The sequence below is a fragment of the Allochromatium warmingii genome (assembly GCF_900107145.1).
In the GTDB taxonomy this organism is placed as follows: Bacteria; Pseudomonadota; Gammaproteobacteria; order Chromatiales; family Chromatiaceae; genus Thermochromatium; species Thermochromatium warmingii.
Genome location: NZ_FNOW01000004.1, coordinates 1 through 57,501 on the forward strand (window position 1 = coordinate 1; position 57,501 = coordinate 57,501).

Consider the following 57,501-nt stretch of genomic DNA (forward strand, 5'->3'; position numbering starts at 1 on the left):
TTCTGGTTCTTTAATAACGTCGTTGAGAACCACGAGTTCACTGCCGAGTTCGTTGACAATCCATTCAATACGTTCAAATCCGCAACGGGCAAGTCTGTCTCGATTGGCAACCACAATTTTGCGCTGTTCTCCGCGCACGATTCGTCCCAATACGGACTTAAGCCTTTGACACTGATCATCGCGTTGCGCAGTCGTTCAGCAGCGTCTTGTATCGAAACGTGTTGGTTCATCGAACATTCCATAGCGCATGTTTAGTCCAGTCTCAAAGATTGATTGGCAGGGTGTTTGGTCGCTTTAGCCTTGCCATATTTGTTAACTTTTGGTCAATTCCATGTGCAAATCAGGCACTATACGAAAGCTCAATCAGCGTCGCTAACTCCGCACGCTCGGGGCCGACCATTCGCGTCCGGCAGCGAGCCATTGACGAGTTTCGCCCATGAACGCGCTACCGGCTTCGGGCTTGACGTTGCGCTGTCGGTAGTCTTCGAACTGAACCTGCAATCGCCGCAATATTTGCTGCTCCGGGGAGAGCGCACTCAGCGCCTCCTGTTCCGCCTTCTTGCGCAGCTTGTGCTGGAGATCTGCGGTACCTGCTGGATCCTCCCGCATCTGCCCATACCCCACTGCCGTCTTAGCCCCAGCGCCCAGACAGTCGAGCGCCTGTTTCAGTGCCTTGAACACCTCGGGCAGCTCGGCAGCATGATCCACATAACGCGGTGCAATCCCGAATAGCAATCGGGGTTTATCTGCAACGAGAAACGGCACGGGCACCGGAGCATGCCAATCAGCGGGAACGCAGTCTGGCGCGTGGTGCCACTCGGCGATTTCACCACCCTGCTCGTACCACTTGCCCAGATGTGGGGTCATCACATCGGCGCGTAGGTTGACCGGCGCAATCGGCAAGGCATCGAAGAAGAGAAAAGCGCCGGCCTGCTCAAGGGTGCCGAACCAGGTGTCAAGCCGGTGTTGCCGTGCTGTTTCATCAAGCGATTCGTCCCAGACCTCGACCCATGCCCGCACCAGCCCCTTGACAGTGCTTCCGGCCAGATAGGGGACGCCGAGTGTGTGATGCCAAATCAGACCGTTCTCGACCGGATGCGGCAGACCCAAGCCCGTAGCGAAGTGCCAATCGGCTTGAAACACTGCGCCGCGTCCACCGAGCTGAGTAACCAGTTCAAGCTGACGTTGGGCGGCGTTTTCCAGTGACGCGCTATCTCCAGTGCGTTTCGCGTTGTCTTGAACCCATTTTGCCTTGCCCTCGGCGGGAACCTGCCAGTGATCGTCATAGGCATTGAAAAAACGCTCGTACCAAAGTCCGCGATGCCCGCTATCGGGCAGGGCGTTCGGGGCTTGATGAGCGCGATAAAGTGGCAAGGTCATGATGCAACGCCCTCGGCCGCATCGACCTGATCCTCGCGTGCTAGAAAGGCGCTCGCCAACTTCTTCACCCAGTCGAGAAACAGCAGGGCTTCGATTTGCGCGGCTAGATAAGCGTCCTGATCGGATTGAGTAATCGCTTCGAGCAAATCGGCTGTACCCGCGAACGGTTGCTCTGACTTAGCCAGCCAATCACCGAGTAGCTGATAGAGCTTCTGGTAAGCAGGCTTATCGGCCTTACTGCGATAGAAGGCGGCTGTTTGCCCCAAGCCATTGGCGCGGATCATAAACGGCATGGCGCTGGCGTGACTGTTAAATTCCTTTTGTTCCTTGATCTGATCTGCCCAAGCATTGCGCAGGGTTTGGATGCGTTCTAAAGCAAAGCGGGCGCGTGCTTGTTCCGGTGTGGCGCGGAGTGGCTGGCAGGGCATGGGGGGTGTCCTGTTGTGTCGCGGTGGCGGCGTGGTGACAGCGTTCGCCGAGCCGATTATGGGTACGACGGGCGCTTGCGCCGCTTGGTGTTCGCGTTCCTTCTCCCGCGCTTTCTCCAAGCGGCGCTGTTCTTTGGCGTAATTCTTGGCCATCAGTCACCTCCACGCTGGATACTGACCTTGCACCAGCCCATACCAACGGTCTCATTGCCGCCGAGTTGCAGATACGGACGCTGACCGAACAGCTCATCAGTAACATGGGCGAGGATGTCTTGAGCGCACGTTTCCCCATCCTGTTGCCGTGATCTGAGCGCGTGTAAGGTCACATAGAGCAGCGTGTCGGGTGGCAGACTTTCCTCATACCAGAGTGCGCCCGGCTTAACGGTTTTGGTGCGATTGTCGATGCAAATATGCGCATTGACCGGTGTGGCGAACTGCGCCAAATGATTAAAGCGGTCGTCATCGACAAGCGCCAGTTGTTTGCGTAGCGCATTCTCGGCATCACTGCGTCCCATCAGACGCGCCAACATTGAAATAAGCGCGGCACAATCTGCTGACTGAGTACGTAGCCGAAATTCCTCCAGATAGAGCGCATCACCGGATGGCTCAGGCAGCAGAACGGTCTGATGGTCGGGCACCTCGGGGATCGTGGCGGCATCCAGACCATCGAGACCCAAACGCCGCGTATCAGCGGCAAAGCGACGGAGCAGCGCCGGACAAGTCACCCATTTGAAATGCCCAGTCAGTGAGCGCACCGGCAGCAACAGCAAGCGTGCATCGCCGACTAAAAGCGCCCCGGCATGATCGGAAGCGTTCGCGGTCTCAGGGCCGAAAACGACCTTGAGCTAGGGAGCTTGGCGTTCTTCAGCCATAGCGCGTAACGCGCCCTTGACTGCTGAGCCATAGATCACGGGCCAAGCGGTATGCGCTTCGCGCTGAATGGGCAGGTCAATAACGCCGCCACTCTGTCCGGCACCGGCGTGGATGGACGTTTCGGCCAGCAGGCCGATCAAGGCTGTCGTACTCATACTTTATTCGTCCCCTTCGCTCTACCAAATGCCAACGGCCAGCTCGCCGCGTCCGAGCGCGGTGTCGTGGCCGATGTGTTGTCCATGCAATGCCGTAATCGCAGTGTTTATATCGATTGGATCGTTGAGCGTACAAAAATACACGCTTCCAGCCGGCACCAGACTGCGCACCGGTCGCGGACATGCGTGCGCCAAATTCCAGCCGCCCTCGCGCACCGCTTTGCCGATCACGGCGCATTCCAGCGTTAGGGAAATGCCGCACAGGTCGCCCTGCCAGACGTGCGTACCGTCATGCTCAAGCGCCGCAAAACCGGGTAGTTGCCAATTGGCCGCACTTGGGCCGAAATCGGCATGTGTCAGCAGCATGAGCAACAGGCGCGGCCCTAGAATCTGCGGCGCTTGCAGTCGGTTAGGTGATGCCGTTGAGATCTGTACCAGACTTGGGCGTCCCTCACCGCCAAACCGCATGACGCTGGATTGGGGAGCGTCTGATTTGGGATAGAAATCAGCATTTCGGCACCGATGGCCAATTCGGGGAGCGGGCGCAGATGGCGGGTTTGATAGAGCAACCCATCGCGTCCGGTGCGCCGTGCGTTGTCGCGGGCAATGCCAAGACGCGGTTCTTCACGATACAGATGCTGAGTTTCGATGATCTCGGTTGGTGGCTGACCGGCGAGCACCTGTTGCAAATTGGTAGCGGTCAACCATGCCGTTTCAAAGGGTTTGGCACCGAGCAGCGGATTCTGTCCGGCATTCTGGATGCGCGGTAAACGCACTGTTCCCAGATCGCAGCGCACCGGGTCGCCGGGTTCCAGAAAACGATAGCTTCTGTCCTTGCCAAGCACATGCAGCGGAACCGGATACAGCCGTTCGTTGTGCCAAATTGGATAGGGGCCGGTTAATTTGAGTTGGCCCAGGCTGTCGCCATCGCCGATCAAAGCACGCAGGTCTGCATAGGCTGCGTTTTCCAAGAAATCAGACCAGTCAACACCGCGCTGCTCGCCAATCAGGGTGCGCATGGCTCCTGCTACGGTGCGTGCTGGCGGTGGAAACAGGCTACTCAGCTCGTTGTGGCCGCTGGTCTCGAAACCCCGCGCCTCACGAAAAAACCAGGTGTCGAGCGGATCGAACCGCCACTGCCGTGTTTCAGTCATCGCGTCTCGACTCCTTTTTGAGCTAGAAAACGCACCAGCAATGCGCCGTCTGGATCGAACCGTTGACTTTTGGTGAACATCGGTTGATCGTCATGCAGCTCGCGTTTTACCGGACGGCACTGGTCTAGCAGGGGTGTAATCAACCGTTCAGCCTCAGCTAATGTCAGCGTGTTGCGTCGGCCATCGTTGACACCCGAAGCCAGATAATCGACCGCCAGCAGCGATACCGCCTGCGCCTGATCGAAAACAGGTTCGACATCGGGCTGATCTTTGGGCGGATTGATGAACTGAAACCGTTCGCGAATGCGATAGAAAAATTTGCCGCTGAACGTCCGTTCGCCCGCCGCCCGCTCCTGTACCGCAAAATCCTGCGCAAGACGCTCGATTACGAGTTGACCGGACTGCGCTGGATTGATCGCGCATTCCCAGGGCCGCGCCCATTGCAGCGCCTCGCCGCTGGGTTTGAGGACGCGCACTGCCAGCGCATCGCGCCCCGTAGCTTCTTTGGCCAGGTTGTCGAGCAGATGATGGCTGTCGCGCAAGACCCGTGTCAGTGGGATCTTGACGTGCGCAAAGGTGACGGCAGCGGAGATGGTCGAGCAGCCGTCCTTGCCGAACGCCTGTTTGAAGGCCGCGAGATACGCCACGCGAATCGCCGCCGCGCATCCGAGTGCATCGTCCAGCGGTAGCAGCGCCAGCACATCGTCGCCGCCAGCGTAGATCAAAAAGCCGTGGTGCTGATCGACCAACTCGGGCACGCACGCAGTAAAAGCATTGAGTGCCTGCGAAATCTTCGGCGGGGCGTTCAGGTCACTTTGCAGCAGCTTGCCGAGGCTGTCGCCGTCCATCAGCAGGATGGCGTAAAAGGGCGACGGCTCGCCGTGTTGCTGTTCCTTGATGAGTTGTTTGACGGCCTTGACCGCAGTCCGATCTGGGCATATACCCTGATTTTCTAGGACATGCGCAAACAGCGCACTGGAATGCAACTGCGCAAGCTGCTGATTGGTGTGTTCGCGCACACAGCGCAATAGACCCAAGCCTCGGTCAGAGCGCCCGAGTTGCGGTGAGGTGGCCACCAGCGCATCAATCGCTGTCTGGAGTGGTTCGGCGTTTGACAGCCGTTCTACCCAGTGCGCGGCGGCCAGATCCAGCGTCGAGGGCATCTGGCCTTTGAGCGGCCAACCGTGCAACGTCCAACGCGCATCCGACATCGGCGCACGTAAGGTTGCAAAGGCCGCAACGAACCGCCGCTTGATGAAAGCGATAGCACACAACTGTTCTTGGTCAGCGAAGTCGCTTGGGTAGCGGTTCCGAATCGGCGTCCAAAACTGCTCAAGCTGCCTATCGCCCGGATGTGCCGCACCAGAAAGTTCTTGCCAACCGGCCATCATTGAGCACTTGACGCCGCTTTCTATGGGCGGCAGATGTGAACGCCGGTTCTTGCGCTGATCGAGCAAACTGTTGCCCGACCCCAGCGCCCAACTGATTTCCCAAAAACCCTTGATCTGCCGCTCCCAGATTGCGCGTGTTTCGGTATGCGGATGATGCGGCTGTAAATCGCGTTGCCAGACCGCTTCGGCCAGCGCCGCCCATGCCGCTCGCACCGTTTGCTCGACGTACTCGGGTTGGAAGTTATCGGGAACCTTGCATTGAACGGCCTTGAAGCGATTGGGAATGCAGCCTTGTCGCGGGCCATCCGCGCCGGACTTCGCACCGGTCAGCCAGTCGAGATAGGTTTTATCGGGCGTAGGAAAATCGATCTTGCCGCCCTGCTGCGTGACGGCCTGCATCGCGGCCCCTGCTAACCAAGACAGCAGAAACGAACCGGCCCAGAAATCGCGTGTGCGGCGTGCCTGTGCGACGAATCCTTGCACCGGGCCAAGCGTAAAGTGAAAGGTTTGGTCGGTCATCAGCGTGACTCCAAGACGGTTTGACGATTCGTAAACCGATCCATCCAGCCATGCACAACCGACCAGTCAGGGGCAACCGGCACTCGCCGCACCGATCCCTTGCTACCTTTGATGCCGATGCGCCATGCCTCGGGCAGAAAGTGCGCTGGGAGCAGCGTCAGCACACCGACAACCGTACCGTCTAAAAAGCGATGCGGATGTACAAATAACGGCGAAGCGCGACGATTGGCACCGATGTCGCTCCAACTGCCATCGGATGTTGGAGCAACGGCGTTGATGTCCGCCTTATCTTTCGTGGAGCTGAAAAAATAATTGTGCGGCAGACCGAACACCACTCGGCGCGGATGTCGATCAACTGAGTTTCCGCTTGCTGCACACTGGGCAAGATCATGATCGTCGGTGAAATTGCGCTCTGCTGGTTGGCCGGCAACCTGTCCAACTTGCCCAAAGCTTCGATAACGTTGCATGTCCCCGCCAAGCTCGCCGAGCAAGCGCCAAGCATCACGATGCGTAGCAGGTACCAGATCGATCCGACTGCGTTGTGAAAAAGCGGTATAAGGCGGCAGTGTATCCAGTCGGTCGGCGGTCAGATCGGCCAACGTGTGGCGCAATGTGTCAGCCGTGTTCGGAACGGTTAAATCCGTGCCGTTGAGCGTCTCAATAGCCAATGCCCTTGCGTGCGCGACTCCCCAAACCACCCAGCAAGCCCAGTGTTAGCAGCGCCCGTGCGACTGAATCACGTTCATCATGCGTCGTTTCAGGGCGAAAACGTACCTGAATCCGCAGCGTAGCATCGGGCGCGAGTGCTTCGCGTAAATAAGCGTCTCTAAAATGATACAGCCCTTGACCAAGCAGATATTGATGACCAGCGGTGGCCGATGGCAGGTGTGCTTTAGTGAGGGTGCGTGTATCGCCACTGATTCGCAACAAACAGCGGCCCTGCCCGGTTTCTTCGCCATTGGCGGCCTGTCCGAAGAGTAGTGCCTCTCGACGATGCAAGAGCCGCAATCCAGCGGTGTCATCCTGCGCTTCCCGCAAACAGTCACTCCAATGCAACGCCCGCCACCAGAACCGCAACGCGCCTTTAAACGAAGGCGGGCGCAGGCCATCGATTGGCGTCCGATCTGCGCCGCCCAGAAACATCGGCGTAATGATGCGATAGGTAGCTTCCAAGATTTCAGCCATGCTCGACACTCCCTTTCTTCAGATACCGAGATAGACGTTTTGCCAAGCTTAATTCAGCACACGATCCATTGCCCGTTGCAGTTCCAATGGCAATCGTTCTGGATTGACGATGATCTGGCGCACATGCTCCAGCGCCGCCGGATTGCCATGTGCCAGCGCATTACGCAAGTTTTTAAGCATCCAATAGCCATCGACGACCGAACGCGGGTGCTCGCCGACGCGCATTTCAGCCTCGAATGCTTCTTCAGCGGGTTTGCGATCTCTTTGATGATCCTGATGGCCAAATTTGCGGCGATCACACTCGCGGGTAATCACGGCCTCGAATCCAAGAATGGCGGCGCGTACATAATCGCCTTGACGCAGATAAAACATGGCAAGACGCTTCTGATACGCCATAAGCCGAGCGCCTCGCACCCAATTCAATCGCTTGGTCAGTGAAGATTGAAACAGGGAAGAAACGCCCGTGAGTGGTGTATCCAGCACGGGGAGAAATGTCAGGATACGACGGCGGGCATCACTGAGATTGAGGGTGCGCTCGAAGAACGCTGCATCGACCAGACATTGCACTTTGTCAGCGGCTACACCGTCGGCACGCAGCAAAGGCGCAAATAAACCATAATCACCATTTTGATCGAAGCGGCTCAAGGCATCGAGCCAGCGTTCAATGTTCAACAATCCATCGAGCCGCACGATCGGCGTCTCGCCGTTTTCCGTCATATCGAGTGCGCCATAATAAAGCCCCTCGATTGTTAAACCGCGAACCCGCTCCAAGAAGAAGGCTGAGAGCGCACCGATGGCTGTCAGATGTCGAAATCCATGCGTTAGATCGATGGACACGCGCCCGTCCTCAACGGCTTCGGCAATGCTGTCAAGAATGTGCGCCTGTCCTTCGGCATCGCGGCCATAGTCGATGAGTCGCAGCTTGCAGGAAACGCCGAGCGCCCGTTCAACCACAGGCGTCACCGCATCGAGCAAGGCGGCATCAACTGCGTTTTCGGTGGCCGCTTCGATCAATCGCAATCGCAACTCCTCGTCTTCGCCTTCGGTAGCAAACTGCTCAATCAGCACGTCCCACATGCTGCCAGCCGTTCCCAGCAACACCAACTGGTTCGGGTTGAGCACTTCACGCAACGCCAGACCGAAAAAGGGTGTTGTATGAATTGCGCCATTAGCAAAGCGATAGTGAGCTGTCCGATAACCAGTTTTGGGATCCTGTCGGGCACGCCCGAGAAAACTTACCAGCGTCGAGGTCATTCCGGTTATCCCTCTGCAATGCAATAACGGTATTTTGACAGACTAGATACTAAGGTAACTATCCCTACAAGCTTGTGGCTCAAGCCGTGCGGCGTTTAGTACAACTTAAACTTTTCAGACGCAAGTTGAGGATCATATATTTCAGTATAACAATTTGGCTATGGGGATAGATCGGGCGGTCAATCAGGGGTTGTCTGGTGGCGTGGATGTTGAGTATGATCGGCAGCGGTCGGTTTCTAGCTTGTCTCCCGTAAGCTTGCGCTGTGACGACTGCTGAGACAAAAATATTGGCGTCTCACCGGACGATGCCAGCCGCAACATCGGCACGGAGTCCGGTCGCGACCCACAATCCACTACAACAAGGATTGAAACTACTGTCTGTTGAAACGTAAGCGCCAGCCTGCATTCTTGTCGCGACCCACAATCCAATAAAAAACCGGCTCTTAGGCCGGTTTTTTTATTCAGCAAAAAACTGAAGGCAATAAAAAACCCGCCTAAAAGCAGCGGGTTTTTTAAGATGGCGTCCCCACGGGGGTTCGAACCCCGGTTACCGCCGTGAAAGGGCGGTGTCCTAGGCCACTAGACGATGGGGACAGTGACTGGTTTTTAGATTCGACGATTTGGACAGGATCGCCGAACGTTTGCAATACATTCTAAACTTTGGTGGAGCCAGGCGGGATCGAACCGCCGACCTCAACACTGCCAGTGTTGCGCTCTCCCAGCTGAGCTATGGCCCCAGTTCCCTGAGACCGCAAATGTTACAGACCTCTGTTCGATTTGTCTAGCATTTTTTTGCAAATGATCGGCACGGCGCTCACAGCCACTTCGGGAGCAAAATCAGCGCCCAGATGACCAAGCAAAACGCGATGCTCGAGAACACCGCCGCCGAGGCGATGTCTTTGGCGCGGCCTGAGAGTTCGTGACGTTCAAGACCGACGCGATCAACATTGGCTTCAATCGCTGAGTTGAGTAGCTCGACAATCGGCACAATCAGCAGACTGCCGACTAGCATCGCCCGCTCAATCGGTGTTGCGCCGAGCCAGATGCCGAGCGGCACCAGCGGAATCAGCAAAAAAATCTCCTGCCTAAACGCCTCTTCTAGTTCGAAACAGGCTTTAAATCCCTTCATCGAATAGCCGAACGCTCGCACCACGCGCCGCCAGCCGCGTACATTGTGATTAGCCATGTGTTGCGTTTATCTCCGTCTCCGTGTTCGCGTTCGGTGTCCAAGCGAGATCAAGCTGCCGCGCTGCCCGTACATCATCAAGACGGCGCACCGGCAAGCTGTGTGGGGCGCTGCGGACACGTTCGGGATGGGTCTGGGCTTCGCTGCGAATGGCCGTTAACGCGGCAATGAAACCATCTAAATCGTCTTTGCTTTCGGTCTCGGTCGGCTCGATCAACAGACATTCGGGTACCAGCAGCGGAAAATACGTCGTCGGGGCGTGATAACCATAATCGAGCAGCCGCTTGGCAATATCCATCGTGTTAACACCGAACTCACGCGCCTCGCGCTTCAGGGTGATGATAAATTCATGGCTTGCCCGCCGCGTTGGATAGGCGGCCTCAAATCCAGCGGCTTGCAGTCGCGCCAGCAGATAATTGGCGTTGAGCGTGGCGAACTCGGCAACGCGACCCATGCCTTCCCGTCCGATCAGTCGCGCATACACATAGGCGCGGAGCAGAATGCCGATATTCCCACCAAAGGCGGTCAGCCGTCCGATGCTTGCGGGGCGATCAGATTCGGTCAGCCAGCGGTAGTGATTGTTTTCGCACGCGACCAGCGGCACGGGGAGATAGGGTTCGAGCCGTTGCGAAACGCCCACCGGCCCCGCTCCGGGGCCACCGCCGCCATGTGGCGTTGAGAAGGTTTTATGTAAATTCATGTGGATGACATCGAAGCCCATGTCACCCGGACGCACCTGACCGAGAATGGCGTTGAGGTTCGCGCCGTCATAATAGAGTAGGCCGCCGACCTCGTGTACAGCATGGGCGATGGCTTGAATATTCCGGTCGAATACGCCGACGGTGCTCGGATTGGTGAGCATGATGCCAGCGGTGTGCGGGCCGACGGCGGCGCGGAGGGCGGCGAGATCGACATCGCCATCTGGCCCGGTCGGAATTTCGCGCACCGTAAAACCGCACATCACCGCCGAGGCTGGATTGGTGCCGTGTGCGGCATCGGGCACCAGCATCTCGGTGCGAGCATAGTCGCCGCGTGCCTGATGATAGGCGCGGATCATGGCAACTCCGGCAAATTCACCCTGCGCTCCCGCCGCTGGCGTCAGCGAGACGGCCTGCATTCCGGTCACAGTTTTAAGGATCTCTTGCAGCTCAAATAGACAGGCGAGCACGCCTTGCCCGTGCGTCTCCGGTGCCAGTGGATGCCGCCCCCCAAAACCCGATAACATCGCCAAGCTGTTACAGGCGCGGGGGTTGTACTTCATCGTACAAGAGCCGAGCGGGTAGACATGCGTGTCGATGGAGAAATTCTGTTGCGACAAGCGCGTGTAATGACGCACCGCCTGCATCTCGGAGACCTCCGGCAGCGGCGGGCGCGTGCGGCGGCGCAGTGCGGCGGGGATGTCAGCGACGGCGGGCGCGTGTAGCGGTGCTTGCGCGGTAGCGCGACGACCGGTTCGGGAGTGCTCTTGGATCAGCATAGCGAGGGTGTCTACGAATCGAAAAATAGTTCAAACGCAGCGATCACACTGCGATTAGCGGATGTTGAGTCTGACACAAGCAAGCGACGAATCCGTGACGCATCGGGCGCGGGTGTGCGATGCGCCAGTCACTGTGAATCAAAGATCGGCGCTGGAAGCCGACGGCTGGAAGCTGACCACCTCACGCCGCCACCCGAGCGCCGAATAACTCAACAGCTCGCCGACGCCCTCGCGCCAATCCGCCAACACCAGCCGTTCGGCGCTACCGTCGGTCAGCGTGTGCGTATGGTTAGCGGGGCGATGGGTATGGCCGTGAATCAGCCGCGTGGCACGCTGGCGCTGGAGCGTCTCGCGCACGGCTTGCGGGTTGACATCCATGATAATCGGCGGTTTTTCGGCATTGGCTAACGCACTGCGGCGGCGATATTCAGCGGCAATCGCCCGCCGACTCGCCAGCGATTTCCACAAAAACAGCTGCTGCACCAGCCGATTGCGCACGCGCCGCCGAAAGCGTTGATAGGCTAGATCATCGGTGCAGAGTTGATCGCCGTGTAACAACAGGGTCAGCTCGCCGTCGAGCAAGATCCGGTACGGATCAGGCAGCAGCCGACAGCCGGTTGCGCGGGCGAAGGCACGTCCGATAAGAAAATCACGATTCCCATGCAGCAGCGCACATTCCGTACCCGATGCGGTCAGATCGTGCAACGCCTGTCGCACCGCCTGATGCAGTGGCGCGTCGTCATCATCGCCGATCCAGACATCAAACAGATCGCCCAGAATATACAGCCGCCGCGCTGCGCGTGCCCGTCCAGCCAGAAACTGCTGAAAACACGCCAGCGTTGTCGGCTGCGCGGGCGTCAGATGCAGGTCAGATATAAATAGCGCCTCACCAGCGGCAGCGCTCCAGCAATCGGTCAAATCAGTCCGGCTCCGGCAGTTCCAGCCAAGTTTGCAGCGCATCGATCAGCGCCTGTGCTTGGGCGCGGCTGGAAATATTGAATTTGGACTGTTGACGATATTCGCCGTTGCGTTTTTGATAGCGACGGATGGTGTAGCGGTCGGCGCTATAGCTTTGCTTGGCGCGATCCCATTCGCGGTAACGAAATAGAATGGTCGTCCAACTGCCTTTCGATAAAATGACTTTGTCGCATTCCTGCGTGGTTTCGATGCCGTCGTCATCAACATAGGTGACGGTTAATTCTTCAATCGTTTCGGCCATGCTCGGGTACTCGTGTCGCTCAATGGCCGCGATCTTAAACGGCCTTTGGTATGAACACCACTGGTACAGGCGAGAGTTCAGCATGATCGGCAAATTTCTCATCACGTTGGTGGTTGTCTTGATTGCCTATGCAGTGCTCCGCGCCCGCTGGCGCGATGCGGATGCGCCGCTGGACGATGCGCAATCGCAGTGCCTTCCGGGGACGCCATTCACAGTACGCCCGATGATGCGTCTGGCCGCTGCGCTGCTGGTTGCGATCATGACGGTGGGCAGTGCGCTGTATTTACTACTTGATTGGCTGGATGCGCGTGCCGTCGTACAGGTGCAGGTGATTAACGCCAATACCGGCCAGATCACGCCTTACGAATCGCGACGCGGCGCTATCGACGGTCGGCGTTTTACGACGCTTGACGGGCGCGAAATTCGGCTCGCGGATGTCGAGCGGATGATGGTACTGCCCGCTGCTGCTGACCGCCCCTAATCGGCTCGCGCCGCGCTGCATCTTGTATCCAAGCATTTTAGTTCCATGTTAAAGCGCAGCCATATAACGCTAGGTTCAACGGTTGTAATCGCTGTGGAGACGATACAAATGCGCAATCCGATGCTCTCGATGCTGCTCACTGGTGCGCTGGCGCTGAGTGCCGCGCCCGTAGTGGCTGATTGGACGCTCGACGCTGAACGCTCGGCGGTGACCTATGTCACGATTAAAGCGAAAGATATTGCCGAAAATAATCGGTTTCAGGAATTACACGGACACATCGACGACAGTGGACAGGTGGTGGTGTCGCTGATGCTCGATAGCGTCGAGACGCTGATTCCGATTCGGAATGAACGGATGCGCGACATTCTGTTTGAGACAACCAATTACAAAGAAGCGCAATTACAGGCACAGCTTGATCCGAAGCTGTTGGCATCCTTGCCGGTCGGTCAAATTCAGCGCGTTGCTGCTGAAGGTCAGCTCACGCTGCACGGTCAAAGCCAACAGCTCACGCTGTCGATGCTGGTCGGGCGGCTCGATGTGAATACGGTGATGGTTGCCAGCACCGAACCGCTATTGATTGAAGCATCGAAATTTGGCTTGAGTGATCGGGTTGAAAAACTGCGCGAGATTGCTGGATTGCAGAGTATTAGCGAGGCGGTGCCGGTGGTGTTTGTGGTGACTTTTACGCAAAAAACAGCGGCGGTGAGCGAATAACGCCGCCAGCCGCCAGCGCCGGTCTGGTCACAAATCTCTCACTTCCTGACCCAACCCCCCCAACACCCGCTGCAAGTCCTGCGGCAGCGGCGCATCGAGGCGCAGCGGACGCGCCATCGCTTCCAGCTTAAAACTCAGGGTCGCGGCATGAAGAAATAACCGCGTCAGCCCGTAGTGTTTGAGCCAGCGATTGGCCGCCGCGTCGCCGTATTTCTCATCGCCCGCCAGCGGCGTGCCCAGATGCGCTGCGTGAACGCGAATCTGGTGCGTGCGGCCGGTGAGCAACTCGGCTTCCACCAGCGTCAACACCTGTTCACCAACCACGAACCGCTCCACACGCCGAAACCGCGTGCGCGAGGGCTTGCCATCCTGCGGATCGACGCGCACCACGCGCTCACCGCTGCTGAGGACATTTTTTTTCAGCGGCGCATCGACTAACAGCTCGGCACGCGGTAGCTCACCGACCAGTAATGCCAGATAGCGTTTATCTAGCCCGCCATCACGGATCAGCGCATGGAGTTCGCGCAACGCACTGCGGCGCTTGCAGAGCACTAAACAGCCCGAAGTCTCGCGGTCAAGTCGATGCACCAGCTCCAGTTCGCGCCCGGGACGCAGTTGGCGCAGGGATTCAATCACGCCATAACTCAGCCCACTGCCGCCATGCACCGCCAGCCCCGAAGGTTTGTCGAGCACCAACAGCCGCTCATCTTCATAAATCACCGCTTGATCGAGCCGCGCTAACTGCGCTTCCGGCACGCGCGCAGGCGGTGCCGCTGCGCCGAGGCGGATCGGCGGCAGGCGCACCACATCGCCACAGCGCAACCGATAATCGGCCTTAATCCGGCCCTTGTTGACGCGCACCTCACCGCGCCGCAACAGCCGATAGAGATGACTGCGCGGCACGCCCTTGAGCACGCGGAGCAAAAAATTATCGATCCGTTGCCCGTCGCTCTGCGCGTCGATCTGGACGGATTGCACCGCCGTGCTGCCAGCCCCGTCTCGGGACATGGCGCGGCGCGGCGCGGGAGTTTTGGGCGGTTGAGACGAGTCTGAAACGTTCAAGTTACGTATCCGAATCTGAGCCGGTGGCTCAATTGCTGCTAACAGGGGATCGCTGATACTATTGACGCCTTGTGCTGGCCAAGTAAAAGCGGAATTTTTCCGGAGCGGCCCGTGCATCGCGGGTGCGTCATCACGACCCGTACAAACCGGCATCCGACACCTGACTCAGCCACCTTACGGGGGCCGCGCCGTGCGTCCAGCCCGCTTGCCTTGTCGAGGTCGAGCGCGGCCGAATTCTACACCCAGCGCCGTCCCCGAGTAGCCCGTCGAGGCCGCCAGCGCCGCCGATGCCACTTCTGCCGCTCCGAGGCGGGTCAGTCCCATCCTTAAAAAATTGCGGACAACCCAAACACACGCGGACACCGTTAGCGGTGCCGCATAACGCTGGTTCATCTGCGCGTGCCCGTTTCAGTCCGACCCAGCGTTGTTGACTGAACGGACTGTGCCGACGCCGTGCTCGCACCCCTTGCGCGTCGAGCGGCGCGGGGCCGTTCCGCCTGCCGAGTCTCCACCTGGGATCTCGGGGGCGCGATGCCCCAACCACGGGTCACGCGCCGTGGTGTGTAGGACAGGAATAACATGAAACGTATGCTCATCAACGCAACTCAGCCGGAAGAGTTGCGCGTAGCCACTGTCGATGGACAGTTGCTCTATAACCTCGATATCGAATCATCCGGACGCGAACAAAAAAAAGCCAATATCTACAAAGGAATTATCACCCGCGTTGAGCCGAGTTTGGAAGCGGCATTTGTCGATTACGGGGCCGAACGGCATGGTTTTTTACCGCTGAAAGAAATCGCCCGCGCTTATTTTGAAGCCGATACGGTTAAATCTGGATCGCGGGTCAGCATCAAAGACTCGGTGCGTGAAGGCCGTGAAGTCGTGGTGCAAATTGATAAAGAAGAGCGCGGCAATAAGGGCGCGGCGCTCACGACCTTTATCTCATTGGCCGGACGTTATTTGGTGCTGATGCCGAATAATCCGCGTGCCGGTGGCGTATCGCGGCGGATTGAAGGTCAGGATCGCACCGAACTGCGCGACGCAATGAGCCAGTTGCAGATTCCTGAAGATATGGGGCTGATTGTCCGCACAGCGGGTGTTGGTAAAAATGTCGAGGAATTACAATGGGATCTCGATTATCTGCTTCAGCTCTGGCAGGCGATTGTGCATTCGGGCGCGAGTCGTAAAGCGCCGTTTCTGATTTATCAAGAAAGCGATGTCATTATTCGCTCAATCCGCGATTATTTGCGTGTGGATATTGGCGAAATTGTCATCGACGACCGCACCGTCTATGAACGCGCCGAGAATTTTATTCGGCAAGTGATGCCGCAGAATTTGAAAAAACTGCGCTTGTATCAAGACGAAGTGCCGCTGTTTACCCGCTATCAAATCGAAACGCAGATTGAATCAGCCTTTCAGCGTGAAGTGCGCTTACCATCGGGCGGTTCGATTGTCATTGACCATACCGAAGCCCTGACTTCGATTGATATTAACTCAGCGCGTGCAACCAAAGGCGCGGATATCGAAGAAACCGCGCTCAATACCAATCTGGAAGCTGCCGACGAAATCGCCCGTCAATTACGGCTGCGCGATTTAGGCGGTTTATTCGTGATTGATTTTATTGATATGGGGCCGCCGAAAAATCAGCGGGCGGTCGAAGATCGCCTGCGCGAGGCGCTCAAGCAGGATCGGGCGCGGGTGCAGGTGGCGCGGATTTCGCGCTTTGGACTGTTGGAGATGTCGCGCCAGCGGCTCCGTCCGTCGCTCGGCGAGTCGAGTCAGCAAATCTGCCCGCGCTGCAAAGGTCAGGGTACGATTCGTGGCGTCGAATCGCTCGCGCTCTCGATTCTGCGTATCCTCGAAGAAGAGGCGATGAAGGACAGCACGCAGCGGCTGCAAGCGCAGTTGCCGGTGAGTGTGGCGACCTTTTTGCTCAACGAAAAGCGCCGCGCCATTCTCGATATTGAGCAGCGTCAAGAGGTCGAAATTCTGCTCATCCCGAATGAGCATTTGCACACGCCGGACTACAAAATCGAACGCATCCGCGCTCAGGAAGCGACGAAGGGCGCGGCTGAGGAACTGCCCAGTTATACGATGAAAACGGTCCCGGAGCCGAGCACGACTGTGCCGCATTATGCCAAGCTCGGGCAGCCGGCACGCAGCGAAGAGCCGGCGGTAAAACTCAGTGCGCCAACTGTGCCCGCGCCGCGTCAGACCGAGCGCCCGCGCCCGACGCCGCCGACGACGGTGAGCCGCAAAGAGAGTGAGCGTACCGAGTCAGAAAGTTTGCTGAAGCGGATTTGGAGCGGGCTGTTTCTCTCGCGCTCCAACGAGCCGGGCAACGCCGCGCCGCTGGCGTCCGATCAGCGCCCCCAGCGCACTGAAACGGATGAACGCGCTGGACGCCAGCACGCACGCGGCGAGTCGGCGACTGCGCCCAAAGCCAGCCCGCAACCGGAAGATACCCAGCGGCAACGTGCGGGACGCGATGAACGGCGGCGTCAGCCTGCGCCGACGCAGCCGGAACGTCGGCCACGCGATGAAGCGAGCGATGAGCTAAACGGCGGTGACGAAAACGGACGCGATGACCGCCGCCGCGCCAATACTGCGAACCCACGCAGTCGTAACGGACGGCGCAACACGCCCAACACCCCTAACACCACTCAGCCGCCGCGTTCAGAGCGCCCAGCCGAGCCGTCAGCCGTTGAGCCGAGCCGCGATCCGGCGACACCGCCGAAGCGTCGGGATGCCGGAGCCGATGAGCCGCGCCTAGCACGGCCCGTGCCCGAGGTACGCCGCGAGCGTGAGCTGACGCCACCGCGTGAAGTGCGTGAGGTCGCGGAACCTGAAGTCACGCACGATCAATTCGATCAACTCGATGATGATGCGACTGAAACCGCGTTGCACCCAGTTGCCGCTGTTGAGCGTCCGCGTTCGTCGCGGCGGCGGCGCGGTGGACGTAATCGTCGCCGTCCGGCTAGTGCGCCGCTGACGGATGCCGAGATGAGCGCGAGTGACGACGGTGAGCGCGAGTCTGCGCCTGAGTCTGAGCAGACAATGCGCACCAGCAGCGAGGCTGCGCCGGTTGCGGTTGCAGTCACGGTAGAAGCGCCCGCTGCCGAACCGCGGCTGCTGTTGTCCCATACCCCGCTTCCTGAAGTGATTCAAGCGGTTATAGCGGAAATTGTGTCTGCGCCGTTAGAATTAGCAGAATCAGCGCCTGCGCCAGATTCGACGCCGACGCCCGCACCAGAACCGGAATCAGCGCCAGAACACACCGCGATGCCGGATCCTGCGCTGGACGTTGTGCCGCAATCTGAGCCAGAAACTGTCCAGCCATCGGAAGCGCCCGAAGTTGCGCCAGAACCAGCAACGCCGCCGCGTGTGACGCCTGAACCGGAAATGTTTGAAGTGGTAGAAGTGATGCAGCGCGTCGAAACCGAGGCCGCGCCGCTTATGGTTGCAACTCCAGAACCCGCGTTACCGCAATCAGAACGCGAACCGCTGGAAACTGCGCCGTCGATTCAGGTGGCCGCTACCGCACCGGAGACCGAGACCGACGCGCCGCGCAGCGTGTCAAGCGAGCCGTCGGCGCTCCGTGATACCGCCGCTGCGCCGGAGATGATTTTCGAGCGCCGCCTAGACACGGATCGTAGCGCCTCGGACGCTTAAATCGGAAAGACGCAACGGCCTGCGCAGTGCCAAACTGGGCAGGCCGTTGCTTCAAAAATGCCGCTGTTTAATATCCACTAATAAACCGCGTGCAGCGGATTCGACTAAATCAAATACCTGCTCAAAACCGCGCTGACCGCCATAATAAGGATCGGGCACTTCACGAATACCTAATTCCGGCGCAAAGTCGAGAAATAATTTCAGCCGATCTTCAAAACCATGTGGGCAGAGTGTTGCCAGACAGGAATAATTGTCACGATCCATCGCCAGCACATATTGAAACTGCTTGAAATCCTCAGCCGCTACCAAGCGAGCACGTAAATCACTGATATCCAGCCCGCGCACCTGCGCCATATCGCGGGCGCGGCGATCCGGTGGCTCACCGATGTGATAGGCGTGAGTGCCCGCTGAATCAATCACAATGCGATGCGTCAGCCCTTCATCTTGAACCAAACGCCGAAACACACCATGCGCGGTCGGTGAGCGACAGATATTCCCCATGCAAACAAAAAGAACGTGTATTTTAGCGGGTGTATTCAAGTTCATTTTGCGGCCTGAAATCTAAGCTTGCAACATGCAATAAACAAAACAGACAGGATTAAGCAAGAGTGACTAGACAGGTTTAATAGTTTGAAAAATCCTGTTCATCTTGAACAATCCTGTTAATCCTGTCTAATATTTTAATGCCTCATATCTCACGCTATCTATTTAGCGCATCTGCTCATGAATTAACCCAAGAATCCGTTGCCCATTTGTACTCGCATCGGGTTTACCATCGGCTTTAAGCACCATGACCCGTGATTCATGCTCATTGCCGCTGACTTTAATCTGATACGGCTTAATACCATCAGCGTCATCGGTATCACGCCAAAAAGCTAACCGTGATAAGAGTCCAGTCTTTTCGCCCTCAGCGGCATCATCATCGGCTTCACCGCGCCGACTTGCATAACGCACATAATAAACGCCCTGCGTTTGATCGCGATCTTCAACAGTAAAATCAGCGCGATCTAAAGCCGTGCCAGTTAACCGCCACGCGGCGCGTAATTCTTGCGGAATGACAATCACCGGCACACCTTGTTCAGCAATTAAACGCGATCTTGACTGAACAGGCTGCTCAGTTGTTGCGTCAGTCGCAGTATCAGGTGTTGCGGGACGTGCCGCTTTTTTGGGATCGGCCCCTAAATACACCATCAGCCGCCGCAACATTTCGGCTTCTTTTTCGCTATCCGAAGCACTCGGCTCCCAAATAGTGCGCTGGGTGCCACTGAGCGTATCTGTGACCACGCGCTCGGCCATACTCCGATGCGTCAAACGAATATCTGTGGTGCCGCTTTTTAGCCCTTCTTCAATCCGGACATTATATTGATCGCGGTTAGAAGTCGAATACATCCCCTCGGCGATTTTACTGACCATCCGAGTCACAAAATCTTTGCGAATTTCCGCGCGATTATCGAGCCAGTCGGTGCGCATCACACCTAAAGTCGGATTTTGTTCCGTGAGCAAAATGCCTTGTTCACGCCAAAATGCAATCAAGCGCGGCCAAACAAGTTGCGGTGTCGCTTGGACTTCAAGCCAGCGTTCAGCACCACGTCGTTTGAGTTCAACATTTTGCACCGTCGGTAAGACGGTAGCTTGACCGGAGGCTGCAACCTGCTGACGATTTTCACGATTGCCAGCATATTCCGAAAAGGTTGTCGGCTGCGCGACGCCGCCCGGAATATCGAGTGCATCATCAAAATTGCCTGCGGTTAAATCCGGTGGAATTTCCAGATTTTCCGTTGCTTCGCGCTGTTTTTTATAAACTAAACGCTGATCGGGTAATGACTCTTGGAGGTCGCTGGAACTACAGCCCGCTAATATCAGGAGCGGCACGCAATAAATACACGCTAGAATGCGCTTGACATGAAGTCTCACGATCAAAAGCCTCTCAAGCTGAAATACGGACAAAAAAACTCACAGCAATCCGGCTTGAATCATTGCTTGCCGAACGGGAGCGGTGCAATCTTCGGTGAGCCAAGTCAGCGGCAAACGAATTCCGCGTGAACACAAGCCCATTTCGGCCAGCGCCCATTTAACCGGAATTGGGTTGGATTGAATAAACAGATCGCGATGCAGCGCGGCAAGTTGCGCATCAAGTGCGGTGGCGCGATCACGGTCACCAGCTAGGGCGGCGTCGCATAAAGCTTGCATCAGACGCGGCGCGACATTGGCGGTGACCGAGATCACGCCATCGCCGCCGCGCAGCAGAAATTCACACGCTGTTGCGTCATCGCCGCTGTAGAGCGCGAACGCCGGGCCGCAATCGGCGCGTAAACGAGCGACTCGCGTGAGATCGCCGGTTGCTTCTTTAATGCCGATGATCGGGTCAAGTTCGGCGAGACGCGCCACGGTGTCGGGGTGCATGTCGCAGGCGGTACGGCCCGGAACGTTGTAAAGAATTTGAGGAATATCAACAGCTTCTGCAATCGCACGATGATGCAGATACAGCCCCTGTTGCGTGGGCTTGTTGTAATAGGGGGTTACCAATAGCGCGGCATCGGCGCCGGCTTCGCGGGCACAGTGCGTGAGTCGAATCGCCTCGCGGGTGCAGTTTGCGCCCGTGCCGGCGATGACTGGCACGCGCCCAGCGGCCAGCTCAACAGTGCGCCGGATCAGGGCGCAATGTTCGTGTTCATCTAGGGTCGCGGATTCGCCGGTGGTGCCGACGGCGACGAGAGCTGATGTGCCCTGCGCGACATGGAAATCGACGAGTCGTTGCAGGCTCGCGTCATCAATCTCCCCATCGCTGTGCATGGGCGTGACGAGTGCAACGATGCTGCCGCGAAACATGCTCCAACCCCACTCAAGCCAGTGCTTAAAACGAAAGCGACCTAAAACGACATAGTAGCTTGCGCGGCTTGTCGGTTACAACCGTGGGGCGGAGCCGTGTCGGACGCTTTGAGAGTAACTCGTTAATGCGAGCACGCTGTATCACATCTAAACTGTTATTTAGAGCATAAAACACACGCCACCCCCTGCTGTACACGAGGCCAGCCTTATGAGCGCCGCTCATTTCAGCCGCATCGAACGGCTCAAACAGCTTGAAGCCTGCTTGCCGGTCGAAGGTCGCCCCGAACGCTGCCCAGATGTCGGGCGCTTACTCGACCGTCTCGGCGACCTCTATGGCAGCGCGAGCGAAGCGGCGACACGACGTGCCTTACAGCGCGATTTACAGGAGTTAGTCCAAACTGGACGCATCACTATCGTCAATCCCAACGGCAAACCGCTACGCTATCGCCGTCTGATCGACGATCCCGATGACGATCCGGCGGTCTGGAATTGGATGTGGCAACAGGTGCTTGATCAAGCTGGCGCAACCCTGCCGCGCCGCCAACTCGACCGCGTCTGGCAGCATCTGCTCACCTCAGCCGACGGGCCGCGCCTCGATGAATCGCGTTTGCGCATTCTGCCCGATACGCTGCGTCTGCAACCGGTGGAACTGTATGCCGGTGTGTTACGGGCGGTGATTCAAGCATTGATTCAGCGCCGTGCGCTGCGGGTGCGCTATCGCAAGCCGTCAGGTGAGCGCTGCACTTCTGATCTGCATCCGCAAGCACTCATACAACGCGGCCCGATTCCGTATCTCTTTGCACTGAAAAATGCTGAGACCGCGCCGGTGCGTCTTTACGCGCTGCATCGCATGACACATGCGGAACTCTTGCCCGAAACGCCAGCACGTCCGGCTGAGGGATTTGATCTGGATACGGCAATTGCGGATGGTCGGGCGGATTTTGGTAGCGGTGAAACGATCAACTTAGAACTCCGGGTGCGCGGCTATCTGGCCGATGTGTTGCGCGTTTGTCCGTTGGCAGCGGAGCAACGGCTAGAAGACGAACCGCACGATTCTGCATTTCAATTACACATTTGGGCGCAGGTGCCATCAACAGGGCAATTGCTGCGCTGGCTATTGGGCGCGGGCGCGAATCTGGAAGTGCTCGCTCCGCCTGATTTGCGGCGGACTATCGCCGCTCAGACCTACAAAACAGCAGCACTCTACGCCGGCACCTCCGCCTGTGCGATTTGATGGTGATTCCGTGACATCAACGCAATATTCAATCACTGCTCCCACCCCACTCGCCGAGCGCCTGACGCAGGGCTGTGCCGCACTCGGTCTGACCCCGACTGCCGCGCAACAGGCACAACTGCTTGCCTTCCTCGATCTACTCGTGCGCTGGAATCACGCCTATAACCTCACAGCGGTGCGCGATCCGCTGGAGATGATCGCCAAGCATCTGCTCGACAGTCTCGCGATTGCGCCCTATCTGTTCGGCGACACCGTGCTCGATTTGGGCACCGGCGCGGGATTGCCCGGGCTACCGTTAGCGATCCTCGCCCCTGAGCGACGCTTCTGGTTACTCGACAGTAATAATAAAAAGGTACGCTTTGTGCGTCAGGCCGTGCTTGAACTGGGATTACAGCAGGTCGAGCCGGTGCAAGCGCGGATCGAAGCGTACCGACCCGAGCAAAAATTCAGTACCATAGTGAGCCGTGCGGTTGCGCCGGAAGCACTTGTGCCTGTTTTGAGCGCCAATGTGTGCGCCCAGCCGGGGCGATTGCTGTTGATGAAAGGCCGTGCTGAGGCCGTGATCACGACCGATCCCGCATGGGCGGCGCTGGAGCCGCGCCTCCATCAGCTCCAAATCCCGTTTCTCGATGCACCGCGCCATCTGCTTGAATTACACTGCCCGACAAGCGATGCCGATGAATCTGCATCTAGGCGTTGACCCTGTATTCACGAATACTTATAATTGCGGGCTTGTGAGTGTCGAGCCACGCTCAATTCACATCGATCTCATGCAACAGCCGAACGCCCGTCAAGCCCGACAAATCCTGAAATTCCAGTTGATTTTCGGCTTGATTCTGACCCTGATTGCCCTGCCGTTCGGCAGTCCAGTTGCGATTTCAGTCCTGCTCGGGGCCGGAACTTGTTGGCTGGCTAACGCCTTACTGGTGGCTTGGGTTTTTCGCACCTATCGCGCCCAAGCACTAGAGAGGCTGGTTTTGCGTTTTTACAGTGCTGAGGTGGCGAAGATCGCAGTGATCCTCGTGCTCTTCGGGGCTGCATTTGCGCTCTATGACGACTTAAACATTTTGGCATTGCTTGGCGCTTATTTTTTAGTCCAAGTCATTCCAACCCTGATTGCCGCTCAAACGGGCAGCCAAACCCAGTAGCGAGAGATGATTGATGGCTTCTTCTGAAACCCTAACCTCCCAAGAATACATCCAGCACCATCTCACCAACCTGACGCTCGGTTGGCATCCTGAGCATGGTCTGAGCTTTGCACACACCAGCTCAGACGCCGCCGCGATGGGGTTTTGGGCCATCAACGTCGATACGATGTTTTTCTCGATCCTGCTTGGATCACTGTTTCTGTGGTTTTTCAAAGGCGTCGCCGAGCGCGTGAGCGCCGGTGTGCCCGGGACAGCGCAGAACTTCGTTGAGTGGATCGTCGATTTCGTCGAAGAGAATGTGCGCGGTTCGTTCAGTCACAAGAATGCTATGGTCGCGCCGCTGGCGCTGACGATCTTCGCTTGGGTGTTCTTAATGAACCTGATGGACTTGGTGCCGGTTGATCTGATTCCGCACCTGTTCGGGCAGTTGTTCGCCGTTTTCGGCGCCGATCCGCATCATGTTTATCTAAAAGTTGTGCCGACCACGGATCCAAACGCGACCTTTGGTATGGCGCTGACGGTGTTCCTGCTGGTGCTCTATTACAGCATCAAGATGAAGGGCATCGGCGGCTTCCTCGGCGAGCTGACGTTGCAACCCTTCGGCAAGTGGGGAATGCCCGCGAACCTGATTTTGGAAGGCATCAGCCTGATTTCTAAGCCGATTTCGCTCGCACTGCGACTCTTCGGCAACATGTACGCCGGTGAGATGATCTTCATTCTGATTGCGCTGCTTTATGGCGGTGGCATGGTGCTGGCTGGAACCGCTGGGGTGCTGCAATTTGTCTGGGCGGTGTTCCATATCCTGATTATCACGCTGCAAGCGTTCATCTTCATGGTGCTGACTATCGTCTATCTCGACATGGCGCATCAGGAACATCACTGATCGTCCGCACGGGTGGTGCGTCACAGGTGGCGCACCGCTCGGCCTGTTTTCTCAACCAATAGTTCGTCTTTTTCTACTCAAACCCCTGGGGGATCTCATGGAACTCGAAGTCGCACAAGCATTCGCACTGGCCATCAAGTTCATCGGTGCGGGCCTCATGCTCGGTCTGGGCGCAGTTGGCGCTGGCGTGGGCATCGGTGTCCTGGGCGGTCGCTTTCTGGAAGGCGCTGCCCGTCAGCCGGAACTGATCCCGATGCTGCGCACCCAGTTCTTCATTGTTATGGGTCTGGTAGACGCGCTGCCGGTCATCGCGATTGCTATGGGTCTGTACCTGATGTTCGCTGCCTAAACATGCATCCGGCTCCGGCCGGGTCACGGACACTCGCCTGTCATCCTGACTAGGTCTGAGGCAAAGGCACGAGGCACCGATCTATGAATATCAATCTGACCCTGTTTGCCCAGATGATCACCTTTGCGGTGTTCGTCGGGTTCTGCATGAAGTACATCTGGCCGCCAATCGTGAGCGCATTGGCGGAGCGTAAGGCTAAGATCGCCGAGGGTCTCGCCGCCGCTGAGCGTGGACACCAGGAAAAGGCGCTTGGCGAGCAACGCGCTCTGGAGCTGATGAAAGAAGCCAAGACCAACGCAGCTGAGATCGTCGGTCAAGCCCAAAAGCGTGCCACTGACATCGTTGAAGAGGCGAAGTCCGATGCACGGTCTGAAGGCGAACGGCTTTTAGCAGCAGCGCAGGCGGAGATCGAGCGCGAGACTAATCGCGCCCGCGAAGAGCTACGCGAAAAAGTCGCGCTGCTGGCCATCGCGGCGGCTGAAAAGATCCTCCAGAAAGAAATCGATGTCGCCGTTCATCGTGCGATTGTCGATGATTTCGCCAAGCAGCTCTAAGGGAACACCATGGCCGGAGAACTCACCACCATCGCGCGCCCGTATGCTGAGGCCGCCTTTGCGCACGCCAAGGAAACTGGGCAGCTCGACGCCTGGGCTGAGGCGCTGACCCTGTTGGCGACCGTGACCGCAGATCCGCAGATGGCCGCGCAGATCGGCAATCCGACCGTGCCGCATGAACGCATCCGCGACCTGCTGCTCGAAATCTGTGGCGAGACGCTGGGGGCGGGGCCGGCCAATCTGGTGCGTCTGCTCGCCGATAATGCACGGCTCGTGGCGATTCCAGAGATCGCCCGTCTCTTTGAAGAGCGCCGCGTTGCCGATCAAGGCGTGCGTCACGTCGTGGTACGCAGTGCCTTTGAGGTTGCGAACGATCAACGCTCGGCGCTGGCCGATGCGCTCGCAAAGCGTCTGGGCGCTCAGGTCGATCTAACGTTTGAGATCGACACCGCCCTGCTTGGCGGGATCGAGATCCGCAGCGGCGACCTCGTTATCGACCACTCCGTGCGCGGCAAGATCACGCAACTGGCCCACGCTTTGCAATTCTGAACTGGACACCGCCATGCAACTGAATCCATCCGAGATCAGCGATCTCATTAAACAGAAGATCGAGAAATTCGAGCTTCAGACCGAGGCCCGCACCGAAGGTACCGTCGTTAGTGTGACTGACGGCATCGTGCGCATTCACGGCCTGTCTGACGCGCAATATTATGAGATGCTCGAATTTCCGGGAAATACCTACGGATTGGCGCTGAACCTGGAGCGTGACTCGGTGGGCGCGGTCGTGCTGGGCGACTACACCCATTTGTCCGAGGGCGATTGGGTGCGTTGTACCGGGCGCGTCCTAGAAGTGCCAGTCGGTGCGGGTCTGCTTGGGCGCGTCGTCGATGCGCTGGGCAATCCGATTGACGGCAAAGGGCCAATCGACGCCGAAGGCACCTCGCCGATTGAGAAGGTCGCGCCGGGCGTGATCGAGCGTAAATCCGTTGACCAACCGTTGCAGACTGGTCTGAAGGCCATCGACGCGATGGTGCCAGTCGGTCGCGGTCAGCGTGAGCTGATTATCGGCGACCGTCAGACCGGTAAGACCGCTGTCGCCATCGACGCTATCATCAATCAGAAAGGCACCGGCGTTAAGTGTATCTACGTCGCTGTTGGTCAGAAGAACTCCTCGATTGCTGCCATCGTGCGCAAGCTCGAAGAGCATGGCGCGATGGCTCACACCATCATTGTCGCGGCACCGGCTGCGGATTCCGCTGCGATGCAGTTCCTCGCGCCCTATGCTGGCTGCACGATGGGCGAGTATTTCCGCGATAAGGGCGAAGATGCGCTGATCGTTTATGACGACCTGACTAAGCAGGCTTGGGCCTATCGTCAAGTGTCGCTGCTGCTGCGCCGTCCGCCGGGCCGCGAAGCCTATCCCGGTGACGTGTTCTATCTGCACTCGCGGCTGCTGGAACGTGCCGCCCGCGTCAACGCCGATTATGTCGAAAAGATGACTGGCGGCAAGGTGAAGGGTCAAACCGGCTCGCTGACCGCACTGCCGATCATCGAGACTCAGGCCGGTGACGTGTCCGCCTTCGTGCCGACCAACGTGATTTCGATCACCGACGGTCAGATCTTCCTCGAAACCGACCTCTTCAACGCGGGTATCCGTCCGGCCATCAACGCCGGTCTGTCGGTGTCGCGTGTCGGTGGTGCGGCCCAGACCAAGATCATCAAGAAGCTCGGCGGCGGTATCCGTCTGGCACTGGCTCAGTACCGCGAGCTGGCCGCCTTCTCGCAGTTCGCCTCCGACCTGGACGAAGCGACCCGCAAGCAGCTCCAGCGTGGCGAGCGCGTCACTGAACTGATGAAGCAGTTCCAGTACTCGCCGTTGAGCGTCGGGCAGATGGCGATTTCGCTGTTTGCGGCCAACGAAGGCTATCTCGATGATGTCGATGTCAAAAAAGTCGTCGATTTCGAGCGGGCGCTGCAAAGCTATGTGAAGTCAGCGCGTGCTGAATTGCTGGCCAAGATCGATTCGACCGGCGATTTTAACGACGAGATCGCTCAGGCCATGCACGCCGCGATCAAGGACTTCAAGGCCAACAACACTTGGTAAGTAGCCGCCAGCGACCAGCCACCTGCCTCCAGCCGGAGGCCGGTCGGCTGGCGTGGTGCGTTTTGACAAGTATCGAACCTCCTCGACCCACCAGCCGACTGGCTGGCGGCTGGAAGCTGGAGGCTGGGAGCTAACGAATGGCAGGCGCCAAAGAAATCCGCACCAAGATCGCGAGCATCAAGAGCACGCAGAAGATCACCAAGGCCATGCAGATGGTCGCGGCCTCCAAGATGCGCAAGGCCCAAGACCGCATGGCCGCCTCCCGTCCCTACGCGGAGAAGATGCTCCAGGTCATCAGTCATCTGGCCAACGCCACGCCCGAGTATCGGCACTCGTTCATGGCCATCGAGCGTCCGCGTAAGCGCGTCGGTTATATCGTCGTTTCGTCTGATCGTGGACTATGCGGCGGTCTCAACAGTAACCTGTTCCGTCGGCTGATCGCCGAGATCAAAGAGCAGCGCACCGCCGGCATCGAGCCGGTGTTCTGCACGATTGGTACCAAGGCGCTGGGCTTTTTTAAACGCTTCGGTGGTGAGGTCAAGGCGCAGGCGACCCATCTGGGCGACAAGCCGCATGTTGAAGATCTGGTCGGCACGGTCAAGGTCATGCTCGATGCGTTCGAGGCTGGCGAGATCGACGCGATCTATGTCGTCGGCAATGAATTTGTCAACACCATGACTCAGCGTCCGGTGATCCGCCAACTGGTGCCATTGGTTCCAGGTGAGCGCGAGGCCATGCCCGATCACTGGGATTACATCTACGAGCCAGACGCAAAGTCGGTCTTGGATGCCCTGTTGACGCGCTACATCGAATCGCTGGTTTATCAAGCCGTGGTCGAAAACAGCGCCTGCGAGCAGGCCGCCCGCATGGTGGCGATGAAGGCCGCCTCGGACAATGCCGGTAACCTGATCGGTGAGTTGCAGCTCGTTTACAACAAGGCGCGTCAGGCCGCGATCACCCAAGAGATCTCCGAGATCGTCAGCGGTGCCGCCGCCGTCTAAGCGACCGGCTGGCCGCACGCTCGATCCGTGATCGCTGTGGGGCGGGGCACGGGATCCAAACAGAATCGCTTAAGTGGCTGTGAGGCCAAAGAGGATAAAGACTATGAGTTCCGGTAACGTGGTGGAAATCATCGGCGCGGTTGTGGACGTGCAGTTCCCACGCGGCGCGATGCCCAAGGTGTATGACGCGCTCAAGATCGAGTCAACGGGTCTGACGCTGGAAGTGCAGCAGCAGCTCGGCGACGGTGTGGTGCGCACCATTGCGATGGGTTCGACCGACGGTCTGCAACGCGGTGTCGATGTGACTGCTACGGGCGCACCGATTCAGGTGCCAGTCGGTCAGGCGACCCTCGGCCGCATTATGGACGTGCTGGGCAATCCTATCGACGAGCAAGGCGAAGTCAAGAGCGAAGCGCACTGGTCGATTCATCGCGCTGCGCCCAAGCTCGAAGATCAAGCGGCTTCGACCGAAATTCTCGAAACCGGCATCAAGGTCATAGACCTGATTATGCCGATCTCCAAGGGCGGTAAGGTCGGTCTGTTCGGTGGCGCGGGGGTTGGTAAGACCGTGACCCTGATGGAGCTGATCCGTAATATCGCCGTCGAGCATTCAGGCTTTTCGGTGTTCGCGGGCGTCGGCGAGCGGACACGCGAAGGTAACGACTTCTATCATGAAATGAAAGATGGCGGCGTGCTCGACAAGGTGGCGCTGGTGTATGGCCAGATGAATGAGCCACCCGGCAACCGTCTGCGCGTCGCGCTCACCGGTCTGACGATGGCCGAGTACTTCCGCGACGAAGGCCGTGACGTGCTGATGTTCATCGACAACATCTACCGTTACACCCTCGCTGGTACTGAGGTGTCGGCGTTGCTCGGTCGGATGCCGTCCGCTGTAGGTTATCAGCCGACGCTGGCTTCTGAGATGGGTGCGCTGCAAGAGCGTATCACCTCGACTCGCACTGGTTCGATCACCTCGTTCCAAGCCGTTTACGTACCTGCCGACGACTTGACTGACCCGTCACCGGCGACGACCTTTGCGCACTTAGACGCGACCCTAGTACTGTCGCGTCAGATCGCCGAGCTGGGTATCTATCCGGCGGTAGATCCGCTCGATTCGACCAGTCGTATCCTTGATCCCAATGTCGTCGGCGTTGAGCATTACGAAACTGCACGCGCCGTGCAGGGGACGCTCCAGCGTTACAAGGAACTCAAGGACATCATCGCTATTCTCGGCATGGACGAGCTGTCGGAAGAAGACAAGCTCACCGTCAACCGTGCACGTAAGATTCAGCGTTTCCTGTCACAGCCGTTCTTTGTTGCTGAAGTCTTCACCGGCGCACCCGGTAAGTTCGTGTCGGTCAAAGACACCATCAAGGACTTCAAGGCTATTGTCAGCGGCGAGTACGATCATCTGCCCGAGCAGGCGTTCTACATGGTCGGCGGCATCGAAGAAGCAGTCGAGAAAGCCAAGAAGATGGCCAACTAAGGGGGGCTTTCCCAATGGCTATGACAGTCCATGTTGATATCGTCAGCGCCGAGGGGGCGATCCACTCGGGTCAGGCAGCGATGGTCTATGCCACCGCTGAGATGGGTGAAGTCGGTATCGCGCCACGACACACGGCATTTATTAGCCGTCTGCGCCCGGGTGATGTGCGGGTCGAGAACGAGCAGGGCGAGCAGGAGCATTTTTATGTTTCTGGTGGAATGCTCGAAGTCCAGCCGCATAAAGTAACGGTGCTGGCCGATACGGCGATCCGCGCCCGTGACCTCGACGAAGCTGCCGCATTGGAAGCCAAGCGCCGCGCTGAAGATACGCTCTCCGGTCAGAAAGCTGAGTTCGAGTACGCCAAAGCGCAGGCTGAACTGGCCGAAGCTGTGGCGCAACTGCGGGCGATTGAGAAACTGCGGCGATTGAAAGGCCGATAGCTCAACGCACTTTTCATCCGCAGTTTTGCTGGTCGTATAAATGCGCCTCCATCCGCAAGGATGGAGGCGTTTTAGTATCACGGTTTTTTAGATTTTTATATCAAGTATTTTGAGGAAACTATAATGGCAAAACTATTATCCCATTATGTAACAAGTCGTGACAATAACTTTAATTTGATTCGTTTTTTAGCTGCAACGCTTGTGTTGTATAGCCATAGTTTTGCTTTAGCAAAAACAATGTATCCTGAACCATTAGCGCATTTAGTCAACATTACATTAGGCAATGTTGCTGTTGATATCTTTTTTGTGACGAGTGGTTTTTTGATTGCGAAGAGTTTTTTTGAAAGACAAAATTTGCTTGCTTTTATTTGGGCTAGAATTTTAAGAATTTATCCAGCACTGATTGTTGCGGTTTTATTTTGCACGCTGATAGTTGGTGCCATTTTTACAAGTTACAATCTGATTGCATATTTTTCTGATTCACAAACATATGAATATATTGCAAAAAATAGCTCTTTGATTTCAGGCGTGGTTTTTGTTTTGCCAGGTGTTTTTGTTGATAATCATTACAAAGATGCCGTGAATGGCTCACTATGGACATTACCATATGAAATAAAAATGTATGCCTTGCTAGTTTTAATGGGTTTGATATTTTTTCAAATTCAGCGATTTTTTAAAAAATCGTTACTTAAGCCATTATTTCTGTTTGCTACACTTTCGGCAATTTTCTGGAACTTATTTAATTATTTCCAGAACGATATAAGCTTTTCGATTCGGTTTTTTGCGAGTTTCTTTAGTGGGGTGAGTTTTTATCTTTATAGAGATCAGATTATTTTATCTTTTAGACTATTTCTTGCTTTAAGTATAATAGTTTTTTTATCGGCTGTTCACGTAAAAATTTTTTTCTTTGTTTATAGTTTTTGCTTGCCTTATCTGCTGCTGTATCTTGCTTACGTACCATCAGGCCCGATTCGGTCTTTTAATAAAATCGGCGATTATTCGTATGGAATTTATATTTATGCATTTCCAGTTCAACAATCCATCGCTGCTATGATTCCGCATGTTACGGTTTCTGGTATGGTGATCCTGTCATTCGTCATTACTTTTGCGTTAGCATTTTTATCTTGGCATAAAATCGAAAAGAAATGCTTAAAAATGAAAGGGTTGCCTGTTTTGTTTGAGGAAAAAGCACTGCATTTACGTTCAATAATTGCAACAATTTTTACGAAAAATTAAAAACCGCATTGAGTAAAAAAAATATGAAAACAGGCATCGTCATCCTCGCCGCCGGGCAAGGCAAGCGGATGCGCTCGCGTCAGCCGAAAGTCTTGCATCCACTCGCCGGACAACCACTGCTGGCGCATGTGCTGACCGCAGCGCGGGCGCTCAATCCAGCGCGGATCGTCGTGGTACATGGGCATGGCGGCGAACAGGTGCGGGCGGCACTGACTGACGCCGATTGCATCTGGGTCGAGCAGGCCGAGCAGCGCGGCACTGGGCACGCGGTTATTCAAGCCATGCCGACGCTGACCGACCTGGATCGGGTGCTGGTGCTCTATGGCGATGTGCCGCTGATTGCGCCGGAGACCTTGCGACGCTTGGTCGCATTGGCGAGCACAACGCCGCTGGCCGTGCTGACGGCGGAATTAACCGATCCGAGCGGCTATGGTCGCATTCTGCGCGATGCGGCGGGTCAGGTGGTGCGCATTGTCGAGGACAAGGACGCCACGCCCGATGAACGCTCGATTCGTGAGATCAATACCGGCTTTTTGGTCGCTGATCGCGCCCATCTCGCATCTTGGCTGGAGCAGATCGACGATCACAATGCACAGGGCGAATATTATCTAACCGATGTGATCGCACTCGCAGCGCGTGATGGCGTGGCGGTCGCCACCACGCAACCGGCGGCGCTGCACGAGGTCGCGGGCGTCAATGATCGCGTACAACTCGCTGAATTAGAACGGATTTATCAGCGCCAGCAGGCTGAATCGCTGATGCGTTCCGGCGTGACGCTCGCCGATCCGACGCGCTTCGATCTGCGCGGCCAGCTCGATGCTGAACCGGATGTGTTCATTGACATCAACGTCATCATCGCGGGGCGCGTGCGTTTAGCGGCGGGGGTGCGTATTGGGCCAAATTGTGTGCTAACCGATTGCGACATTGGCGCGGAGACCGAGATTTTAGCTAACTGCGTCATCGAATCGGCTCAGGTCGGCGCGAACGCCCGCATCGGCCCGTTTGCGCGGCTCCGTCCTGAAGCGCGGTTAGCCGATGACACCCATGTCGGCAACTTCGTCGAGATCAAAAAAACCCAGCTCGGACGCGGCAGCAAGGTCAATCATCTGACCTATCTGGGCGATGCGGAAGTCGGCGCAGGGGTCAATGTCGGCGCGGGGACGATCACCTGTAACTATGATGGCGTCAACAAATCCAAAACGCAGATTGGCGATGGTGCTTTTATCGGCTCGAACACGGCATTGGTCGCGCCGGTGACAGTCGGGGCTGGTGCGACCATCGGCGCGGGGTCGGTGATTACCCGCGACGCACCAGCGGAACAGCTCACCGTCTCGCGGGCCAAGCAGATGACACTTGCCGGCTGGCAACGCCCACGCAAACGCCAATGAACAACTCAAATCGTCTGCTGTATCTCGCCTCGCGCTCACCGCGCCGCCAGCAGTTATTACAACAAATCGGCGTGTCGTTCGTGCTGCTCGATGTGGAAGTCGATGAAACGCCCGCGCCGCAAGAAACAGCGGCAGTCTATGTCGAGCGCATCGCGGTTGCCAAAGCCCATGCGGGGCGGGCGGTGCTGACCGCCGATGATTCCGGCCTCGTGCTCACGGCGGATACGGCCGTCATCATTGATGACCAGATTTTAGGCAAACCCCGCGATCAAGCTGCGTGTATGCAGATGCTGGCGCGGCTCTCCGGGCGCACCCATCAGGTACTCACCGGCGTGGCGCTGGCAACGGCATCTGACACAATTTGGTATCAGGCCAGCTTGAGCCAAGTTACCCTGCGCGAACTCGATACACACGAAATGCAGGCCTATTGGGCCAGTGGCGAACCGCTGGACAAAGCCGGCGGCTACGCAATTCAAGGACTCGCGGCGCTCTTCATCACCGCGCTACAGGGCAGCTATTCGGGCGTCATGGGCCTGCCGCTCTATGAAACCGCGCAATTGCTGCAACGCGCTGGTCTGCGGTTGCTGACGGCCTAAATCAAATATCTACTTTGCGTTCTTCGCGTCTTTGCGGTTTCAATGTTGCAGAATCCCAGCTATTTAGAAGGACGTAACGTGTGAGTGAAGAGATTCTCATCAATGTCACCCCGCCCGAAACGCGGGTGGCGGTAGTCGAAAACGGGGTGGTGCAAGAAATCATCATCGAACGCGCCGAGCGGTGCGGGTTAGTCGGCAATATTTATAAAGGGCGTATTTGTCGCGTCTTACCGGGGATGCAGGCGGCATTTGTCGATATCGGCTTAGAACGGGCGGCCTTTCTTCATGCCTCCGACATCATCGGCACACCCGGCGAGGTGCGCGGCGAGCAGATTCATGAATTAGTCCACGAGGGCGATTTGATCGTCGTGCAGGTTGTCAAGGATCCACTCGGTACCAAAGGTGCCCGCCTGACGACCAATATCTCGATTGCGTCACGCTATTTGGTGTGTATGCCAGCGGTGACGACGACTGGCGTGTCGCAAAAAATCGAGGACGAGGACGAGCGCCGCCGTCTGCGCGAGATTCTGCTGCGCTATGTCGAGGCGCATCAGGGCGAGGGCGGATTTATCGCCCGCACCGCCGCTGAGGGCGTGAGCGAAGAGGCGCTCGAAAAAGATATGGCGTTTTTGGCCAAGCTCTGGCGCGGGATCAAGGATCGCTGTGCGCATGTGACACAGATCGGACTGGTTCATGATGATCTGGCTTTAGCGCTGCGGGCGTTGCGCGATCTGGTGACACCCGAAGTCGAGCGCATCCGCATCGACTCGCGGGCGATGGTTGATAAAGCGGTCAATTTTGCGACCAAATATATTCCCGAAATTCAAGAACGCATTGAGTACTATCAGGGCGAGCGCCCGTTGTTCGATCTTTACGGGGTTGAAGAAGAAATCCGCAAGGCGCTGCAACGCAAAGTGAGCCTCAAATCTGGTGGGCATTTGGTCATCGACCAGACCGAAGCCATGACCACGATTGATGTCAACACCGGTGCCTTTGTCGGCCATCGCAATCTCGAAGAAACCATTTTTAAGACCAATCTGGAAGCCGCGCAAGCGATCTGCCGTCAACTGCGCCTGCGCAATCTCGGCGGCATCATCATCATTGATTTTATTGACATGACCGAGGACGAGCACAAGCGTCAAGTGCTACGCGCTCTCGAAAAATGTCTCGCCCGCGATCACGCCAAAACCCATATCACCGAAGTTTCGTCACTCGGTCTCGTCGAGATGACGCGCAAGCGCACCCGCGAATCGTTAGAGCATGTGCTGTGCGAGCCGTGCCCGTGCTGTGGTGGACGCGGGTCGATCAAAACCGCTGAAACGACCTGTTATGAGATTTTCCGCGAAATTTTGCGCGAATCGCGGCAATTTGAGGTCGAAACGCTGCTAGTGCTCGCCTCGCCGGAAGTGGTAGACCGCCTGCTCGATGAAGAATCGGCGCATCTCGCGGAACTGGAAGAATTTATCGGTCGCCCGATTCGGCTCCAAGCTGAAGCCTTGTATACCCAAGAACAGTACGACGTGGTGTTGATCTGAGTCGCTGTGAATGCGGGCCGTGCTCATCACCGGAGTGCGCTGGATGCTGCTGGCCATCGCGCTGCTGTGGGCGGCGGTCACACTGTGGCCGCCAACGCTGCCGGATGCGGCGCGGCTGTGGTTAGCCGAGCGCCTGAGCGCCGAACTCGGGCAACCGCTGACACTGGGCGCGGTGCAGCTACGCTGGGGCAGCGGGCGTCCGCGTGTGCGGCTGGAACAGCTTGTTTTGACGCCAGCGGATGCCACCGCGCCGCCGCTGCAACTGGCGGCGCTGGAATTGGAGTTAGCGGTCTGGACATCGCTGTACCGCCGAGCGCCGCGTTTAGCCGCGCTGACGCTGACTGGCGCGGAGCTGGTCATCACGCGCACGCCGAACGGTGCATGGCAGATTGCCGGGCTGGAACACTGGCACAGCCGCGATCCGCAGGCACTGGGCGATTTTCTCCGTCATGGACGCTTGATGCTTCGGGCGAGCAGGCTGCGCATCCGCGCCACGCCGGACAGCGGCGAGCAGCAGTTGAGCGCGGTCGAGCTGCAATTTGTTAATCATGGGGCACGGCATCAGCTTGATCTCAGCGCCACGCTGCATCAACCCGCTGCATCTAATCCGACTGCCACGCCAGCGCGGTTGCAGCTTGCTGCGCAAGTGACCGGGCCAGCGGCGACGCCGACCGCGTGGAGTGGGCACGCTATGCTGCGCGTGACCGGGGAGGCGCTGCATCTGCCGTTACCGACGAGCTTGCATCCGCTCACGCGGCTCGATCTTGGCCAATCACAGCTTGAAAGTACGCTGACCATTGTGCAGGGGCAGCTTGCCTCGGCCAGTGTGCGGGCCGATTTGAACGCCGTGCAGTTCGGCACGACGCCGCTCACCGTGCGCCAACTGCGTGCTGAGGCGCGGCTGCACGCGCTCGCCGCTGGTAGCTGGCAAGTGCGCGTGCGTGATTTGGCATTGACCGCCGCTGATGCGGCGCTCGCTGATCTCAGTCTGGAACTGGAGCTAACTGACACAGGCCGAGTGCGCCGCGCTGCGGGTCAGGTGCCGAGTGTCGATCTCACGGCTGTGCGTGCGTGGCTGGTATCGAGCGCGTGGCCTGTGCCCGAAGCGGTGCAGCAGGTGCTGGCGCTCCAGCCGCGTGGTCAGGTGCGCGATCTGGCTGTTCACTGGGAACAGATGGATGCAGCGACTGCGCCGCGCTGGGACATCCGCGCACGCGGGGTTGATCTCGGCTGGGAGCGTCACGCCACGCTGCCACAGGTCACGGGCTTGGATCTGGAACTGACCGCCAATCAAGGCGGCTGCTGGGTGCAACTAGAAACCGATGTGCTCGCGCTCGACTGGCAGCCGCTGTTTGATCGGCCACTCAGATTCGATCAACTGACCGGACAGCTCAGTTGGACGCCGGCAGCGGCTGGCGGCTGGCGGCTGGCCGCTCGACACCTGCAACTGAAAAACGCGGATCTCGATCTCACCGCACAGGCCGCTCTCGACTGGCCAGCGCCCGCGAGCACTGCGCCGCAACTTGACCTCGATGTTCAGCTTCAATCAGGGCGCGTCGCCGCCGTGCGGAACTATCTGCCAGCGGGTGTATTGTCGCCGACGCTGATCGCGTGGCTCGACCGTGCGTTAATCGCTGGACAGATCACGCGGGGCGCTCTCCAGTTTCACGGCACACCGGCCCAGTTTCCGTTTCGCGCTGCGCCCGGAGCCTTTGCGCTGACACTGGCGTTTGACGATGCGCACCTCGCCTATCACCCCGATTGGCCAGCACTGACCGCCGCCGCTGGTCAGGTACAGTTCCGCGATCACCGTCTTAGCGTTCAGCTTGAGCGCGGGCGCGTGTTCGAGCGCACCGTGACCAGCGGACGCGCCGAGCTTGCCGATTTACACACCGCCGAGCGGCTCCAGATTCACGCTGAAACACGCGGCCCGTTTACGGATGGTCAACGGGCGCTGACCGACACCCCGCTGGCCGCGCAGTTGGGCGCATTCGCCGAGCGCATCACGGTTGACGGACAAGCGCAGGTCAGCCTAGATATTGATTTGCCGTTGCATGAAACGCAGGCGGCGGGCGTCAGTGGCGTTCTAAGCTGGCCCGCGCCAGCACAGCTCAGTCTGCGCGGCACGGCGCTGCATCTGACCGATTTGGGCGGCGCAGTGCGGTTTACGGCGCAGGGGCTGGAACCATCGGAGATCAGCGCCCGACTCGACGCCGAGCCGATCACGCTCAACGCGGTGACGGCTGAAGATGGGCTGCATCTGACGTGGCACTGCGCGACGCTCGATCTCAATGCGTGGCGCGATTGGTCAGTCGGACTCAACCGCGACCCCAGTCCGCAGCCACTGCGCACGACTGGGCTGGCGCAACTCGAACTGGATATCGAGCGGCTGCAACTCGGCGGGCGCACCCTCCATGCCTTCAATCTTCAGGGCACACCGACCGCACGCGGCTGGGAATTGGCGATCAAAGCGCGTGAAATGGCAGGCACGCTACGCAGCGGGCAGCGGCTGACGCTCGATCTGGAACGGCTCGATCTCAAGCCATTCCTGACAGCAACCGCGCCGGATGACGCGCCATCGGCGGCGACGACCTCAGCCGCTGTCACTGATCTGCCGTCATTGGATTTACACATCAAGCGGCTCGATTGGGGCGGTCAGCGTTTGGGCACGCTTGATCTGACGCTCCACCGCGACGCACTTGGGATGCGCCTGCCGCAGATGCGCCTCAGTGCGCCCGGACTGTTGACAGCCAGCGGTAGCGGCGAATGGCGGCGCAGCCGCGACCGTCACAGCAGCCGCTTAGAACTCGCGCTCGACACCGCGTATCTGGCCCGCGTGCTGACCGCGTTTGGCGAACCGGCGGCGCTTGAAGCCAAAACCGCTCACGCCCGACTGCATCTCGGCTGGCCGGATGCCCCGCATCGTTTCACCTGGGCGCGTGCGACCGGACAGCTTGAGCTGGACATCAACGCCGGACGGCTGCTCGATGTCGAACCCGGGATCGGGCGGCTGCTGGGGATTGTCGATATTGGCTCACTGGGACGGCGGCTGGTGCTGGATTTTTCTGACTTACATCAACAGGGCTTTGCGTTTGAGCACTTTCGCGGCCAGATTGCCATTCAGCAGGGTCAAGCGCGGTTAGATGACGTGCGCATCACTGGCCCAGCGGCCACCGTGCGCCTCAAAGGGAGCGCCGATCTCAGCCGACAACAGCTCAATCAGCGCGTGTTGATTGAACCGCGCCTCGGCTCCAGTATCGCCATTGCCAGCGCGGTCGCCGGTGGGCCGGTGGTCGGGGCTGCGGTGTATCTGCTGGATCGGCTGACGGGGAATACGCTGGATCGACTCGGGCGCTATGAATATCAAATTACCGGCCACTGGAACCAACCGATCTGGACGCGCTTGGGCTGGGAGCCGTTGAACGGTCTGGGGCTGGCCGCGCCAGCAGCGAGCGACGCGGCGGAGCGTTCCGCACGGCCACCGATGCCGTTTTTAGAAGATCACTGAACGGTTTTGGAGCCGCTGCGCCCTCGGCGTTCGCCGCGCTGGATTGAAAACGCTAAAATCCCAACCAGTGTGTATCTCGTGAAGCGCAAACGAACCAAGCTAAAACCAACACATGAAAGAAAAACATCTAATCGGGGCGGTGCAAATGGCCACCGGCCCCAATGTCAGCGCCAATCTGTTTGAAGCCGAACGCCTCGTGCGCGAAGCGGTGGAAACGGGCGCAGAACTGGTCGTGCTGCCCGAAAACTTCGCTTTTATGGGGCAACATGACCGCGATCAACTCGACATCCGCGAAACCGATGGCGACGGGCCATTGCAAAGCTTTTTAGCGCGGCTGGCCAAGCAATTCGGTATCTGGCTGATTGGCGGCACTATTCCGCTCGCCGCCGCCGATGCCACGAAGGTGCGAGCGGCCTGTCTGGTCTTTGATGAGCGTGGCGAACGGGTGGCGCGGTACGACAAAATCCATCTGTTCGATGTCAATCTGCCCGGACTCGACGAGCGGTATCACGAATCCGCCGTCATCGAGCCGGGCACGACGCCCGCTGTTGTCGCCAGTCCATTCGGGCGGATTGGTCTGGCCATCTGCTATGATTTGCGCTTTCCCGAACTCTTCCGCCGTCTGCTCGATGACCAAGCCGAGCTGCTGGTTGTCCCCTCAGCGTTCACGGCTGTAACCGGCAAAGCCCATTGGGAATCGCTGCTACGGGCGCGAGCGATTGAAAATCTTGCCTATGTGGTCGCTGCGGCGCAGGGCGGGTTTCATGTCAACGGGCGTGAAACCTACGGACATAGCATGATTGTCGATCCCTGGGGCACCATCTTGACCCAGACCGCACGCGGCAGCGGTGTTGTCTGCGCGGCGCTGGATCGGGAATTTCTCGACTCGGTGCGGCGCAGTTTCCCGACCATTCAGCATCGGCGTTTGAAGTGCGAGGCGTAAGAAAAAAGCTGCGCTGCCGCATTCAATCCGTTCTTAAACCATCACGTTACGAGCCGCTTCAATCTTAAACATGCCTAGACACGATCCCCTTGCTATTGCGCGTGACCGGATTTTAGCGCCGGCTGGCTTGGATGACGCCGCGCTCGACCGTCTACTCAGTGCTTTGACGAGCGCCTCGGTCGATGCGGCGGATATTTACTTTCAATACAGCCGGATGCAGTCCTGGATGCTGGAAGACGGCATTCTCAAAGACGGCAATTTCAGCATTGAGCAGGGTGCGGGTCTGCGAGCAATCAGCGGCGAAAAGACCGGCTTTGCCTATTCGGATGACTTGCAGTTTGCGGCGCTGCTCGAAGCGGCGCACGCTGCGCGGGCGATTGCGCGGGGCGGTCAGTCGGGACGGGTGCGTATTGGTCAGACGCCGCATCCGCAGCCACTCTATGCCGCGCTCAATCCGATCACCAGCCTGCCGGATGCAGAAAAAGTCGCGTTATTGCAGCGCGTTGATGCCGAAGCACGTCGCGCCGATCCTCGCGTGCGCGAGGTGAGCGTCAGCTTGGTTGCGGTGCAGGATACGGTGTTAGTGCTGGGCGATGATGGCACGCTGGCGGCGGATGTGCGCCCGCTGGTGCGGCTGAATGTGCATGTGCTCGTCGAGCAGGACGGGCGACGCGAGCAGGGATCAAGTGGCGGCGGAGCGCGGGTCGATCTCGGCTATTTTTTGCTGGAAGATCGGGCGCTGACCTTTGCCCGCGAAGCGGTGCGGCTGGCGCTGGTCAATCTCGATGCGGTCGATGCGCCAGCGGGTAGCATGACGGTGGTGCTTGGCTCCGGCTGGCCCGGGGTGCTGCTGCATGAAGCCGTCGGGCATGGTCTGGAAGGCGATTTCAACCGCAAGGGTAGTTCGGCCTTTGCTGGACGCATTGGGCAGCGCGTTGCCGCTTCGGGCGTCACCGTAGTCGATGATGGCACGCTGCCAGAACGACGCGGCTCGCTCACGCTCGATGATGAGGGCACACCGACCCAAAACACGGTATTGATCGAAGATGGCATTTTGCGCGGTTATATGCAGGACAAGCTCAATGCACGACTCACCGGCACGGCGCCAACGGGTAACGGGCGGCGCGAGTCCTATGCGCATCTGCCGATGCCGCGCATGACCAATACCTATATGCTCGCTGGTGAGCGCGACCCACAGGAGATCATCGCCTCGGTTGACAAGGGACTATACGCGGTCAACTTCGGCGGCGGTCAGGTTGACATCACCTCAGGGAAGTTCGTGTTCTCGGCCAGCGAAGCCTATTTGATCGAAAAGGGGCGAATCGTCTGTCCGGTCAAGGGCGCGACCCTGATCGGCAATGGCCCGGATGTGCTGACCCGCGTCAGTCTGATCGGCAGTGATCTGCAACTCGATGAAGGTGTCGGCACCTGTGGCAAGGAAGGTCAGAGCGTGCCAGTCGGGGTCGGACAGCCGACGCTGCGTATCGACGGGCTGACGGTCGGCGGCACGAGCGCCTAACGCCGAGTGTGTTGACCGGGCGCGGGTGGCGTTAGAATGCACATCGCTTCTTCCGTTCTTTCCTCGACAGGCTGCAACATGCAAACACTTTTGGTCACCGGCGGCGCTGGTTTTATTGGCGGCAACTTCGTTCATCATATCCTGCAACAGACCGACATGCGGGTGGTCAACCTCGACCGCCTGACCTACGCCGGCAATCTCGACACGCTGGCCGCACTCGCCGCCGATCCGCGCCACATCTTTGTACAGGGTGACATCGCCGACGCCGCGCTCGTCGAGCGGCTGTTGCGCGAGTACACCGTTGATGCTGTGGTCAATTTTGCCGCCGAAAGTCATGTTGATCGCTCCATCGACGGGCCAGCCGAATTTATCCAAACCAATGTTGTCGGCACCTTCACGCTACTCGACCGCGCACGGGCCTATTGGTCAACGCTCGCGCCAGCGGCGCGGGCGGCGTTTCGCTTTCTCCATGTCTCGACTGATGAAGTGTACGGCTCACTCGGCCCCACCGGGCTATTCACCGAAACCACGCCCTACGCGCCCAACTCGCCCTATTCTGCGTCGAAAGCGGCCTCGGATCATCTGGTACGCGCCTGGTTTCACACCTACGGGCTGCCGGTGCTGACCACGAATTGTTCTAATAATTACGGCCCCTATCAGTTCCCCGAAAAGCTCATTCCGTTGATGATTCTCAAAGCGCAGGCGGGTGAGCCGCTGCCGATCTATGGCGACGGCGGCAATATCCGTGACTGGCTATTCGTGCTCGATCACTGTCGCGCAATTGCCCGCGTGCTCGAAGCGGGTACGCCCGGTGAGGTCTACAACGTCGGCGGCAACAGCGAGCGCACCAATCTTCAGGTTGTCGATACGCTCTGTACTCTGCTTGATGAACGCCTGCCCAATTCGCCGCATCGTCCACATCAGCAGCTTAAAACCTTCGTCACTGACCGCCCCGGCCATGATCGCCGGTATGCGATTGATGCGACCAAGCTCAAACGCGAACTCGGTTGGGAGCCACTGGAAACCTTTGAATCCGGAATGCAGCGCACAGTTGATTGGTATTTAGAGAATCCGGCCTGGTGTCAGCGCGTCATGGACGGCAGTTATCGCGGTGAACGCTTAGGCGCTTGTTGACATCCAAATAATAGACAGGATTAACAGGATTTTTCAAGATTCACACGCTATAAAATAATTAAAAAATCCTGTTAATCCTGAATCATTCTGTTAATCCTGTCTAAATTTAACGCGAAACAGACTAAACAACCATGACACGCAAAGGCATTATTTTAGCCGGCGGCTCCGGCACACGGCTCTATCCCCTCACGCGCTCAATCAGCAAACAACTGCTACCGATTTACGATAAACCGATGATCTATTATCCGCTCTCAACGCTAATGCTGGCGGGGATGCGCGAGATTTTAATTATCACCACCCCGCATGATGCGCCCTTATTTCAGGCGCTTTTAGGGGATGGTTCACAATGGGGTTTAACGCTCAGTTATGCAGTGCAACCCGAACCGAATGGCTTAGCGCAAGCCTTGTTAATCGGACGTAAATTTTTAGCCGGTGCGCCATCCTGTTTAATCCTCGGCGATAATATTTTTTATGGTCATGGCCTCGTCGATCAACTGCAAGCGGCTAATGCCCGCGAATCCGGTGCCACCGTATTTGGCTATTATGTCTCAGATCCCGAACGCTATGGCGTCGCTGAATTTGATGAGACTGGGCGCGTGCTGGCTATTGAAGAAAAACCCCAACAGCCCACATCCAATTGGGCGGTCACGGGTCTCTATTTTTATGATGAATACGCCAGCGATTTTGCAGCGGCACTCACCCCCTCACCACGCGGCGAGCTAGAAATCACCGATCTTAATAACCGCTATCTCGCCGAGGGCGCACTGTCATTGACGCGCATTGGACGCGGTACCGCATGGCTTGATACTGGCACCCATGCCTCGTTAATGGAAGCTAGTCAATTTATTGAAACCATTGAAAAACGTCAGGGACTGAAAATCTGCTGCCCTGAAGAAATCGCCTATTTTAATGGTTGGATTGACGCGGAACAATTAGGTCGCATGGGTGAAGCCTTGAGTAAAAACGACTATGGTCAATATTTATTAAGCTTATTACACCGAGGGCGTGTGTCATGACAGCCACCGTGATTGAAACCGCGATTCCTGGCGTGCTAATTTTGGAGCCGCACGTTTGGGGTGATGAGCGCGGCTATTTTCTCGAAACTTATCGTGCGAATGACTATGCCGCCTGCGGTATTCCGCCGCTGGTTCAAGATAATCAATCCTTTTCACGGCGCGGCGTTTTACGCGGATTGCATGTTCAGCATCCACATGCACAGGGTAAGCTGGTGCAAGTATTAGCCGGTGAAGTCTTTGATGTCGCGGTCGATATTCGGCGCGGTTCGCCATATTTTGGCCAGTGGGTCGGGGTAACGCTTTCTGGTGAAAATAAACGTCAATTCTGGATTCCGCCCGGTTTTGCTCACGGTTTTCTTGTCACAGGGGAACAGGCGCTCTTCGTTTATAAAAATACTGAATATTACAGTCCAGCAACGGAATTGAGCGTCCGTTGGGATGACCCTGATCTGGGTATTGATTGGCCGCTGAATGGTTTAACGCCCGAATTATCTGCGAAAGATCGTGATGCAGCCTGTTTGTGCGCTATTCCGCTGGATCGCCTCCCAAGTTTATAAATGGTGCGCGGGAATGGATAGAGAATTGGACATGGAACCGCCGCCCAGCTTAATAGCGCGGCTGCCACATCAGAATTTAGCTCCCATTGATTCAGTCAGTCGCCCATTGCAGCCAGCACGCGCAATGGCGCTGTATATTGACGGCGATAATCAATCACCTGCGATTGCTGGCGATTTATTAGCCAGTGTGCGGGATGATTGGGGATTGGATGCCTCGCAGGTGGTACTCGCGGGCAATGATCACGGTCACGCGCTGGAGCGGTGGGCTGCGGCCTTGTCTGAGGTGATTGCGGCTGATGCAATCCTGACGTTACGTGTTCCACGCACACCAGATGCCGCCGATCTCGCGTTGATTTTGGAGCTTGGTGCGGGCATGGAACGTCATCAGCGCGGGCCAGATCTTGTGGTGGTGGTTTCGCGGGATGAATTGTTGATTCATGCGGCTGAAGCGGTGCGGCGACGCGGGTGTCGGGTGTGGGTCGCCTATGCACAGAGCGAGATCCCGCCAGCCCGCACGACGCTGCCGACCTTGCTGTTGCCAGCGGTGAATCCGGGTCACACGCACACGAAACCGGCGAGTGCGAGTGATAAACCGGCTACGCCAACCGTTATGGCTGTGCCAGTACCTGAATCGATTGAGGCAGCAATTTCGTCTGAGCTGGCAGCATTAGCGCACGCAGAACTGCTCGCGCAAGTGCGAGCGCGGTGCAGAAAGCAACCAGGTGGCGGTTATTTAACCAATGAACTTGGCCAAGTGCTGCATAATCTTGGATTAACCAGCAAAGCCGAGCGAGATCGCTTTTTAAAAGCCATTCCGAATTTGCGTGAAACGGGGAGTGGAAGTGCGAAACAACTGTTGTTTTGATCGCAGTGGTCGCAGGCGATGCGCACGCGATAGATGCTGCCTGTACACGATCATGTGGATGCGCCACCCAAAATCCGAAAGCTGATTGACTTCAGCCCCAAAATTGCCTAAATTTCCAGCCCTTTTATGGCTGGGTTATCACGCCTCGCCCCACCACCGAATAGCTTGGAGTTGACAACTGTTCTTTGATTCTTTTTCAAAAATGCTTATACTTGCTTTTATGAGCAAGATATATCGCATCAACGAATTTGCAAAACGGATCGGGAAAGCGCCATCGACGATCCGACGCTGGGAGCTGCTAACTGATCGCTGATTTTTGCTCAAATGTGTTGACAGATGCTCAGGATGAGCATTGCTTGAGACCGCTAACAGCGGTTTAACGACGAGCTAATAGAGGACATTGCAAGTGGCCAGGCTTCGGTTTGGCGCTTTACCGCACGGGGATGAAACCTCTAGAGAGCTTGATCGATTGAGGGAATCCGGCGCCACTGAGCGTCAAGGGCTTGAGTTGGGCGGTTCGCCGCGTCAACCAAGTGCAGATAAATCCATTGAGCACGTTCGCTCAAGTTAAATGGAGCAGTATTGTCGATGAAGCGCACCTTCCAACCCAGCCGCCTAAAACGCGCTCGCACCCACGGTTTCCGTGCGCGGAGCGCCACCCGTAACGGTCGCAAGGTTCTCAGCGCCCGTCGCGCTAAGGGCCGCGTCCGTCTGATCCCCTGAGCGGCTACGCACCGACCGGCGACCTCGGGCAGGGCTTTCGCCGCACGCAGCGGCTCACCAACTCGGAGCAATTCAAGCGCGTTTTCGCCGACGCCAGCCGAGCGAGTCGCCGCAGTCTGGTGGTGCTGTATCGGCCCAACGATTTGGATCGGCCTCGGCTCGGTCTGGCTATCGCCAAAAAATGCGCCCGCCGCGCTGTTGAACGCAATCGGCTCAAGCGTTTGGCCCGCGAGAGTTTTCGCCGCGCCTATTACCGTTTGCCCGCAGTCGATATCGTGGTGCTCTGTGCGCAGGGTGCGCCACAGGAGTCGAACCAACGGCTGTTCGATGTGTTAGAGCGGGCGTGGGCGCACATCGGAACATCATCATGCGTCGAATCTTGATCGGGCTGATTCGGGTTTATCAATACCTGATTAGCCCGCTGCTCGGCCCGCGTTGTCGCTTTTATCCCACCTGTTCGCAGTATGCCGTGGAAGCCATTGAGATCCACGGCGTCGCACGCGGGAGCTATTTCGCTCTACGTCGCCTGTTGCGTTGTCACCCCTGGCATCCAGGCGGTATCGATCCCGTCCCAGAAAAAAGGCAGACCACGATTCATGGATAACCAGCGCTTGTTTCTATTTATGGCACTGGCTGCGGTGCTGTTTCTAATCTACGAGTCTTGGATGCAGGACTATGGCCGTCCCGCCCAGCTTCCGGTGACCCCAGCAGCGCAGACTTCGGGGACGCCTGGCATTCCCATGCCCAACGCGGCGGAAATCCCAACGGTAGCAACCACGCCGACTGGAGTCGTGCCCACACTGGCAGCGGATGCAGTGCCGACGCATGAAACCCTGATTCGCGTCGAAACCGATCGGTTACGGCTCGATATTTCGCCACGCGGCGCAACCATTGCCAATGCTTGGTTAGTGGATTATGCGATTGTGCCCGAGCATCCAGATGAAAAATTCCAGCTTTTAAAACCGCTACCGCCGAATTTATTTGTCGTGCAATCGGGATTACTGGGCGAAAAACCCGATCTCTTACCGACACATGAAGCGGTTTTCACCAGCGCCAATACGCACTATATTTTAGATGCCGGTTCAGATCAGCTCGAAGTTGTGCTTGACTGGACAAATAACGCGGGGGTGCGCGTCAAACAGATTTATACCTTGACACGCGGCAGTTATTTAATTCAATCGCGTCAGGTGGTCGAAAATGGTACTGCCGATCCGCTAATTGCACGGGCCTATAATCAGCTCCAGCGTACTGATTGGTACGATCCCAATGAGCCAAGTTTTATTCACACCTTCACGGGTGGCGTCTATTACAGCCCAGAAGAGCACTACAAAAAAGTCGATCTCGAAGAAATCGCTAAAAACAAGCTCGACCGCACCGTGACGGATGGCTGGATTGCCATGATGCAGCATTATTTCCTCGCGGCTTGGATTCCGCCGCGTGGTGTGGCTGAGACGTTTTATACCAATGCGCTGAATAATTCGCGCTATATCATCGGTAAATATTCGCCAGCGGTGAGTATTGAACCCAATAGTGCGCATACCTTCGAGAATCAATTATTTGTTGGCCCCAAACTGCAAGATACGCTTGAAGACATCGCCCCCGGTCTGGAATTAGCGATTGATTATGGTTGGCTGACTGTGATTGCCAAGCCAATTTTTTGGCTATTGGGTTGGATTCATGCTGTCGTCGGTAATTGGGGCTGGTCGATTATTGTTCTCACCATCCTGATTAAGCTGGCGTTCTATAAACTCTCCGAAACCAGCTATCGTTCGATGGCGCACATGCGCCAGATTACGCCGCGCTTGCAGGCACTCAAAGATCGCTATGGCGACGATAAGCAGCGGCTCAATCAAGCGATGATGGAGCTGTATAAAACCGAGAAAATCAATCCGCTCGGCGGCTGTTTGCCGATTCTGATTCAAATTCCGGTGTTTATTGCGCTCTATTGGGTGCTCTTGGAAAGCGTCGAAATGCGTCATGCGCCCTTCGTGCTGTGGCTGAATAACCTCTCGGCTCCCGATCCATATTTTATTCTGCCGCTGATTATGGGCGTCTCCATGTTCGTGCAGCAAAAGCTCAATCCGGCACCGCCCGATCCGCTGCAAGCAAAAATTATGATGAGCTTGCCGTTTGTATTCACCGTATTTTTTGCCTTTTTCCCGTCGGGATTGGTGCTGTATTGGACGGTGAATAACCTGCTGTCGATTGCACAGCAATGGAAAATCACCCGCGATTTAGAATTAGAAACTGCTAAACGGCGGCGCTGAGGGTATTTCTGTCCATGACCGGCGACACCATCGCCGCGCTTGCCACCCCGACCGGTTTAGGCGGGGTGGGTATTGTGCGTATTAGCGGCCCGCAAGCCGCAGCGATTGCGCACGCTATGCTTGGGCGCGTGCCCGAACCACGCTACGCCGCCTTCGGTGTTTTTCGTGATAACGCTGGCACCTTTATTGATGAAGGCTTGGCGCTGTATTTCCCCGCTCCCCGCTCCTTTACCGGTGAAGATGTGCTCGAACTTCAGGGGCACGGCGGCCCGGTTGTACTGGATTTAATTCTGCGCCGTTGTCTCGAATTAGGCGCACGATTAGCCCGTCCCGGTGAATTTAGCGAACGCGCTTTTCTGAATGGCAAGCTCGATTTAATTCAGGCTGAAGCCGTCGCTGATCTGATTGAAAGTTCGACTGCGCTTGCCGTGCGCTTAGCTGGTCGCAATCTGCAAGGTGTTTTCTCGCGCCGTATTGATGAATTAGTTGAGCAACTCATTCAGATTCGCCTGCATGTCGAAGCCACACTCGATTTCCCTGACGAAGACATTGATCTTGCTGACGAACCAACGATTGCCACTGATTTAGCTGCGACCTTAGCAAGGGTGCATCAATTATTAACCGACGCCCATCACGGCCAAATTATCCGCGAAGGTCTCGCGGTAGTGATTGCTGGTGCGCCGAATGTCGGTAAATCGAGTCTACTCAATGCGCTGTGCGGTACAGAGGCCGCGATTGTCACTGATATTCCTGGGACAACCCGTGATTTACTCAAATTTGATATTCAAGTCGATGGCTTGCCAATTCGCTTAGTGGATACCGCTGGATTGCGTCACACCCAGGATCCGATTGAACAAGAAGGGGTGCGACGGGCACACGCAGCTGCGCATGAAGCGGATGTCGTGTTATGGGTGTATGCGGCCGATAGTGAATGCGATGAAGCACTGCGTGATAGCTTTCCGGCTGGATGTCCAATTATTCGCGTGCGCAATAAAATAGATCTGCTGAATGAAACAGCGCACTGGATTGAACGTGATGGCGAGGTTGAAATTGCGCTCTCGGTTGCAAATGGTAATGGGCTGGAATTACTCAAAACCCAACTTAAAGCGCAGGCGGGATTGAATGCCGCACATCCTGAAGGAATTTTTATGGCGCGGCGGCGTCATCTCGATGCGCTTGAACGGACGCGGATTCATTTACAAGCAGCCACCACGCATTTAGAACATAGATGCGGTGCCGAATTAGTCGCCGAAGAATTGCAACTTGCGCAACGCACGCTCGGCGAAATAACCGGCGAATTTACCACAGAGGATTTGCTGGGGCGGATTTTTGCGGATTTTTGTTTGGGGAAATAGCTGGCGGCTGTTAACGAGCGGCCAGCTTTCGGCATATTATCTAGTCACGAAGCTTATAACAGTTCGCTTCGTGACTAAAAATAAACTTTGTGCGCTTTGCGTACTTTGCGGTTGAATTTAAATTCAAACTCAACCGCAACCGCAACAACACCTCAACGGATATTCTCCGGCTCATCTTTGAGCAAATAGGCTTCTTCTTCGGGTGTCAAATCGACATCATCAAAACCATTGACCATCGGCATGAGATGTTCTTTGAATGAATGCCCGGTGGTTAGCATATAAACATGCACCAGCACAAAAACCAAGATCGCATAAGCCGCACCAGTATGCACATAGGCTAGTCCAGTCAGCCAATCGCTGGCATGTGGCAAATCGCGCCACACGAAATAAAACAGATAAATCAAGCCAGTAATCCAAATCAGCGGAAAGAGCACAATTTTGAGCATCAAATAGGCTAAGGCTTGAAGCGGATTGTGTTTGCGCCAATAGGCTTTACGATAAGGATGATGCTCACCCTTAAAAATCCCCAAGCTGTAAAAATGAAAGACCTGCCACATGCCGGAAAGCGTCGGGATAAAATGCCGCCAACTGCGCGTTGTGAAGAGCCAAAAGGTGCCAAACGCCCATAATAGCAGCAAAAAAAGCGCAGCTAATGTGTGCAATGTGACAGCGGTTTCAAAACTGATGAGATGATGAAAACCATGCAGCCCAAAACCAGAAAACAGCAGCACCATAATCAGTGCCATTTGCGCCCAATGCCAAAAACGCTCAAATAGGCTAAAGATTTTGACATGCCGAATAGCCATTAGTGTTGTCCTCGTTGTCCGCGTAGTGATGCCAGCGTTCGGATCAAAGCATGACCGAGGATCACGGCCAGCGTGCCCAGAACGGCAATTATGCCAATTAAATCAAGCCAGGGGTGATGATCGCGGCCGGGCAAATACAGTCCTTTGAGTCCATCTAAGCGCCCGCCAACGGAATGACAGGATTCGCAATTCAGCGCCTGTTCTTTCGGTGCGACCATGTGGGTGATCGGCCAATAGGAAACGGTTTCGACAAAGCCATATTGACCGGAATAGGGTAAGCCTGCTTTTTTCATTCCAAACGCAATGGCTTTGCCCATATCATAATTGCCCCAATAAGAGCTATCATCTTCGCCCCAAAGATGGGTATAAACCAGCGTACCATTACCCACATCTGCCGGTAGCCAGGTGTACATTGGCTTAAATGGCCAAATGCGTGAGCGCCTATCTTCACGATTGCCAGTGAAATCGTTAATCGCAATTGGCTGTTGATTGACATCGAATTTGGTATCAATGGTCGTATAATTCATTTGACCATCAAACCAGCGATAGAGCGGCACTAAATTCTCGGCGTAAATAAAATCGCCTTTGATGGATTTATAGGTATAGCGATGTTCACCATTACCCTGCGTATAGCCGTGCTCATGATAGCCTTCACCATTGCGCGTTTTACCAGCAGTGCGCCAATCCCAATGCGTCATAGTCGCCACACCACCGCGAGCATATTCGGGAATATGGCAGGTTTGACAGGCAAGACTTGAGGCATGGTCATTGCGCTTAAATGACGCAATAGAATCGACGTGATGCGGTGTTAATCCATGACAGGATTCACAGGTTGCGACATCGCGGCGTTGTCCAGGTAAGCCGGTGCCCTCCTGATCTTTGGCAGCGATTTGATAGCGACTGCCGGCCCAGAGATGTTTATTCGTAATGTGACAGGCGGTGCAGGCGAAATTTAAGCCATCAACGCCCATGTGAACATCCAGCGAACGCGGAGGATTTTTTAAGGCTGAAGATAAATCACCGTGCTTGACATTATCACCGCCGCCACCATTAAAATGACAGGTGCCGCAATTCGCCCGCTCGGGCAGACTGACGCTCTGCGCAATTTGGCTGAGATCCATCGGCGGTTTGCCTTCAAACATCACTGAGCAGGCCGGACTGCCGGCGCTATTGGGTGTTTTATAATAGCTGCCGGTGCGATCATGGCAGACGAGACAATCAATTTTGCTCTCGTCATTGAAATCAAATCCTTCATCTTTCCAACCATAACCGGCATGACATTGTGCGCACATGCCTTCATTGCCGCGAGCATTGGTGCAAAAATTATTGACCAGATGTTTTTTGCCAAGCTGTTGGCCGGTCACGGGATTTTTATATTCCCATGTCCAATGAATATTTTGGCGAAAATGTTGGCCGGTTTCAGTGTGACAGCTCAAACAAGCGCGGGTCACATCCGATCCGGTGGCAAATGTTTGTTTGAGAATTTCAAACTTGGTGTGATCGGCGGTGCCGCCGCTTAACGGCCCCGAAATCTGATCGGTCGGGGTGGGAGTGGCCGGTGGCGTCGGCCATTGGCTCTGGGCGAGCGCACCGGTAGCCATGAGCGCACCGGCGAGCAGCACCATCAGGGCGCGTCCGAGAAAGAGTCGCATGGGACTAACTCCAGAAAATGGGGGGAGGCCGATCTATCCTGACAATGATCGCGCCGATGCGCCATGATCTATGGCAAGCAAAGTGGCATTTGAGCTATCAGCTCTCAGGCTATCGTGCTGGAAGCTGCTACAGTAGCGTTTGGCGTCGATCTGACGCGATGAGCACTTCGGGGCAATTGATTCTTTTGAACTATTTTGAGGAGTGACAGCGTGCTTGAACGCATTATTGAACGTTTGCTGTATGCCAGCCGTTGGTTGCTGGCTCCGGTTTATTTGGCGCTCTCGCTGGTGCTGATTGCGCTGGGAATTAAATTTTTCCAGGAAATCTATCATTTGTTTGCGCATATCCTGGAAATGAGCGAATCAGATATGGTGCTGTGTATTTTGGCACTAATTGATTTATCGCTGGTGGGAAGTTTGCTGGTGATGGTGATGTTTTCGGGTTATGAGAATTTCGTATCACGCATTGATGTGCGCGAGGGAGATGACCAGCTCGATTGGCTCGGCAAGCTGGATGCCGGAACGCTTAAATTGAAAGTAGCAGCATCAATTGTGGCGATTTCGTCAATTCATTTGTTGCAGGTGTTTGTCAATGTGCCACAAATCGACAGCGGAAAGCTGATGTGGTATGTCATTATTCATTTGACCTTTGTGGTTTCGGCAGTGCTGATGGGGATTTTGGATCGCATTTCATTTGCGTCCCATCGTGAGCCGCATGATAAAAATAAGCTGATGGGGCATTGAGCAGGTGATGCCGCGTGAGCTGGCTCACCTGCGCTTATCACGCTCGCTAGTGCGGTGTGCTTAATTCACCGCAATGACTTCACACAAACTCGATTTAAACGGCGGAAAACCGCTAATTGGATCAAGATGGCGGTCATCGGTGAGTTCATTGATATTGGCGCTATTCCAACCGTGCGTACAATGCACCACCCCCGGCTTGATGCGCTCGGTGACGCAGGCCACAAATCGCACCACACCACGCGGCGAGCGCACCGCGACCGGCTGGCCGTCCTGAATGCCGCGTGGCGCGGCATCGCTTGGGTGAATCTCGACCAAAGGATGCGGAATCGCCTGCCGCATCCGCTCGCTGCGCTGATGCTGTGAATGGGTGTCGAATTTGGTGCGTGCCCCACTGGTCAGCACCAGCGGATAGTCGCGGGCGATTTCGGGCGTCGAGAACGGACTTTCCGCCGGTTCACGATAGACCGGCAGGCCGTCATGTCCGGCGGCCCGCAGTTCGGCTGAGTCGAACTCAACCTTGCCGCTGGCGGTCGGAAAGCCACGCAGTCGATAGAGCCGGTCGGCGTCGAGAAAGCCATGCTCGACTAAATCCTCAATCGCGCCAGCATACACCGTGACGCCATCGGGATTGCTGTACACCTCGTCACGAATCTCGTCTGGAATACCCGACGCGGCCTCAGCCCAACTCGCCTCCAGATCGCCCTGCCAAAACTGCTCACCCATCCCCAGCCGCACGCCGAGTTCCAAAAAAATCTGCCCATCGGGTCGCGCTTCACCACGCGGCGCAACTACCGGCCGGCGATAGCGCAATTCGCCCTGATAGGCGCAGCCCGGATAGGCGATCAGCGCCGGACGTTCCAAATTGGTCGCGGCGGGGAGCACGATGTCGGCTTGCAGTGTTGCGGGATTGTGGAAAAAATCAGTCGCGGCAAAAAAATCGAGTGACCCAAGTGCCCGTTCCATGCGCTTGGAATTGGGCCACATCGCCGTATTGATCCCCATCGCCAGCAGCGCCCGCACCGGCTGCGGCTGACCGTCAAGAATACAATCCGGCAGCAACATGCTCTGTCCGGCGGGCCAATATCTTGTCCAGATGGGATAGACCTCATCGCCGATGCGCGGCGGCAGGCTTTGACGGCAGTAATCAAACAGCTCAATCGGTTTGGGCATCACCTTATCGTTAAAAAAGCGATTGCCGCCTTCCCGATCTAAATTGCCGGTCACGGCGGAGAGCAGGATTAACGCTCGGTGATTTTGAAAGCCGTTGCTGTGCTGTACGGTGGCCGTCGGCGAGAGCGTGATTTGCGCTGGCGGCGTGGTGGCGAAGAGTTCGACAGCGGCGCGTAGATCGGATTCGGCGATGCCGCAGATCGCCGCTACCCGTTCGGGTGTGAACTCAGCAACATAGGCTTTGAACGCCTCAACACCCGCGCCCCATTGATCGAGAAAGGCTTGATCCTGCCAGCCATTCGCAAAGATCAGATGATGAAACCCCAGCGCCAGCGCCCCATCCGTGCCCGGACGGATTTGCAGGTGAATATCCGCTTGCTCGACCAGCGGCGTGCGGCGCGGATCGACAACGATCATGCGTCGTCCGGGCTTGAGCGTGACTAAGCCATGCGACTCAAAAGGCGGAATCGAGCCACGCGGATTGGTTGACCAGATGAGATGACAGCGCGTTTTGGGCGAAATCACCGTCGAAGTGGTCTTGATCTTGTAGCCAAACGTAACTTTTTCGGCGACCATCGTCGCGGAAAAACAGCAGCCGCTTTCGGTCAGATAATTCGGCGAGCCGAAGGCATGGGCGAGCCGCTGCAACTGCGGACGGGCTTCTTTGGTGTAACCGGCAAAGAAGGCCACCGCTGGCGCACCGTGTTCAGCACGGGTGGCGCTCAAGCGGGCGGCGATGGTGTCGAGTGCTTCGTCCCAACTGATGCGCTCGAACTGACCGCTGCCGCGTGGCCCAACGCGCTTGAGCGGATAGAGCAGGCGGTCGGGATGATTGCGCCGGTCAAGCTGAACGGTGCAGCGCGGACAGTCCGGCGGCCCGTGAATGGCGATTGGCTCGCCGCTGGTGTCGCACGCGACCTGAATCGGGCAGTTGGCGTCGCATTCGTAGCAGGTGCTGGGCTTGGTGGGCATGGCGCGGATCTCGCGGGCAGACGGGGGGAATCGCTGCCATTGTACTGATTCGGCACGCCGACGGCGCATTCCGAACCGGAAACCCGATCAACGAAGAGCTATCAGATAGTGGTAAATTTTTTAACAAAAATCACAAATTTTACCGTTTTGTTTTGCATAGAAAGCACTTGACACGCTTCAGCAGCCGGTGCATGTTCCCACATGCTCGATAACCAAGAGCATCGGTCTTTAACACGTTTGAGTATCAGGTTTCCAGCACGACGTGCTGCTGGTGTAAAACTCAAAGCATCCATCAGACCGTTTTGCGTCTGTGCATGGTACAGACCTTGCCGGATGGGGCCATGTGTGACCAAACACATGCGCGTTAACAGGTGTTAACGAAAATCCATCAGATTATTTCATGTTCGTCATTGCTACACCTCACCGCTGGCTGTGGACGCTGGGTATACTGGGCACACTGCTACTCGGATGCACCCTCAGCAGTCCGCTCTGGGCCAGCGGCGCGGACGCGGAATCAGCAAACATCGGCGGTGGCATCGACTGGTGGGCGATGAGTGTGGCGCTCTGTGGCGGGCTGGCGCTGTTTCTCTACGGCATGGAACAGATGGCCGCTGCGCTCAAAGCCGCAGCCGGTGAGCGCATGAAAGACATTCTTGCGCGTCTGACCAGCAATCGCTTTTTGGGTGCGCTGACCGGCGCATTTGTCACTGCGGTTATCAATTCCTCGTCGATTACCACCGTGCTAGTTGTCGGTTTTATTAGCGCCGGCTTGCTCTCGCTGTCGCAATCGGTCGGCATCATCATGGGCGCGAATATCGGCTCGACGCTCACGGCGCAGTTGATCGCCTTTCAGCTCGACAATCTGGCGCTATTGATGCTCGGCAGCGGCGTGCTGCTGCATCTGACTAGCCGCAACGAAACCGCCCGCCAATATGGTGGCCTGCTGCTGGGCTTGGGGCTGGTATTTCTCGGCATGACCATGATGAGCGAGGCCATGACCCCGCTGCGTGCCTATCCGCCGTTTCTCGATTTCATGGCCACCCTGCGCCAGCCGCTGTTAGCCATGCTCATCGCGACGATCTTTACCGGCTTGATCCAATCCTCGGCGGCGACCATTGGCATTGCGATTGTCATGGCCAGTCAAGGCTTTATGGACTTAGAAACCGGCATTGCGCTGGCATTTGGCGCGAATATCGGCACCTGTGTCACGGCGCTACTGGCCTCCATCGGCAAGCCCCGCGCTGCGGTGCGGGCGGCGCTGGTGCATGCGATCTTTAACGTCGCTGGGGTGCTGGTGTGGATCGGATTGATCGGCTACCTCGCCGACTGGGTGCAATGGCTGTCCCCAGCGCGGCCCGATCTGAGCGGAGCCGAACGACTGGCCGCTGAGGTGCCGCGCCAGCTGGCCAATGCGCACACGCTGTTTAATATCGCCAATACGCTGCTGTTTATCGGATTCACGACCCACCTAGCGCGGTTGGTTGAATGGCTGGTGCCGGAGCGACCCGCGAGCGCCGAGATCGAGCGCGTGCGTCCGCGTTATCTGGATGAAGAACTGCTGACCACACCAGCGCTGGCGCTCGACCGCGTGCGACTGGAGCTGCTACACATGGGCGAGCGCGTGCGCGAGATGATGCAGGCGATCATGCCAGCGATTCTCGGCGGCAATCGGCAAACGCTCTATGACATCGAGCAGATGGATGATGCCGTGGATCTGTTGCACGCTGAAATCGTGCGCTATCTGGGGCAAATCAGCCGTCAGAGCCTGACCGAACCGCAAACGCATACGCTGCTGGCGCTGTTAGCGGCGGCAAATGATCTAGAAAATATCGGCGACCTGATTGAAACCAATCTCGTCGAACTGGGCCGCGCCCGCATTGATCAAGGCGTCTCGGTGAGCGAACCAACCCGCGAAGTGCTGCTGAACTTTCATCGCACCGTCAGCCGCGCCCTCGGCACTGCACTGCAAGCGGTAGCGCAAAACAACGCGCTTGCGGCGCGGGCGGTCACGGCGATGAAACCGGAGATCAGCGCCATTGCTGATTCTGCCGCTGCCCATGAAGCGCGGCGCTTAGTCGCCGAAGAACCCAAGCGCATTCCGGCCTATACATTGGAAATCAATATCATCGAAAAGCTGCAACGGATTTATTATTTTGCAAAGCGCATGGCCAAGACGGTGGAGATAGCGGCGGCGAGCAGCCACCAGCCGTCAGTCACCAGCGAGCCGCCTTAAAAGCTGGAAGCTGATCGCTGGCGGCTGATCGCGCATAGCTTGTTCTAATAAATGACGTTATCAGTTGCTTGATAACGTCCGGTATCGCGGAGACTTAACGGATGCAAACTGGGTTCGGGATTTACGCCAAAATCGCCCATGACATTATTGCCGGTAAAGCCAGTTTGCCGAATTTGCCCGATGCGGCGTTGCGGATTCGGCGGGCGATGCAAGACCCAAGCTGTGATTTAGCGCGGATTGAGCAGATTATTCAAACCGATGCCGGATTGTCGGGCTATTTAATTCAAATGGCGAATAGTCCCGCCTATCGCGGTTGGCGGCAGACGAAAGATTTGAAGCGGGCACTGTCGCTCTTTGGCATGGAGATGACGCGCAATCTGTGTTTAGGCTATTCCTTGCGCTCGATGTTTCATGGCCGCGACCCGCTGCTGAAAACGCTGCTGTTAGAACATTGGAAACGCAGTGCCCATCGCGCCGCCTTTTGCACCGTATTAGCTGGACAGGTGCGCCATATCAGCCCAGATCGCGCCTTGCTTGCCGGATTGCTGCAAGAAATCGGGATGCCCTTGCTCTATGTGCGGCTCGAAAATACCCCCGAAGCACTCGGCGATCCCGAATTGCTGCAAGATTTAGAAGACACGTTTTGCGCAACGATCAGTCAAACGCTGTTAGCATCTTGGTGTTTAGATGCCGAATTGCAGGATGTGGCCCGCAATCGCCATAACTGGCTGCGCGATCATCGCGGCAAGGCCGATCTAGCTGACTTGGTGACACTGGTCAATCTCCACGAACTGCGCTTAGTCAACGATCCGACGCGCTATCTGCCCGATATGCAGACTATCCCCGCTTACGACAAACTCAAGCCCGGCGCGGTCAGTGTGCTGGGAACGCTGGTGATGCTCGATGAATCGGTAGACATCGCCGCAATCGAGGCGACGATGACCGGCTGAGATTTTTTTGAGAGCCGCTAACTGCGCACGCTGTTTAGGACTGTTCGGACTGTTCCCAGCGGCAATATGGATGCTGGGCTAACTGGGAATTGAAATAACGCGGATCGGCAGAGACTTCCGCACCGAGCCAAGCGGGACGCTCAAACGTCTCGGC

General features: G+C 56.9%; 53 protein-coding genes, 2 tRNA genes and 2 pseudogenes (1 of these 57 only partly in view). 34 read left to right on the forward strand and 23 right to left on the reverse strand.

Features of this window, described 5'->3' with window-relative positions:
* Window positions 1-372: 372 nt before the first annotated feature.
* The 15 genes and pseudogenes from cmr6 to BLW10_RS01910 all read right to left on the reverse strand — a co-directional run bounded on the left by cmr6 (window position 373) and on the right by BLW10_RS01910 (window position 12,221).
* Window positions 373-1,380, reverse strand: a complete 1,008-nt coding sequence (cmr6, locus tag BLW10_RS01840) for a type III-B CRISPR module RAMP protein Cmr6 (protein ID WP_091331911.1) — start codon at window positions 1,378-1,380, stop codon at window positions 373-375.
* Complete coding sequence (gene cmr5, locus BLW10_RS01845) at window positions 1,377-1,961, reverse strand: type III-B CRISPR module-associated protein Cmr5 (protein ID WP_091331913.1); 585 nt, start codon at window positions 1,959-1,961, stop codon at window positions 1,377-1,379. Before cmr5 ends, cmr6 begins: the two co-directional genes overlap by 4 nt.
* Window positions 1,961-2,836, reverse strand: a pseudogene (gene cmr4 / locus BLW10_RS01850) (type III-B CRISPR module RAMP protein Cmr4). The gene cmr5 and the pseudogene cmr4 overlap by 1 nt, the downstream one beginning before the upstream one ends.
* Window positions 2,837-2,857: 21 nt before the next feature.
* Window positions 2,858-3,304, reverse strand: coding sequence for a type III-B CRISPR module-associated Cmr3 family protein (locus tag BLW10_RS14380; protein WP_091331914.1), 447 nt, complete (start codon window positions 3,302-3,304; stop codon window positions 2,858-2,860).
* Window positions 3,220-3,990, reverse strand: a complete 771-nt coding sequence (locus tag BLW10_RS01860; RefSeq protein ID WP_091331916.1) for a type III-B CRISPR module-associated Cmr3 family protein — start codon at window positions 3,988-3,990, stop codon at window positions 3,220-3,222. The genes BLW10_RS14380 and BLW10_RS01860 overlap by 85 nt, the downstream gene beginning before the upstream one ends.
* On the reverse strand, window positions 3,987-5,900 hold the full coding sequence (gene cas10 / locus BLW10_RS01865; RefSeq protein ID WP_091331917.1) for a type III-B CRISPR-associated protein Cas10/Cmr2: 1,914 nt from the start codon (window positions 5,898-5,900) through the stop codon (window positions 3,987-3,989). Before cas10 ends, BLW10_RS01860 begins: the two co-directional genes overlap by 4 nt.
* Entirely contained in the window at window positions 5,900-6,568 is a 669-nt protein-coding gene (locus BLW10_RS01870; protein ID WP_091331918.1) for a hypothetical protein, read from the reverse strand. The genes cas10 and BLW10_RS01870 overlap by 1 nt, the downstream gene beginning before the upstream one ends.
* Window positions 6,558-7,085, reverse strand: a complete 528-nt coding sequence (gene cmr1 / locus BLW10_RS01875; RefSeq protein WP_091331920.1) for a type III-B CRISPR module RAMP protein Cmr1 — start codon at window positions 7,083-7,085, stop codon at window positions 6,558-6,560. The genes BLW10_RS01870 and cmr1 overlap by 11 nt, the downstream gene beginning before the upstream one ends.
* Window positions 7,086-7,133: 48 nt before the next feature.
* A complete protein-coding gene (gene csx2 / locus BLW10_RS01880; protein ID WP_091331922.1) occupies window positions 7,134-8,339 on the reverse strand; it encodes a TIGR02221 family CRISPR-associated protein in 1,206 nt (401 codons plus the stop codon).
* A gap of 518 nt (window positions 8,340-8,857) precedes the next feature.
* Window positions 8,858-8,933 (reverse strand) — tRNA-Glu (locus tag BLW10_RS01885).
* Window positions 8,934-9,000: 67 nt separating this feature from the next.
* Window positions 9,001-9,076 (reverse strand) — tRNA-Ala (locus BLW10_RS01890).
* 77 nt (window positions 9,077-9,153) lie between these two features.
* Window positions 9,154-9,525, reverse strand: a complete 372-nt coding sequence (locus BLW10_RS01895) for a diacylglycerol kinase (protein ID WP_091331924.1) — start codon at window positions 9,523-9,525, stop codon at window positions 9,154-9,156.
* A complete protein-coding gene (gcvPB, locus tag BLW10_RS01900; RefSeq protein ID WP_091331926.1) occupies window positions 9,518-11,002 on the reverse strand; it encodes an aminomethyl-transferring glycine dehydrogenase subunit GcvPB in 1,485 nt (494 codons plus the stop codon). The genes BLW10_RS01895 and gcvPB overlap by 8 nt, the downstream gene beginning before the upstream one ends.
* Window positions 11,003-11,140: 138 nt before the next feature.
* Window positions 11,141-11,920, reverse strand: coding sequence for a UDP-2,3-diacylglucosamine diphosphatase (locus BLW10_RS01905; RefSeq protein ID WP_245709054.1), 780 nt, complete (start codon window positions 11,918-11,920; stop codon window positions 11,141-11,143).
* A gap of 1 nt (window position 11,921) precedes the next feature.
* Window positions 11,922-12,221: a hypothetical protein gene (locus BLW10_RS01910; RefSeq protein WP_091331930.1), complete on the reverse strand. Its 300-nt coding sequence runs from the start codon at window positions 12,219-12,221 to the stop codon at window positions 11,922-11,924.
* Window positions 12,222-12,303: 82 nt separating this feature from the next.
* Here BLW10_RS01910 and BLW10_RS01915 point away from each other — a divergent pair, with 82 nt between their 5' ends.
* Entirely contained in the window at window positions 12,304-12,702 is a 399-nt protein-coding gene (locus BLW10_RS01915) for a hypothetical protein (protein ID WP_091331931.1), read from the forward strand.
* Between the two features lie 108 nt (window positions 12,703-12,810).
* Entirely contained in the window at window positions 12,811-13,416 is a 606-nt protein-coding gene (locus BLW10_RS01920; RefSeq protein WP_091331933.1) for a YceI family protein, read from the forward strand.
* Between the two features lie 27 nt (window positions 13,417-13,443).
* On the opposite strand, the gene BLW10_RS01925 is transcribed toward BLW10_RS01920, so the two are convergent.
* The gene (locus BLW10_RS01925) at window positions 13,444-14,424 is read right to left on the reverse strand and encodes an RluA family pseudouridine synthase (protein ID WP_091331935.1); all 981 of its coding nucleotides are present in this window, start codon (window positions 14,422-14,424) and stop codon (window positions 13,444-13,446) included.
* A 633-nt stretch (window positions 14,425-15,057) separates the two neighbouring features.
* Between BLW10_RS01925 and rne the strand changes: the two genes are divergently transcribed.
* The gene (rne, locus tag BLW10_RS01930; protein ID WP_091331936.1) at window positions 15,058-18,150 is read left to right on the forward strand and encodes a ribonuclease E; all 3,093 of its coding nucleotides are present in this window, start codon (window positions 15,058-15,060) and stop codon (window positions 18,148-18,150) included.
* Window positions 18,151-18,201: 51 nt separating this feature from the next.
* On the opposite strand, the gene BLW10_RS01935 is transcribed toward rne, so the two are convergent.
* From BLW10_RS01935 to dapA, 3 genes are all read right to left on the reverse strand, one after another.
* Entirely contained in the window at window positions 18,202-18,696 is a 495-nt protein-coding gene (locus tag BLW10_RS01935; protein ID WP_281241122.1) for a low molecular weight protein-tyrosine-phosphatase, read from the reverse strand.
* Between the two features lie 162 nt (window positions 18,697-18,858).
* Window positions 18,859-20,064: an outer membrane protein assembly factor BamC gene (bamC, locus tag BLW10_RS01940; RefSeq protein ID WP_091331940.1), complete on the reverse strand. Its 1,206-nt coding sequence runs from the start codon at window positions 20,062-20,064 to the stop codon at window positions 18,859-18,861.
* Window positions 20,065-20,103: 39 nt separating this feature from the next.
* Window positions 20,104-20,979: a 4-hydroxy-tetrahydrodipicolinate synthase gene (gene dapA, locus BLW10_RS01945; RefSeq protein ID WP_091331942.1), complete on the reverse strand. Its 876-nt coding sequence runs from the start codon at window positions 20,977-20,979 to the stop codon at window positions 20,104-20,106.
* Between the two features lie 208 nt (window positions 20,980-21,187).
* Here dapA and BLW10_RS01950 point away from each other — a divergent pair, with 208 nt between their 5' ends.
* From BLW10_RS01950 to mnmE, 28 genes and pseudogenes are all read left to right on the forward strand, one after another.
* Window positions 21,188-22,213, forward strand: coding sequence for a helix-turn-helix transcriptional regulator (locus tag BLW10_RS01950; RefSeq protein WP_091331943.1), 1,026 nt, complete (start codon window positions 21,188-21,190; stop codon window positions 22,211-22,213).
* A 10-nt stretch (window positions 22,214-22,223) separates the two neighbouring features.
* Window positions 22,224-22,913 carry a 16S rRNA (guanine(527)-N(7))-methyltransferase RsmG gene (rsmG, locus tag BLW10_RS01955; protein WP_245709055.1) on the forward strand — a complete coding sequence of 230 codons (690 nt, stop codon included), beginning with the start codon at window positions 22,224-22,226 and terminating at the stop codon, window positions 22,911-22,913.
* A 70-nt stretch (window positions 22,914-22,983) separates the two neighbouring features.
* Complete coding sequence (locus BLW10_RS01960) at window positions 22,984-23,361, forward strand: ATP synthase subunit I (RefSeq protein ID WP_091332054.1); 378 nt, start codon at window positions 22,984-22,986, stop codon at window positions 23,359-23,361.
* 13 nt (window positions 23,362-23,374) lie between these two features.
* Window positions 23,375-24,244, forward strand: a complete 870-nt coding sequence (atpB, locus tag BLW10_RS01965; RefSeq protein ID WP_091331945.1) for a F0F1 ATP synthase subunit A — start codon at window positions 23,375-23,377, stop codon at window positions 24,242-24,244.
* Window positions 24,245-24,341: 97 nt separating this feature from the next.
* Window positions 24,342-24,593 (forward strand): F0F1 ATP synthase subunit C, encoded by a 252-nt coding sequence (atpE, locus tag BLW10_RS01970; RefSeq protein WP_091331946.1) that lies wholly within the window; start codon window positions 24,342-24,344, stop codon window positions 24,591-24,593.
* 83 nt (window positions 24,594-24,676) lie between these two features.
* Window positions 24,677-25,147: a F0F1 ATP synthase subunit B gene (locus BLW10_RS01975; RefSeq protein WP_091331949.1), complete on the forward strand. Its 471-nt coding sequence runs from the start codon at window positions 24,677-24,679 to the stop codon at window positions 25,145-25,147.
* 9 nt (window positions 25,148-25,156) lie between these two features.
* Window positions 25,157-25,696, forward strand: a complete 540-nt coding sequence (locus tag BLW10_RS01980) for a F0F1 ATP synthase subunit delta (RefSeq protein WP_091331951.1) — start codon at window positions 25,157-25,159, stop codon at window positions 25,694-25,696.
* 13 nt (window positions 25,697-25,709) lie between these two features.
* On the forward strand, window positions 25,710-27,251 hold the full coding sequence (atpA, locus tag BLW10_RS01985) for a F0F1 ATP synthase subunit alpha (protein ID WP_091331953.1): 1,542 nt from the start codon (window positions 25,710-25,712) through the stop codon (window positions 27,249-27,251).
* Between the two features lie 137 nt (window positions 27,252-27,388).
* Entirely contained in the window at window positions 27,389-28,252 is an 864-nt protein-coding gene (gene atpG, locus BLW10_RS01990) for a F0F1 ATP synthase subunit gamma (RefSeq protein WP_091331954.1), read from the forward strand.
* Window positions 28,253-28,355: 103 nt separating this feature from the next.
* Window positions 28,356-29,738 carry a F0F1 ATP synthase subunit beta gene (gene atpD, locus BLW10_RS01995; RefSeq protein WP_091331956.1) on the forward strand — a complete coding sequence of 461 codons (1,383 nt, stop codon included), beginning with the start codon at window positions 28,356-28,358 and terminating at the stop codon, window positions 29,736-29,738.
* Window positions 29,739-29,752: 14 nt separating this feature from the next.
* Entirely contained in the window at window positions 29,753-30,178 is a 426-nt protein-coding gene (locus tag BLW10_RS02000) for a F0F1 ATP synthase subunit epsilon (protein WP_091331958.1), read from the forward strand.
* 123 nt (window positions 30,179-30,301) lie between these two features.
* Window positions 30,302-31,414: an acyltransferase family protein gene (locus tag BLW10_RS02005; RefSeq protein WP_091331960.1), complete on the forward strand. Its 1,113-nt coding sequence runs from the start codon at window positions 30,302-30,304 to the stop codon at window positions 31,412-31,414.
* 23 nt (window positions 31,415-31,437) lie between these two features.
* Entirely contained in the window at window positions 31,438-32,802 is a 1,365-nt protein-coding gene (gene glmU / locus BLW10_RS02010; RefSeq protein ID WP_091331962.1) for a bifunctional UDP-N-acetylglucosamine diphosphorylase/glucosamine-1-phosphate N-acetyltransferase GlmU, read from the forward strand.
* A complete protein-coding gene (locus tag BLW10_RS02015; RefSeq protein ID WP_091331964.1) occupies window positions 32,799-33,398 on the forward strand; it encodes a Maf family protein in 600 nt (199 codons plus the stop codon). The genes glmU and BLW10_RS02015 overlap by 4 nt, the downstream gene beginning before the upstream one ends.
* Window positions 33,399-33,478: 80 nt before the next feature.
* Entirely contained in the window at window positions 33,479-34,933 is a 1,455-nt protein-coding gene (rng, locus tag BLW10_RS02020) for a ribonuclease G (RefSeq protein WP_091331966.1), read from the forward strand.
* A 10-nt stretch (window positions 34,934-34,943) separates the two neighbouring features.
* Entirely contained in the window at window positions 34,944-38,441 is a 3,498-nt protein-coding gene (locus BLW10_RS02025; RefSeq protein ID WP_091331968.1) for a YhdP family phospholipid transporter, read from the forward strand.
* A 112-nt stretch (window positions 38,442-38,553) separates the two neighbouring features.
* Complete coding sequence (locus tag BLW10_RS02030; protein ID WP_091331970.1) at window positions 38,554-39,384, forward strand: carbon-nitrogen hydrolase family protein; 831 nt, start codon at window positions 38,554-38,556, stop codon at window positions 39,382-39,384.
* 70 nt (window positions 39,385-39,454) lie between these two features.
* Window positions 39,455-40,903 carry a metalloprotease TldD gene (gene tldD, locus BLW10_RS02035; protein WP_091331971.1) on the forward strand — a complete coding sequence of 483 codons (1,449 nt, stop codon included), beginning with the start codon at window positions 39,455-39,457 and terminating at the stop codon, window positions 40,901-40,903.
* A gap of 78 nt (window positions 40,904-40,981) precedes the next feature.
* On the forward strand, window positions 40,982-42,037 hold the full coding sequence (gene rfbB, locus BLW10_RS02040) for a dTDP-glucose 4,6-dehydratase (RefSeq protein WP_091331972.1): 1,056 nt from the start codon (window positions 40,982-40,984) through the stop codon (window positions 42,035-42,037).
* A 131-nt stretch (window positions 42,038-42,168) separates the two neighbouring features.
* Complete coding sequence (gene rfbA / locus BLW10_RS02045) at window positions 42,169-43,053, forward strand: glucose-1-phosphate thymidylyltransferase RfbA (protein ID WP_091331974.1); 885 nt, start codon at window positions 42,169-42,171, stop codon at window positions 43,051-43,053.
* Entirely contained in the window at window positions 43,050-43,610 is a 561-nt protein-coding gene (gene rfbC / locus BLW10_RS02050; protein ID WP_091331975.1) for a dTDP-4-dehydrorhamnose 3,5-epimerase, read from the forward strand. Before rfbA ends, rfbC begins: the two co-directional genes overlap by 4 nt.
* Before the next feature lie 31 nt (window positions 43,611-43,641).
* Window positions 43,642-44,475, forward strand: a complete 834-nt coding sequence (locus BLW10_RS02055; protein WP_091331977.1) for an NYN domain-containing protein — start codon at window positions 43,642-43,644, stop codon at window positions 44,473-44,475.
* 220 nt (window positions 44,476-44,695) lie between these two features.
* A pseudogene (locus BLW10_RS14575) lies at window positions 44,696-44,770 on the forward strand (MerR family transcriptional regulator); the annotation flags it as partial.
* A 293-nt stretch (window positions 44,771-45,063) separates the two neighbouring features.
* Window positions 45,064-45,198: a 50S ribosomal protein L34 gene (rpmH, locus tag BLW10_RS02060; RefSeq protein ID WP_012972289.1), complete on the forward strand. Its 135-nt coding sequence runs from the start codon at window positions 45,064-45,066 to the stop codon at window positions 45,196-45,198.
* On the forward strand, window positions 45,195-45,581 hold the full coding sequence (gene rnpA, locus BLW10_RS02065) for a ribonuclease P protein component (protein ID WP_091331978.1): 387 nt from the start codon (window positions 45,195-45,197) through the stop codon (window positions 45,579-45,581). The genes rpmH and rnpA overlap by 4 nt, the downstream gene beginning before the upstream one ends.
* Window positions 45,566-45,802: a membrane protein insertion efficiency factor YidD gene (gene yidD / locus BLW10_RS02070; protein ID WP_091331980.1), complete on the forward strand. Its 237-nt coding sequence runs from the start codon at window positions 45,566-45,568 to the stop codon at window positions 45,800-45,802. Before rnpA ends, yidD begins: the two co-directional genes overlap by 16 nt.
* Window positions 45,795-47,465, forward strand: coding sequence for a membrane protein insertase YidC (gene yidC, locus BLW10_RS02075; RefSeq protein WP_091331982.1), 1,671 nt, complete (start codon window positions 45,795-45,797; stop codon window positions 47,463-47,465). Before yidD ends, yidC begins: the two co-directional genes overlap by 8 nt.
* A 14-nt stretch (window positions 47,466-47,479) precedes the next feature.
* Entirely contained in the window at window positions 47,480-48,820 is a 1,341-nt protein-coding gene (gene mnmE / locus BLW10_RS02080; RefSeq protein ID WP_091331983.1) for a tRNA uridine-5-carboxymethylaminomethyl(34) synthesis GTPase MnmE, read from the forward strand.
* Between the two features lie 152 nt (window positions 48,821-48,972).
* On the opposite strand, the gene BLW10_RS02085 is transcribed toward mnmE, so the two are convergent.
* Complete coding sequence (locus tag BLW10_RS02085; RefSeq protein WP_091331985.1) at window positions 48,973-49,626, reverse strand: cytochrome b/b6 domain-containing protein; 654 nt, start codon at window positions 49,624-49,626, stop codon at window positions 48,973-48,975.
* Complete coding sequence (locus BLW10_RS02090) at window positions 49,626-51,278, reverse strand: tetrathionate reductase family octaheme c-type cytochrome (protein ID WP_091331987.1); 1,653 nt, start codon at window positions 51,276-51,278, stop codon at window positions 49,626-49,628. Before BLW10_RS02090 ends, BLW10_RS02085 begins: the two co-directional genes overlap by 1 nt.
* Before the next feature lie 210 nt (window positions 51,279-51,488).
* Here BLW10_RS02090 and BLW10_RS02095 point away from each other — a divergent pair, with 210 nt between their 5' ends.
* Complete coding sequence (locus BLW10_RS02095; RefSeq protein ID WP_091331989.1) at window positions 51,489-52,022, forward strand: TIGR00645 family protein; 534 nt, start codon at window positions 51,489-51,491, stop codon at window positions 52,020-52,022.
* A gap of 60 nt (window positions 52,023-52,082) precedes the next feature.
* Here the strand turns inward: BLW10_RS02095 and BLW10_RS02100 are convergent, their stop codons facing one another.
* A complete protein-coding gene (locus tag BLW10_RS02100; RefSeq protein ID WP_091332056.1) occupies window positions 52,083-54,164 on the reverse strand; it encodes a molybdopterin-containing oxidoreductase family protein in 2,082 nt (693 codons plus the stop codon).
* A 400-nt stretch (window positions 54,165-54,564) separates the two neighbouring features.
* On the opposite strand from BLW10_RS02100, the gene BLW10_RS02105 reads away from it, so the two are divergent.
* Both BLW10_RS02105 and BLW10_RS02110 read left to right on the forward strand, forming a co-directional pair.
* Window positions 54,565-56,397: a Na/Pi cotransporter family protein gene (locus BLW10_RS02105; protein WP_177168960.1), complete on the forward strand. Its 1,833-nt coding sequence runs from the start codon at window positions 54,565-54,567 to the stop codon at window positions 56,395-56,397.
* A gap of 101 nt (window positions 56,398-56,498) precedes the next feature.
* Window positions 56,499-57,347, forward strand: coding sequence for an HDOD domain-containing protein (locus tag BLW10_RS02110; RefSeq protein ID WP_091331991.1), 849 nt, complete (start codon window positions 56,499-56,501; stop codon window positions 57,345-57,347).
* Window positions 57,348-57,381: 34 nt separating this feature from the next.
* On the opposite strand, the gene BLW10_RS02115 is transcribed toward BLW10_RS02110, so the two are convergent.
* Window positions 57,382-57,501, reverse strand: partial view of a CYTH domain-containing protein gene (locus BLW10_RS02115; protein ID WP_091331993.1) — the 3' portion only. Its footprint extends 366 nt past the window's final position; the window shows 120 of its 486 coding nt (coding positions 367-486); its start codon lies beyond the right edge, outside the window — the gene reads right to left on this strand; it ends in the stop codon at window positions 57,382-57,384.

Excerpts from the sequence above, each read along its gene's own strand:
- cmr6 (WP_091331911.1), bottom strand. The coding sequence starts at position 1,380 with ATGACCTTGCCACTTTATCGCGCTCATCAAGCCCCGAACGCCCTGCCC.
- cmr5 (WP_091331913.1), bottom strand. The coding sequence starts at position 1,961 with ATGGCCAAGAATTACGCCAAAGAACAGCGCCGCTTGGAGAAAGCGCGG.
- BLW10_RS14380 (WP_091331914.1), bottom strand. The coding sequence starts at position 3,304 with ATGCGGTTTGGCGGTGAGGGACGCCCAAGTCTGGTACAGATCTCAACG.
- BLW10_RS01860 (WP_091331916.1), bottom strand. The coding sequence starts at position 3,990 with ATGACTGAAACACGGCAGTGGCGGTTCGATCCGCTCGACACCTGGTTT.
- cas10 (WP_091331917.1), bottom strand. The coding sequence starts at position 5,900 with ATGACCGACCAAACCTTTCACTTTACGCTTGGCCCGGTGCAAGGATTC.
- cmr1 (WP_091331920.1), bottom strand. The coding sequence starts at position 7,085 with ATGGCTGAAATCTTGGAAGCTACCTATCGCATCATTACGCCGATGTTT.
- csx2 (WP_091331922.1), bottom strand. The coding sequence starts at position 8,339 with ATGACCTCGACGCTGGTAAGTTTTCTCGGGCGTGCCCGACAGGATCCC.
- BLW10_RS01895 (WP_091331924.1), bottom strand. The coding sequence starts at position 9,525 with ATGGCTAATCACAATGTACGCGGCTGGCGGCGCGTGGTGCGAGCGTTC.
- gcvPB (WP_091331926.1), bottom strand. The coding sequence starts at position 11,002 with ATGCTGATCCAAGAGCACTCCCGAACCGGTCGTCGCGCTACCGCGCAA.
- BLW10_RS01910 (WP_091331930.1), bottom strand. The coding sequence starts at position 12,221 with ATGGCCGAAACGATTGAAGAATTAACCGTCACCTATGTTGATGACGAC.
- BLW10_RS01915 (WP_091331931.1), top strand. The coding sequence starts at position 12,304 with ATGATCGGCAAATTTCTCATCACGTTGGTGGTTGTCTTGATTGCCTAT.
- BLW10_RS01920 (WP_091331933.1), top strand. The coding sequence starts at position 12,811 with ATGCGCAATCCGATGCTCTCGATGCTGCTCACTGGTGCGCTGGCGCTG.
- BLW10_RS01925 (WP_091331935.1), bottom strand. The coding sequence starts at position 14,424 with ATGTCCCGAGACGGGGCTGGCAGCACGGCGGTGCAATCCGTCCAGATC.
- rne (WP_091331936.1), top strand. The coding sequence starts at position 15,058 with ATGAAACGTATGCTCATCAACGCAACTCAGCCGGAAGAGTTGCGCGTA.
- BLW10_RS01935 (WP_281241122.1), bottom strand. The coding sequence starts at position 18,696 with ATGAACTTGAATACACCCGCTAAAATACACGTTCTTTTTGTTTGCATG.
- dapA (WP_091331942.1), bottom strand. The coding sequence starts at position 20,979 with ATGTTTCGCGGCAGCATCGTTGCACTCGTCACGCCCATGCACAGCGAT.
- BLW10_RS01950 (WP_091331943.1), top strand. The coding sequence starts at position 21,188 with ATGAGCGCCGCTCATTTCAGCCGCATCGAACGGCTCAAACAGCTTGAA.
- BLW10_RS01960 (WP_091332054.1), top strand. The coding sequence starts at position 22,984 with ATGCAACAGCCGAACGCCCGTCAAGCCCGACAAATCCTGAAATTCCAG.
- atpB (WP_091331945.1), top strand. The coding sequence starts at position 23,375 with ATGGCTTCTTCTGAAACCCTAACCTCCCAAGAATACATCCAGCACCAT.
- atpE (WP_091331946.1), top strand. The coding sequence starts at position 24,342 with ATGGAACTCGAAGTCGCACAAGCATTCGCACTGGCCATCAAGTTCATC.
- BLW10_RS01975 (WP_091331949.1), top strand. The coding sequence starts at position 24,677 with ATGAATATCAATCTGACCCTGTTTGCCCAGATGATCACCTTTGCGGTG.
- BLW10_RS01980 (WP_091331951.1), top strand. The coding sequence starts at position 25,157 with ATGGCCGGAGAACTCACCACCATCGCGCGCCCGTATGCTGAGGCCGCC.
- atpA (WP_091331953.1), top strand. The coding sequence starts at position 25,710 with ATGCAACTGAATCCATCCGAGATCAGCGATCTCATTAAACAGAAGATC.
- atpG (WP_091331954.1), top strand. The coding sequence starts at position 27,389 with ATGGCAGGCGCCAAAGAAATCCGCACCAAGATCGCGAGCATCAAGAGC.
- atpD (WP_091331956.1), top strand. The coding sequence starts at position 28,356 with ATGAGTTCCGGTAACGTGGTGGAAATCATCGGCGCGGTTGTGGACGTG.
- BLW10_RS02000 (WP_091331958.1), top strand. The coding sequence starts at position 29,753 with ATGGCTATGACAGTCCATGTTGATATCGTCAGCGCCGAGGGGGCGATC.
- BLW10_RS02005 (WP_091331960.1), top strand. The coding sequence starts at position 30,302 with ATGGCAAAACTATTATCCCATTATGTAACAAGTCGTGACAATAACTTT.
- glmU (WP_091331962.1), top strand. The coding sequence starts at position 31,438 with ATGAAAACAGGCATCGTCATCCTCGCCGCCGGGCAAGGCAAGCGGATG.
- BLW10_RS02015 (WP_091331964.1), top strand. The coding sequence starts at position 32,799 with ATGAACAACTCAAATCGTCTGCTGTATCTCGCCTCGCGCTCACCGCGC.
- BLW10_RS02025 (WP_091331968.1), top strand. The coding sequence starts at position 34,944 with ATGCGGGCCGTGCTCATCACCGGAGTGCGCTGGATGCTGCTGGCCATC.
- BLW10_RS02030 (WP_091331970.1), top strand. The coding sequence starts at position 38,554 with ATGAAAGAAAAACATCTAATCGGGGCGGTGCAAATGGCCACCGGCCCC.
- tldD (WP_091331971.1), top strand. The coding sequence starts at position 39,455 with ATGCCTAGACACGATCCCCTTGCTATTGCGCGTGACCGGATTTTAGCG.
- rfbB (WP_091331972.1), top strand. The coding sequence starts at position 40,982 with ATGCAAACACTTTTGGTCACCGGCGGCGCTGGTTTTATTGGCGGCAAC.
- rfbA (WP_091331974.1), top strand. The coding sequence starts at position 42,169 with ATGACACGCAAAGGCATTATTTTAGCCGGCGGCTCCGGCACACGGCTC.
- rfbC (WP_091331975.1), top strand. The coding sequence starts at position 43,050 with ATGACAGCCACCGTGATTGAAACCGCGATTCCTGGCGTGCTAATTTTG.
- BLW10_RS02055 (WP_091331977.1), top strand. The coding sequence starts at position 43,642 with ATGGAACCGCCGCCCAGCTTAATAGCGCGGCTGCCACATCAGAATTTA.
- rpmH (WP_012972289.1), top strand. The coding sequence starts at position 45,064 with ATGAAGCGCACCTTCCAACCCAGCCGCCTAAAACGCGCTCGCACCCAC.
- yidD (WP_091331980.1), top strand. The coding sequence starts at position 45,566 with ATGCGTCGAATCTTGATCGGGCTGATTCGGGTTTATCAATACCTGATT.
- yidC (WP_091331982.1), top strand. The coding sequence starts at position 45,795 with ATGGATAACCAGCGCTTGTTTCTATTTATGGCACTGGCTGCGGTGCTG.
- mnmE (WP_091331983.1), top strand. The coding sequence starts at position 47,480 with ATGACCGGCGACACCATCGCCGCGCTTGCCACCCCGACCGGTTTAGGC.
- BLW10_RS02085 (WP_091331985.1), bottom strand. The coding sequence starts at position 49,626 with ATGGCTATTCGGCATGTCAAAATCTTTAGCCTATTTGAGCGTTTTTGG.
- BLW10_RS02090 (WP_091331987.1), bottom strand. The coding sequence starts at position 51,278 with ATGCGACTCTTTCTCGGACGCGCCCTGATGGTGCTGCTCGCCGGTGCG.
- BLW10_RS02100 (WP_091332056.1), bottom strand. The coding sequence starts at position 54,164 with ATGCCCACCAAGCCCAGCACCTGCTACGAATGCGACGCCAACTGCCCG.
- BLW10_RS02105 (WP_177168960.1), top strand. The coding sequence starts at position 54,565 with ATGTTCGTCATTGCTACACCTCACCGCTGGCTGTGGACGCTGGGTATA.
- BLW10_RS02110 (WP_091331991.1), top strand. The coding sequence starts at position 56,499 with ATGCAAACTGGGTTCGGGATTTACGCCAAAATCGCCCATGACATTATT.